Origin of the sequence: Rhizobium sp. GN54 (assembly GCF_021026345.1) — a bacterium.
GTDB lineage: Bacteria > Pseudomonadota > Alphaproteobacteria > Rhizobiales > Rhizobiaceae > Mycoplana.
The window spans coordinates 1-57,671 of the sequence record NZ_JAJNCZ010000016.1 but is presented as its reverse complement, the minus strand read 5'-3'; the positions used below and the strand labels follow the sequence as shown (position 1 = coordinate 57,671).

The 57,671-nt window shown below is 64.0% G+C and carries 48 protein-coding genes and 2 pseudogenes (1 of these 50 running past the window's edge); 34 read left to right on the top strand and 16 right to left on the bottom strand.

Annotated elements, in window-relative coordinates; translation table 11 throughout:
* From LQK81_RS25140 to dld, 6 genes are all read left to right on the top strand, one after another.
* Positions 1 to 822 carry the 3' portion of a MurR/RpiR family transcriptional regulator gene (locus tag LQK81_RS25140; protein ID WP_230809158.1) on the top strand. Its footprint begins 18 nt before the window's first position, so the window shows 822 of its 840 coding nt (coding positions 19-840); the start codon falls outside the window, past its left edge; the stop codon is at positions 820 to 822.
* Between the two features lie 60 nt (positions 823 to 882).
* On the top strand, positions 883 to 1,587 hold the full coding sequence (rpiA, locus tag LQK81_RS25135; RefSeq protein ID WP_230809157.1) for a ribose 5-phosphate isomerase A: 705 nt from the start codon (positions 883 to 885) through the stop codon (positions 1,585 to 1,587).
* Positions 1,588 to 1,781: 194 nt separating this feature from the next.
* Positions 1,782 to 2,876, top strand: coding sequence for a sugar ABC transporter substrate-binding protein (locus LQK81_RS25130; protein WP_230809156.1), 1,095 nt, complete (start codon positions 1,782 to 1,784; stop codon positions 2,874 to 2,876).
* A gap of 77 nt (positions 2,877 to 2,953) precedes the next feature.
* A complete protein-coding gene (locus tag LQK81_RS25125) occupies positions 2,954 to 4,474 on the top strand; it encodes a sugar ABC transporter ATP-binding protein (RefSeq protein ID WP_230809155.1) in 1,521 nt (506 codons plus the stop codon).
* A 26-nt stretch (positions 4,475 to 4,500) separates the two neighbouring features.
* Positions 4,501 to 5,502, top strand: coding sequence for an ABC transporter permease (locus tag LQK81_RS25120; RefSeq protein ID WP_230809154.1), 1,002 nt, complete (start codon positions 4,501 to 4,503; stop codon positions 5,500 to 5,502).
* Positions 5,503 to 5,592: 90 nt separating this feature from the next.
* Positions 5,593 to 7,332 carry a D-lactate dehydrogenase gene (gene dld, locus LQK81_RS25115; protein WP_230809153.1) on the top strand — a complete coding sequence of 580 codons (1,740 nt, stop codon included), beginning with the start codon at positions 5,593 to 5,595 and terminating at the stop codon, positions 7,330 to 7,332.
* Between the two features lie 28 nt (positions 7,333 to 7,360).
* Here dld and LQK81_RS25110 read toward each other — a convergent pair.
* From LQK81_RS25110 to LQK81_RS25090, 5 genes and pseudogenes are all read right to left on the bottom strand, one after another.
* A pseudogene (locus LQK81_RS25110) lies at positions 7,361 to 7,645 on the bottom strand (IS481 family transposase); the annotation flags it as partial.
* 324 nt (positions 7,646 to 7,969) lie between these two features.
* Positions 7,970 to 8,770 (bottom strand): inositol monophosphatase family protein, encoded by an 801-nt coding sequence (locus LQK81_RS25105; protein WP_230809152.1) that lies wholly within the window; start codon positions 8,768 to 8,770, stop codon positions 7,970 to 7,972.
* Positions 8,760 to 9,854 (bottom strand): ABC transporter ATP-binding protein, encoded by a 1,095-nt coding sequence (locus tag LQK81_RS25100; RefSeq protein ID WP_230809151.1) that lies wholly within the window; start codon positions 9,852 to 9,854, stop codon positions 8,760 to 8,762. The genes LQK81_RS25105 and LQK81_RS25100 overlap by 11 nt, the downstream gene beginning before the upstream one ends.
* On the bottom strand, positions 9,851 to 12,076 hold the full coding sequence (locus tag LQK81_RS25095) for an ABC transporter permease (protein ID WP_230809150.1): 2,226 nt from the start codon (positions 12,074 to 12,076) through the stop codon (positions 9,851 to 9,853). Before LQK81_RS25095 ends, LQK81_RS25100 begins: the two co-directional genes overlap by 4 nt.
* Before the next feature lie 63 nt (positions 12,077 to 12,139).
* Positions 12,140 to 13,168 carry an ABC transporter substrate-binding protein gene (locus LQK81_RS25090; RefSeq protein WP_230809149.1) on the bottom strand — a complete coding sequence of 343 codons (1,029 nt, stop codon included), beginning with the start codon at positions 13,166 to 13,168 and terminating at the stop codon, positions 12,140 to 12,142.
* A gap of 197 nt (positions 13,169 to 13,365) precedes the next feature.
* On the opposite strand from LQK81_RS25090, the gene LQK81_RS25085 reads away from it, so the two are divergent.
* The 8 genes from LQK81_RS25085 to LQK81_RS25050 all read left to right on the top strand — a co-directional run bounded on the left by LQK81_RS25085 (position 13,366) and on the right by LQK81_RS25050 (position 23,525).
* On the top strand, positions 13,366 to 14,361 hold the full coding sequence (locus tag LQK81_RS25085; protein WP_230809148.1) for a LacI family DNA-binding transcriptional regulator: 996 nt from the start codon (positions 13,366 to 13,368) through the stop codon (positions 14,359 to 14,361).
* Positions 14,362 to 14,575: 214 nt separating this feature from the next.
* Positions 14,576 to 15,442 (top strand): helix-turn-helix transcriptional regulator, encoded by an 867-nt coding sequence (locus LQK81_RS25080; RefSeq protein WP_230809147.1) that lies wholly within the window; start codon positions 14,576 to 14,578, stop codon positions 15,440 to 15,442.
* Between the two features lie 91 nt (positions 15,443 to 15,533).
* On the top strand, positions 15,534 to 18,509 hold the full coding sequence (locus LQK81_RS25075; RefSeq protein WP_230809146.1) for a xanthine dehydrogenase family protein molybdopterin-binding subunit: 2,976 nt from the start codon (positions 15,534 to 15,536) through the stop codon (positions 18,507 to 18,509).
* The gene (locus LQK81_RS25070) at positions 18,506 to 19,333 is read left to right on the top strand and encodes an FAD binding domain-containing protein (protein WP_230809145.1); all 828 of its coding nucleotides are present in this window, start codon (positions 18,506 to 18,508) and stop codon (positions 19,331 to 19,333) included. The genes LQK81_RS25075 and LQK81_RS25070 overlap by 4 nt, the downstream gene beginning before the upstream one ends.
* The gene (locus LQK81_RS25065; protein WP_230809144.1) at positions 19,321 to 19,833 is read left to right on the top strand and encodes a (2Fe-2S)-binding protein; all 513 of its coding nucleotides are present in this window, start codon (positions 19,321 to 19,323) and stop codon (positions 19,831 to 19,833) included. Before LQK81_RS25070 ends, LQK81_RS25065 begins: the two co-directional genes overlap by 13 nt.
* Positions 19,826 to 21,343: an AMP-binding protein gene (locus LQK81_RS25060; protein WP_230809143.1), complete on the top strand. Its 1,518-nt coding sequence runs from the start codon at positions 19,826 to 19,828 to the stop codon at positions 21,341 to 21,343. Before LQK81_RS25065 ends, LQK81_RS25060 begins: the two co-directional genes overlap by 8 nt.
* Before the next feature lie 38 nt (positions 21,344 to 21,381).
* On the top strand, positions 21,382 to 22,188 hold the full coding sequence (locus LQK81_RS25055) for an enoyl-CoA hydratase/isomerase family protein (protein ID WP_230809142.1): 807 nt from the start codon (positions 21,382 to 21,384) through the stop codon (positions 22,186 to 22,188).
* A 74-nt stretch (positions 22,189 to 22,262) separates the two neighbouring features.
* Positions 22,263 to 23,525, top strand: coding sequence for a benzoate/H(+) symporter BenE family transporter (locus tag LQK81_RS25050; protein WP_230809141.1), 1,263 nt, complete (start codon positions 22,263 to 22,265; stop codon positions 23,523 to 23,525).
* 124 nt (positions 23,526 to 23,649) lie between these two features.
* On the opposite strand, the pseudogene LQK81_RS25045 reads toward LQK81_RS25050, so the two are convergent.
* The 8 genes and pseudogenes from LQK81_RS25045 to LQK81_RS25010 all read right to left on the bottom strand — a co-directional run bounded on the left by LQK81_RS25045 (position 23,650) and on the right by LQK81_RS25010 (position 32,128).
* Positions 23,650 to 24,371: pseudogene (locus tag LQK81_RS25045) on the bottom strand (transposase).
* 78 nt (positions 24,372 to 24,449) lie between these two features.
* Positions 24,450 to 25,148 carry an FCD domain-containing protein gene (locus LQK81_RS25040; protein ID WP_230809140.1) on the bottom strand — a complete coding sequence of 233 codons (699 nt, stop codon included), beginning with the start codon at positions 25,146 to 25,148 and terminating at the stop codon, positions 24,450 to 24,452.
* Positions 25,149 to 25,213: 65 nt separating this feature from the next.
* Complete coding sequence (locus tag LQK81_RS25035) at positions 25,214 to 26,284, bottom strand: tartrate dehydrogenase (protein WP_230809139.1); 1,071 nt, start codon at positions 26,282 to 26,284, stop codon at positions 25,214 to 25,216.
* A complete protein-coding gene (locus tag LQK81_RS25030) occupies positions 26,271 to 27,365 on the bottom strand; it encodes an isocitrate/isopropylmalate dehydrogenase family protein (RefSeq protein ID WP_230809138.1) in 1,095 nt (364 codons plus the stop codon). The genes LQK81_RS25035 and LQK81_RS25030 overlap by 14 nt, the downstream gene beginning before the upstream one ends.
* 5 nt (positions 27,366 to 27,370) lie before the next feature.
* Positions 27,371 to 28,771: an MmgE/PrpD family protein gene (locus LQK81_RS25025; protein WP_230809137.1), complete on the bottom strand. Its 1,401-nt coding sequence runs from the start codon at positions 28,769 to 28,771 to the stop codon at positions 27,371 to 27,373.
* Positions 28,772 to 28,788: 17 nt separating this feature from the next.
* Positions 28,789 to 29,580 (bottom strand): SDR family NAD(P)-dependent oxidoreductase, encoded by a 792-nt coding sequence (locus LQK81_RS25020; protein WP_230809136.1) that lies wholly within the window; start codon positions 29,578 to 29,580, stop codon positions 28,789 to 28,791.
* Positions 29,564 to 30,688, bottom strand: coding sequence for an AbrB family transcriptional regulator (locus LQK81_RS25015; protein ID WP_230809135.1), 1,125 nt, complete (start codon positions 30,686 to 30,688; stop codon positions 29,564 to 29,566). The genes LQK81_RS25020 and LQK81_RS25015 overlap by 17 nt, the downstream gene beginning before the upstream one ends.
* 21 nt (positions 30,689 to 30,709) lie before the next feature.
* On the bottom strand, positions 30,710 to 32,128 hold the full coding sequence (locus LQK81_RS25010; protein WP_230809134.1) for an MmgE/PrpD family protein: 1,419 nt from the start codon (positions 32,126 to 32,128) through the stop codon (positions 30,710 to 30,712).
* Positions 32,129 to 32,485: 357 nt separating this feature from the next.
* Between LQK81_RS25010 and LQK81_RS25005 the strand changes: the two genes are divergently transcribed.
* The 3 genes from LQK81_RS25005 (at position 32,486) to LQK81_RS24995 (ending at position 35,554) form a co-directional block, all read left to right on the top strand.
* Positions 32,486 to 33,487, top strand: a complete 1,002-nt coding sequence (locus LQK81_RS25005) for a Bug family tripartite tricarboxylate transporter substrate binding protein (protein WP_230809133.1) — start codon at positions 32,486 to 32,488, stop codon at positions 33,485 to 33,487.
* A 65-nt stretch (positions 33,488 to 33,552) separates the two neighbouring features.
* The gene (locus LQK81_RS25000; RefSeq protein WP_230809132.1) at positions 33,553 to 34,020 is read left to right on the top strand and encodes a tripartite tricarboxylate transporter TctB family protein; all 468 of its coding nucleotides are present in this window, start codon (positions 33,553 to 33,555) and stop codon (positions 34,018 to 34,020) included.
* A 10-nt stretch (positions 34,021 to 34,030) separates the two neighbouring features.
* Entirely contained in the window at positions 34,031 to 35,554 is a 1,524-nt protein-coding gene (locus LQK81_RS24995) for a tripartite tricarboxylate transporter permease (protein WP_230809131.1), read from the top strand.
* Between the two features lie 62 nt (positions 35,555 to 35,616).
* Here the strand turns inward: LQK81_RS24995 and LQK81_RS24990 are convergent, their stop codons facing one another.
* Together LQK81_RS24990 and LQK81_RS24985 are read right to left on the bottom strand one after the other, a co-directional pair.
* Positions 35,617 to 37,203: a rhodanese-like domain-containing protein gene (locus LQK81_RS24990; protein ID WP_230809130.1), complete on the bottom strand. Its 1,587-nt coding sequence runs from the start codon at positions 37,201 to 37,203 to the stop codon at positions 35,617 to 35,619.
* Positions 37,200 to 38,141, bottom strand: coding sequence for an alpha/beta fold hydrolase (locus LQK81_RS24985; RefSeq protein ID WP_230809129.1), 942 nt, complete (start codon positions 38,139 to 38,141; stop codon positions 37,200 to 37,202). The genes LQK81_RS24990 and LQK81_RS24985 overlap by 4 nt, the downstream gene beginning before the upstream one ends.
* Positions 38,142 to 38,233: 92 nt before the next feature.
* Here LQK81_RS24985 and LQK81_RS24980 point away from each other — a divergent pair, with 92 nt between their 5' ends.
* The 13 genes from LQK81_RS24980 to LQK81_RS24920 all read left to right on the top strand — a co-directional run bounded on the left by LQK81_RS24980 (position 38,234) and on the right by LQK81_RS24920 (position 52,493).
* Positions 38,234 to 39,349 (top strand): mandelate racemase/muconate lactonizing enzyme family protein, encoded by a 1,116-nt coding sequence (locus LQK81_RS24980; protein WP_230809128.1) that lies wholly within the window; start codon positions 38,234 to 38,236, stop codon positions 39,347 to 39,349.
* A gap of 163 nt (positions 39,350 to 39,512) precedes the next feature.
* A complete protein-coding gene (locus LQK81_RS24975) occupies positions 39,513 to 40,466 on the top strand; it encodes a tripartite tricarboxylate transporter substrate binding protein (protein ID WP_230809127.1) in 954 nt (317 codons plus the stop codon).
* Between the two features lie 94 nt (positions 40,467 to 40,560).
* On the top strand, positions 40,561 to 41,052 hold the full coding sequence (locus LQK81_RS24970; protein ID WP_230809126.1) for a tripartite tricarboxylate transporter TctB family protein: 492 nt from the start codon (positions 40,561 to 40,563) through the stop codon (positions 41,050 to 41,052).
* A 20-nt stretch (positions 41,053 to 41,072) separates the two neighbouring features.
* Positions 41,073 to 42,587, top strand: a complete 1,515-nt coding sequence (locus tag LQK81_RS24965) for a tripartite tricarboxylate transporter permease (RefSeq protein WP_230809125.1) — start codon at positions 41,073 to 41,075, stop codon at positions 42,585 to 42,587.
* 3 nt (positions 42,588 to 42,590) lie between these two features.
* The gene (locus tag LQK81_RS24960; RefSeq protein ID WP_230809124.1) at positions 42,591 to 43,964 is read left to right on the top strand and encodes an MmgE/PrpD family protein; all 1,374 of its coding nucleotides are present in this window, start codon (positions 42,591 to 42,593) and stop codon (positions 43,962 to 43,964) included.
* Positions 43,961 to 44,716, top strand: a complete 756-nt coding sequence (locus LQK81_RS24955; protein WP_230809123.1) for an SDR family NAD(P)-dependent oxidoreductase — start codon at positions 43,961 to 43,963, stop codon at positions 44,714 to 44,716. The genes LQK81_RS24960 and LQK81_RS24955 overlap by 4 nt, the downstream gene beginning before the upstream one ends.
* Positions 44,713 to 45,750, top strand: a complete 1,038-nt coding sequence (locus tag LQK81_RS24950) for an AbrB family transcriptional regulator (protein ID WP_230809122.1) — start codon at positions 44,713 to 44,715, stop codon at positions 45,748 to 45,750. The genes LQK81_RS24955 and LQK81_RS24950 overlap by 4 nt, the downstream gene beginning before the upstream one ends.
* Before the next feature lie 3 nt (positions 45,751 to 45,753).
* A complete protein-coding gene (locus LQK81_RS24945; protein WP_230809121.1) occupies positions 45,754 to 46,923 on the top strand; it encodes a mandelate racemase/muconate lactonizing enzyme family protein in 1,170 nt (389 codons plus the stop codon).
* A 23-nt stretch (positions 46,924 to 46,946) separates the two neighbouring features.
* Entirely contained in the window at positions 46,947 to 48,125 is a 1,179-nt protein-coding gene (locus tag LQK81_RS24940) for an acyl-CoA dehydrogenase family protein (protein ID WP_230809120.1), read from the top strand.
* An 11-nt stretch (positions 48,126 to 48,136) separates the two neighbouring features.
* Positions 48,137 to 49,258, top strand: a complete 1,122-nt coding sequence (locus LQK81_RS24935) for a CaiB/BaiF CoA transferase family protein (protein WP_230809119.1) — start codon at positions 48,137 to 48,139, stop codon at positions 49,256 to 49,258.
* Between the two features lie 42 nt (positions 49,259 to 49,300).
* Positions 49,301 to 50,776 carry an MmgE/PrpD family protein gene (locus tag LQK81_RS26395; RefSeq protein ID WP_230809118.1) on the top strand — a complete coding sequence of 492 codons (1,476 nt, stop codon included), beginning with the start codon at positions 49,301 to 49,303 and terminating at the stop codon, positions 50,774 to 50,776.
* A 30-nt stretch (positions 50,777 to 50,806) separates the two neighbouring features.
* A complete protein-coding gene (locus LQK81_RS24925; protein WP_230809117.1) occupies positions 50,807 to 51,664 on the top strand; it encodes an FAS1-like dehydratase domain-containing protein in 858 nt (285 codons plus the stop codon).
* Positions 51,657 to 52,493: an HpcH/HpaI aldolase/citrate lyase family protein gene (locus LQK81_RS24920; RefSeq protein WP_230809116.1), complete on the top strand. Its 837-nt coding sequence runs from the start codon at positions 51,657 to 51,659 to the stop codon at positions 52,491 to 52,493. Before LQK81_RS24925 ends, LQK81_RS24920 begins: the two co-directional genes overlap by 8 nt.
* A 6-nt stretch (positions 52,494 to 52,499) precedes the next feature.
* On the opposite strand, the gene LQK81_RS24915 is transcribed toward LQK81_RS24920, so the two are convergent.
* Complete coding sequence (locus LQK81_RS24915; RefSeq protein WP_230809115.1) at positions 52,500 to 53,402, bottom strand: LysR family transcriptional regulator; 903 nt, start codon at positions 53,400 to 53,402, stop codon at positions 52,500 to 52,502.
* Positions 53,403 to 53,549: 147 nt separating this feature from the next.
* Between LQK81_RS24915 and LQK81_RS24910 the strand changes: the two genes are divergently transcribed.
* Genes LQK81_RS24910 through LQK81_RS24895 form a run of 4 tightly spaced genes read left to right on the top strand, consistent with a single transcriptional unit; the run spans position 53,550 to position 57,467 of the window.
* On the top strand, positions 53,550 to 54,647 hold the full coding sequence (locus LQK81_RS24910; protein ID WP_230809114.1) for a mandelate racemase/muconate lactonizing enzyme family protein: 1,098 nt from the start codon (positions 53,550 to 53,552) through the stop codon (positions 54,645 to 54,647).
* Positions 54,648 to 54,684: 37 nt separating this feature from the next.
* Positions 54,685 to 55,659, top strand: coding sequence for a TRAP transporter substrate-binding protein (locus LQK81_RS24905; protein ID WP_230809113.1), 975 nt, complete (start codon positions 54,685 to 54,687; stop codon positions 55,657 to 55,659).
* Positions 55,656 to 56,174: a TRAP transporter small permease gene (locus LQK81_RS24900; protein WP_230809112.1), complete on the top strand. Its 519-nt coding sequence runs from the start codon at positions 55,656 to 55,658 to the stop codon at positions 56,172 to 56,174. Before LQK81_RS24905 ends, LQK81_RS24900 begins: the two co-directional genes overlap by 4 nt.
* A 9-nt stretch (positions 56,175 to 56,183) precedes the next feature.
* Positions 56,184 to 57,467, top strand: coding sequence for a TRAP transporter large permease (locus LQK81_RS24895; protein ID WP_230809111.1), 1,284 nt, complete (start codon positions 56,184 to 56,186; stop codon positions 57,465 to 57,467).
* Positions 57,468 to 57,671 lie beyond the last annotated feature (204 nt).

The window sequence follows — 57,671 nt, the reverse complement described above, 5'->3', positions numbered from 1 at the left end:
CAGCGCATTTTCCAGGAAATGGACAATATGGGCGCTGCCGAGCGGCGTATCGCGAATTTTGTGAACGCTTCCCCGGGCGAGGTCATTCACATGAGCATGGCGAAGCTTGCCGAGACATGCTCGGTAAGCGACCCGACGATCATGCGTTTCTGTCGTCGCTTCGGATATGAAGGCTATCAGGATTTCAAGCTGAAGCTCGCCCAAAGCCTCGTACCCTCCGCGCCGTTTGCCTACGAACAGATCGTGCCGAATGACGGCATTGACAACATCGTGCGCAAAACCTGCCGGAATTCGCTCAACGCGATCCAGCGTGCGTTGGAGGATCTCGTCCCGCAACAGATCGAGGCGGCAGCCCTGCTTCTGCGCGATGCCGCATGGACGGGTATCTACGCGAGCGGCATCTCCGAGGTGACGGCGATCGACGCCGAACACAAGTTTCAGCGCCTCGGCATGCGCTGTTCAGCGATTCTTGGCCGAAACAAGCAGTGGATGCACGCCGAAAGTGCCCGTCCGAGCGAGGTGGCTCTGATCTTTTCCCAGTCGGGCCATACGAAGCAGATGGTGGAACTGGCGATCGCGGCCCGCGCCGGCGGCGCGCGCGTTGTCTCCGTGACGGCGGCGGAAAGTCCGCTTGCCCGCGTGACCGACGCACTCATTGCCGTTCTGCCCTACGACCAGACGGAACTGATGACGCCGCTCGCCTCGCGTCTCAACCACCATCTGGTCATCAACATGCTTGTCACGGCCATCGCCGTATCGAGCGGCAGCGAATTCCCCGACCAGTTGCCGGCACTCGATTCCTGGCTGACTGACAAGATCTGACTTTTTTCGCCTACCCGATGGGCCGCGCATCGCAACGCCCGGAAATCTCAAGGAAACACCATGTCCGACCAACAGAATGAAGCAAAGAAAGTCGCCGGTCGCCGGGTCATCCAGGACTTTGTCCGTGACGGGATGAAGCTCGGGCTTGGTTCCGGCACCACGTCGCATTTCTTCGTGCGTGAACTCGGCAAGCATGTCGCCGATGGCATGAAGCTGACCTGCACCACCACCTCGCGCTCGACGATCGATGTTGCACGTGAGGTCGGCATCGCCATTGCCGATCCGAACGACATCGGCGAACTGGACCTGACCGTCGATGGCCCCGACGAGATCGACCGCCGTTTCAACATGATCAAGGGCGGTGGCGCCTGCCTGCTGTGGGAGAAGATCATTGCGCATGCGTCCAAGCAGATGATCACGGTCTGCGACGAAACGAAGATCGTCGATCATCTGGGTGCGTTTCCGCTGCCCGTCGAGGTCGTGCAGTTTGCCTGGAAGCAGACCGAGCGCATGGTTGGACGCGTTTTGTCCGACCACGGCCTGACCGCCGACATCTACCGTCGCATGCGTGACGGACAGCCTGTTGTAACCGACAGCGGCAATTTCATTCTGGACTGCAAATGTAGCGCGATCACCGATCCGGCGCCGTTGGAAATCGAGTTGAACCGCATCCCCGGCGTTGTCGAGAACGGGCTTTTCACGCGGGAATCCGCAGGCATGGTCGTTGGCTGCTTCGATGGAAGCTCCTACGTCGCAATGCGCTGAATGTAGTAAAACTTCTATTTCGGTGGGATGATGGCTGCCACTCGGCAAGAGGCGGCCGTCTTCGCGCTATTGGTGAATTACTGTCGATTTTCACGGCTTTTTCGACAAGGGTCTCAGGCGATCACGCCGAAATGCCTTGACACTTCGGGAGAAAATGTAGTGAAACTATATCACGCTACCAAAGGGAGGATGAAATGGGTAACGACTTCAGGGTGAACAGACGTCAGGTTCTGGTTGGTGGCCTCGCGCTCGGCGCAGGCGCCATGACGGGTGCGATGGCAGGGGGCGCAGCCTTCGCGCAGGACAGGGTGTTCCTGCCATTCAGCAACAAGAGTCTGGACTACTACTTCTTCGTCATCGAAGAAGAGGCGGTCAAGCGCGCGGTGGAAGGCCGCAAGTGGTCGTTCCAGGCGACCAATGCTAGCTTCGACAACACCCGCCAGCTTGAGCAGTGGCAGAGCCTCATGTTGTCCCAACCGGCCGGCCTCGTTGCCGACCCCATCGACAGTCAGGCGATCGTCAGCGCCATTCGCCGCTATAACCAGAATCAGATTCCGGTCGCCATCATCGACACGCCGGCAGACGGTGGCGATGTCGCGATCACCGTCAGCTTCGACAACAAGCTCGGCGGCGTCATGGCAGCCCGCGAGATCATCGATCGCCTGACGAAGAAGTATGGCAGCCCGAAGGGCAAGGTGCTGAATTGCTTCGGCGCGCTCGCCAGCGTCGCTTGGCGCCTTCGCAAGGAGGGCATGGACGAGGAATTCGCGAAGTACCCGGACATCACCTATATCAGCCGCCCGACGGAAGGCGCGCTCGATCAGATGCTGGCGGTTACGCTGGCGACGTTGTCCGAGCATCCCGACCTTGACGCGGTTCACGCGCCGAGCGACTCGCCCGCGCGTGGCATCGCAACGGCCCTGCAGCAGAAGGGACGCTGGAAGAAGGTCGGTGAAGACGGTCATGTCATCTTCGTGACGATCGATGGCGAGCCGGTCGCCGTCCGGCTGCTGCAGGAAGGCTACATGGACGCCTGCGTATCGCAGGATCCGATCGCTTACGGCGAAATTGCCGTCGAGATGCTTGAAAAGCATTCGATGAAGGGAGAGGCCGTTCCGCTCGGTGCCTACGAAAACAAGAAGTACTTCTGGGAAAAGGGCGAGATCGTTGCCGGCACCACCGGCCCGACGCTCATCATCCCGCCGTTCATCATCAACGGCGAGAATGCCGCCGACAAGCGCCATTGGGGCTATGTCGCCGAGAAGGAATGGGGCGTACCCTACACCTGATGACTGCCCGACCGGCCGCCTTTTCAAGGTGGCCGGTCTCATCGCGCCGCAGGCGGGCAGGAGAGGACCGGAGCCGAATGACCAGTCAGACGTTGAAACAGGATGCATCTGCCGACACGGAGTTCGCGCTCCGCATCGACAATGTCAGCAAGAGCTACGGCGCTTTCTATGCCCTGCGCTCGGTCAGCCTGAACATTCGCCGTGGTAGCATCCACGGCCTGCTCGGCGAAAACGGTGCCGGAAAGAGCACGCTGGTCGGCATCATCTCGGGACAGCGCTCGCCGACCGAAGGCACGATCTACCTGAATGGCACGGAAGTCGCCGGAGCAGATGTCCGGTCGATGGAGGAGGCCGGCGTCTTCCTCGTCACGCAGGAGCCGATGATTATCGATCATATCTCCGCAGCCGAAAATCTCATGCTGGGAATCTGGCCTTCGAAGGGCGGCTTCGTGCAATGGCGCAAGCTGAAGGCCGATGCCGCACGCATGCTCAAGGGATCCGGTATCGATCCCACCGTTGACGCCGGGAGGCTGAACGCCGTCGCCCGTCGCAAGCTGAATATCCTTCGCGCCATGTTTTCCGGCGGCAAGGTCATCATCCTTGATGAACCTACGGCAGCCTTGACGGTGCCGGATCGCCGTCAGCTTTTCGATTTCATGCGACAGCTGAAGAACGACGGCGTCACCTTCATCTTCATCTCCCACTACAACGACGAGATTCTTGAAATCTGCGATGCCGTATCCGTCCTGAGAGATGGCGCGCTTGCCGGCGGTAGCGAAGACATCGCATCGATGAGATCCGAGCAGCTTTCCGAACTCGTGCTCGGGCGCGGTCTCGTACTCTTCCAGCGCGAAAGGCGCTCCTTCGAGAGCGAACCCGTCGCGGTCAGCCTGCGAAACGTCGTGGCGAACCATGTGAACCTCGACAGGCTGGATATCCGCAAGGGCGAGATCATCGGCTTTACCGGCCTGCCGGGCGCCGGCGCCAAGGAACTGGCGAAGGCCATCTTCGGGCTGAACAGGGCGAAGTCCGGCACCATCGGCTTCGATGGCGTGGAGGGCTCGAGCCTGCCGCAGCACCCGAAGGCGGCCTTCGATGCGGGCATAGCATACCTGTCGGATGACCGTCGCAAGGATGGCGCCGTCGGGCATCTGTTGATCGCCGAAAACATCGCGCTGTCCTCGCTCGATCGCAGAGCCGTCTTCGGCTTTGTCGAAAGCGGCAAGGAGGCGAGCCTGTGCGCGGGCTATTTTGCCAGCATGGGTATCAAGGCGCCGAATGCCGAGGCGGTGGTGAACACGCTGAGCGGCGGCAACCAGCAGAAGGTGTGCCTCGGCCGCGTGCTGGCAACCGAGCCGCGCCTGCTAATCCTCGACGAGCCGACGCGCGGCATCGACGTCGGCGTCAAGCAGGATGTGCTGCGCATTATCGACGAACTGAGCAAGACTGGCGTCAGCGTCATCATCGTCTCCACCGACACGGACGAACTGGTTCGTGCGGTCGATCGCGTCTGCGTGTTCGGGAATGGCGCCATCCACCAAACCGTCACTGGCGACGACATAACAACCGAAAACCTGCGCCGCCTCGCACAGGCGTGACCGGCGATCCGCAGAGGAACGAGAAAATGAGCACCGTGATGACCTCAACCCCATCGAAGGAAGCAACCGAGAAGACGAGTATCGGCATGCACAAGGCCGTCGGCTGGATTCTGCACAATGTGGTGTGGATATGGCTCGTTGCGCTGATCCTCGGCTTCGGCATGTTCAACGAATTCTTCCTCAGCGTGATGAACATGCAAAACATCACCGTACAGGCGACGGTTCTTGGCATGCTCGGTCTTGCCGTCGCGCTGCCGCTGCTGGTGGCTGAGATCGATCTTTCGATCCCGGCAAACCTCGGATTCTCCTCCGCCATCGGTGCTATCGCCTATGCCGACTGGGGCATGCCCTGGTTCATTGCCATGCTCGTCGGCGTCGGCGTTGCGACGCTCATCGGCTTCTTCAACGGTCTCTGCATCACCAAGCTGCGCATGGTGTCGCTGATCCAGACGTTGTCTATGATGATCATCCTGCAGGGCGCGCTGCTGGCGCTTACCCAGGGCAAGACGCTGACGAACCTGTCCGACGGCTATGTCTGGATCGGCAATGCCAGCATCGGCGGCTGGCCCGTTATGCCGCTCATCATGGTGTTGGCGCTGGTGATCGTCGGCATCATGCTGAAGATGACGGTTCTCGGCCGTTCGATCTATGCCGTGGGCGGCAATCCGCTTGCGTCGAACTCGGCGGGTATCCGCGTCGATCGCATCAAGATCATCACCTACACGATCGCCGGCTTCCTGGCGGGCATCGCCGGCTTCCTGTTGGCCTCGTGGCAGATGGCGATCACCTCCAACCAGGGATCGAGCTATCTCCTCTATGCGATCGCAGCACCGATCATCGGCGGCGTCAGCGTCTTCGGCGGACGCGGCAATGTCGTCGGCATTCTGGGCGGCGTCCTGCTGCTCACCGTCATCCAGGTCGGCCTCGCTATCACCAACGTGCCCTCCTTCTATGTCGGCATGATTGGCGGCTTCATGATCTTTATCGCCGTGGCGATCGATGCCGTCCGCGTTCGCTACTTCGCCTGATATCCTCCCAAGGCAAGCAGCGCATCGGCCGTCACCCGCCTTTGTCGAAGGGCGTGACGGCCGATCCGTTTCAAGAGTGAAAGCCTGCAGATGAACGATCTTCTCGAACAATTTCGCACCGTTGTCGGTCGCCGCAACGTGCTGACCGGCGAAACGGAGACCCGACGATTTCGGCAGGGATATCGCTACGGCGGCGGTGATGCGCTGGCGGTCATCCAGCCGGGAACGCTCGTGGAGATGTGGCGCATTTTGCAGGCATGCCACCGGGCAAAGGTCGTCGTCATCGTGCAGGCTGCCAATACCGGCCTGACCGGCGGCTCGACACCCGTCGAGGAGGGGTACGACCGGCCGGTGGTGATCATCAGCACGCTGCGCCTTCGACGTCTCGATCTGGTCAGAGATGGGGCGCAGGTCGTTTCCCATCCGGGCGTGACGCTGAACCAGCTTGAAAAAGCCTTGCGCCCGCTGGGGCGCGAGCCTCACTCCGTGATCGGTTCCAGCTGCATCGGCGCCTCGGTGATCGGCGGCATCTGCAACAATTCGGGCGGCTCCCTGATCCGCCGCGGTCCGGCATTCACGCAGTTCGCGCTCTATGCAAAGATCGATGCCGATGGCGAACTCCGGCTCGTCAACAATCTCGGCATCGCGCTTGGTGAAGCTCCCGAAGATATCCTTGCCCGGCTGGATGAGGGGAGGATCGCCGACGCCGACATTCTGCCGTCGTCCAATCTGCACGCGTCTGACCACGAATATTGCAACCACGTCCGCGATATCTCCGCATCGACGCCGGCGCGCTACAACGCCGACCCGCGGCGCCTCTACGAGGCATCGGGCTCGGCCGGCAAGATCGCCGTCTTCGCGCTTCGGCTCGATACCTTTGTCGCAGATGAAAAGACGCAGACATTCTATATCGGTAGCAACGATCCGGCAGAACTGGAGACCATCCGGCGCGACATACTCGGGGAGTTCGACAACCTTCCGATCGCCGGCGAGTACATGCACCGGGGCGCATATGATGCCAGCAGTCGCTACGGAAAGGACCTTTTCCTCTTCATCCAGGCCTTCGGCACCGACCGCGTGCCGCTGGCATTTGCCATCAAGAGCCGCTTCGACGGCTTTAGCGAGAAACTCGGCCTTGGCGGCGCGATCAGCGACCGGCTGCTGCAAGGCTTGATGAAGCTTTGGCCGAACCATCTGCCGCAACGGCTGAATGCCTTCCGCGACCGATACGAACACCACTTGCTCCTGAAAATGGGGGATGACGGCATAGAGGAGGCACGCGCCTATCTGAGGGCTCGCTTCCCGTCTGCGCAGGGCGACTATTTCGAATGCAACGAGAAGGAAGGGCAGGCGGCATTCCTCAACCGCTTCGCCGTCGGTGGCTCGATCGTGCGGTATCGCGCTGTCCATCGCAAGACGGTGGAGGACATCGTGGCGCTGGATATCGCCCTGCCGCGCAATACGTTCGACTGGTTCGAAAAGCTGCCGGACGAGATCAGCCGAAAGATCGACTTCACCATGTATTGCGGCCATTTCTTCTGCCACGTCCTGCATCAGGAATATTTGGTCAGGAAGGGCGAGGACTGCGATGCGGTGAAGGAGGAAATCCTGTCCCTGCTGAAGGCACGCGGGGCGGAATATCCGGCAGAGCACAATGTCGGCCATCAGTACGAAGCGGCCGACAGCCTGAGGGCTTTCTATAAGGAGCTCGATCCTACCAATTCCTTCAATCCTGGTATTGGCAAGACATCGCTCAACCTCGACTGGATGGAGCCCGGCTCTCATGCAGCCGCCAAAGCCGGCGTCAACGTTACCTCTACAAAGCGCTGAGACCTAGTCGCTCTTTGCATCATCGTCGCGGAATCGTCGCTTGCAAGCTGTAGAGACAGTCGTCGAGCGGCAACAGGGTATGCCGGCGAAAAGCGACGATAATCGCCTCGTCCTCGCCGGATAGAACCGTGGACTTCGGTTCCCTTGGACCGGTCGGTAGATCAGCAGCCGAGGTTCGCTTCCTCCATTTGGCGACCGTCTTTTCGTTGATCCCATAGCGCTTCGAAAGCGCTCTCAGGCTCTCTTCACTATTTTGTATTGCTCGACGGATTGCCTCTGTCGTTGTGGCGCATCCGTGCAAAACCTGGCCCATAGTGCATCCCTCCATTCAATGGATAAAATTGCACCATCAAACTCCGGGATCAAACACCTAGGACATCAGGCGGGCGGTGCTTTGCGAACGCCGCCATCGCTTCCGGCCGCATGAACCTGAAACACCCGCTTTGCTAGGTCCAGGCCAACAATACCAACTTCCCTCATGAATGCTCTCTCCTCTAAGGGACGTTCTTGCGAACATCACTCTGGCACATTGCGATGCCGTCGGAAGGGGGCATCCACTCCATCAGTTCTCAGTGGCAATCAACAACCTGGAAGCAGTTGGTCCGCCTCGCGCCTTCTGTTCGCTCCAATGCTTGATCTATAGCCCCGCGACGCGTCGTAGGTCGTCCTTTGCACCAGGCGCCGTCGCAAGAACGGGCGCACCTTTCGTCAGCCGGTCGCCCGAAGTCGGGAATTGATGATACCAACCGCCCGCTTCCTTCACGAGGCAATAGCCGGCAAGGCAGTCCCAGGCGTGCATATAAGGCTCATAGTAACCAACCAAGCGACCGGCAGCGACATAGGCCAGCATTAACGCGCCCGACCCGTTACGGATGAAATTTCCGCCGGCGGAGAGGAGATCCTCAACCATCTTTGCGACGACCTGCGGGGCTACGTAATTGTTGGCGCCGATGCCTGTCACCGCGTTGCGGATGTTGCGGGACCCGTCGAGCAGGAGCGGCTTTCCGTTCAGCGTCGCGCCGCGGCCGGCAGCGGCCGCATAGACTTCCTGGTGACAGGGCGCAGCTATGACGCCGATGATTGGTTCGTTATCCTTGAGCAGCGCAATCGAAACGCACCAGTTTGGCATGCCGTTGACGAACGGACTGGTGCCGTCAATTGGGTCCACCACCCAGATGAGCCCTGAAGTGCCTGGCTGCAGACCGTATTCCTCGCCGAGAAAGCCGTCCTCGGGAAACTTCTCCGCGACGCGTTTCCGGATCAGGTTCTCGACCTCCCGGTCAGCAACCGAGACCACGTCCTGTGGATCGCGCTTCTGTTCGATCACCAGTGTTTCGCGACGGTTGAAATAGTCGAGCGCAAGCGCGCCCGCCTCCTCGGCCATGGCGCAGGCAAGCATGAAACGAGGGTCGATATCGGTTGCGGTGTCAAATGCCATAGGAAAATCCGGGTTCATTGAGGTCAGGCTGTATGAGGGCTATGCCCCGATCCCGGAAACCGACGGCGACGCTGGAGGCTGTTTCCAGCGAGCGGTCCACGGCGGGATCCACGACGAAGAAGGTGCCGGCCGCTGTCTTCACCTCGTATTCCACATGATCGCCAAGATAGGCGGAATGGGTGATGGTCCCGGAAAGCGCTGCTTCGGAGGCGGGTTCGAGGGTAACGGCGTTGGGGCGGACGGCAAGGCGGGCAGGGCCGGGTCGTGCACCCCTGGCCGGGATGAAATGTTCCAGAGCGCCGATGCGAATCCGGGCCCGATCGCCCTCGGAGGTCAATACCTCGCAATCGACGACATTCGCCTCGCCCATGAAGTCGGCGATGAAGGCGGATGCGGGGGCCTCGTAGAGCTCGCGGGGCGAGCCCGCCTGGGCAATCTCGCCGTCTTTCATGATCACCACCCTGTCGGAGACGGCAAGCGCCTCGTCCTGGTCGTGGGTCACATAGACGGCGGTGAAGCCGAGCCGCTGCTGCAGTTCGCGGATCTCGGTCCGTACTCGGCGGCGAAGGCGGGCATCGAGATTGGAAAGCGGCTCGTCGAGCAGCAGCACTTGGGGCTCGAGGGCGAGGGCGCGTGCGACCGCCACGCGCTGCTGCTGGCCGCCCGAGAGTTCCGCAGGCAATCGCTGCCCAAAGCCGCCCAGGCCGACAAGTTCGAGGACCGCTTCGGCCTGCTCTCGTGCCTCTTTCTTCTTCAGGCCCGAGGATTCGAGGCCATAGGCGACATTGTCCAGGGCATTCATGTGCGGGAAGAGGGCGTAGGACTGGAACACCATCGAAACGTCACGCTCATTGGCGGGCAGCATGGTGACGTCCCTGCCTCCGATCAGGATGCGGCCGGCGCTCGGATGTTCGAGCCCGGCCAGCATGCGTAGCGTCGTGGTCTTGCCGCAGCCGGACGGACCGAGCAGTGTCACGAGCTCTCCCGGACTGATTGTGAATGACAGATCCGGGATCGCGACGAAGGCGCCGAAAGTCTTGCACACATTCTCGAAGACCACCGAACCGGCCGAATTGCTCTTCATGCGGTTTTCTCCTGGGGAATGGGGAGGCGGGCGTGCGAGCCAGCGACACGGTTCTCGCGCCGCAATCGCCGTTCACCGACGAGATACTGGAAGCCCGTGATGATGGCGACCATCACGACGATGAGGGTTGAGGAATAGGCAATCGCCACTCCGTACTCGCCGTTCTCGACAAGGCCGACAATGTAGGACGTTGCCATGTTGTATTCGGCGCTGACCAGAAAGATGACCGCGCTGATCGAGGTGATGGCACGCACGAAGGAATAGACCAGTGCCGCATTGATCGCGGGCCTGAGCAGCGGAAGTACCACCTTGCGGATCGTCCTGAAGCTGTCGGCGCGGAGCGTCAGCGATGCCTCATCGAGACTTTTATCGAGCTGGCTCATCGCTGCCACGCCGCCGCGTACGCCAACTGGCATGTTGCGGAAGACGAAGCAGGCGACCAGGATCGCGGCCGTGCCCGTCATTTCCAGCGGCGGCAGGTTGAACGCCATGATGTAGCTGATGCCGATGACAGTGCCAGGGATGGCGAAGCTCATCATCAGCGCGAATTCGAAGAGCTCACGGCCCGCGAATTTCTGCCGCACAATGAGATAAGCTGTGAGCAGGCCGACAGCGGCGGTGAGCGGTGCAGAGACAAGCGCAATCTCCATCGTGGTCCAGAAGGAGTTCCAGGCGACGCCTGTCCAGGCCACGCCATCCGCCTCGAAGCTTATGGAGAAGGCCTTGACGTAGTGGGCGAACGTCAGGGAGTTGTCGAGGCCCCAGGTCTTCACGAAGCCGCCGAACAGGATCATGCAATAAACGACGACGGTGAAGATCATCCACGGAATCACCAGCGCATGGACGGCGATCGAGATGGGCTTCGGCAGCGCCGCGTGCTGGCCGGAATCGCCCTTGCCGGTCACCGTGGCGAAGTTCTTACCCGAAAGCCAGAGGCGCTGGGCAAGGAAGGCGGAGAGCGTGAATACCAGAAGGATCATGGCTAGAACCGCTGCCCGTGTCGGATCGTTCTGCGAACCCACCACCGCGAAGAATATGTCCGTCGACAAGACGCCGTGGCTACCGCCGAGCACCATGGGGTTGCCGAAGTCGGCCATGCTTTCGATGAAGGCGATCAAGAATGCATTGGCAAGGCCGGGCTTCATCAAGGGTAGGGATACGTGCCAGAAGGTGCGCCAGCGGTCAGCGCGCAATGTCTGCGACGCCTCTTCCATTGAGGGGCTGACGCCCTCGACAACACCGATCAGAACGAGGAACGAGATCGGTGTGAAGGAGAGAACCTGCGCGATCCAGATGCCGGTGAGACCATAGAGCCATCGGCCGGGCTCGATGCCGAAGACGGAAGATAGCGTTTGCGTCACGACGCCCGAGCGGCCGAAGAGCAGGATGAGTGCGAGGCCGACGACGAAAGGCGGCGTGATGATCGGCAGCACAGTCAGCAGTCGCAACCCCTTTTTGAAGGGAAAGCGGGTGCGAGTGGCGAGCAGCGCGAAGGCGAGCCCCATTACAGTTGAGCCGGTGGCGGTCAGGATCGCCAGAAACAGCGTACGCCAGGCGACGCCGCAGCGGTTTCCGCCAACGATGCAATCGAGGCTCCAGATCGAAGGGTCGACGATGTTCTTGGCGAACCCCTCGGAATTGAAGGAGCCGTCGAAATCCTGAAAGGCACCGACGAACATGCTGCCAATCGGATAGAAGACGAAGATCACCACGAGGAAGACCAGCATCGTGATCGAGGCGACAATGAAGGCATCGCCGCGCATTGCGCCGCGATCCGCAAATCCGAACGCGAAGAGGAGGACGAAACCAAGCGCCATGATGACCGCTCCGGCACCCATGGAGGGCTGGCCTTCCTGAAGCGGGCCGAACAGGCCCTCGCCGATCGTCCAGGTCCAGCCGGAAAAACCAATTGCGAGCCCCTGGAGGGCAAGGAAGATGACGCCCACGGCGCCGATCCAGGCGAACAACGTGCCGCGGCGCATAGGGTCATCGATGTAGCGCGCGCCCATACCCGCCAGCATCATCAGCACTGCGATCCCCAGCCACCAGCGGTCATATGAAAAGATCTGCAGGATGCCAGGCGCACTGGCGGCGTCTCCCGGAAAACCGGCTAGCCAATCCAGGGCGAAGAAGCCACTGTCGATGCGATACCATGGCAGGAGGAGGAAGGCGGCAACACCGAGCGCGAGCACGATCGTCACCCGCCGTCTGCTATTGTCCATGTCCAGCCTCGGTCAATCAAGAGAAAACCGGGCCCGCGGGGAACCGCACGGCCCGGTACAGGCTCAGTTGGCGTTTGCGCCAATTTCAGAATCCCACCGCTCAAGTAGGGCCTTGCGCTTCGCCGGATCGCCAAAAGTCTCGAAGTCGTAGTCGATGAGCTTGATGTCTTCGAACTTGGGCGACTCCTTTGGGATCTCGGCATTCTTGTTGGAGGGAAGCTGGAAGGACTTCGCATCCTTCATGTGTGACTGCACGTCTGCCTTGAGTGCCCAATCATACCAGATCTCGGCGTTCTCAAGGTTTTTGGCGCCCTTGATGATCGACATCGAGCCGATCTCGTAGCCCGTGCCCTCGCAGGGGGCGCCGACGGTCACCGGGAAGCCTTCGACCTTCTGGGCAACAGCATCATGCATGAAGACGATGCCGAGCGCGGTTTCGCCCCGGGCGGCGGCCTTTACCGGCGCCGAGCCGGACTTGGTGTATTGGGAAACGTTGGCGTTAAGCTTGTTGAGGTATTCGAACGCTTTATCCTCGCCCATGATCTGCACGAGCGTTGCGAGAGCCGTGTAGGCAGTGCCCGAGGAATTCGGGTTGGCGATCTGGATTTCGCCCTTGAGGGAGACGTCGAGCAGATCGTCCCAGCACTTCGGCTCCTTCAGATTCTTCTGCTTGAAGATGTCGGTATTGAAGCCCCAGCCGAGCGCCCCGGCATAGACGCCGACCGTTTTGTAACCCGAGCTTTCGGCCTGGCGTACGGCCCAGTCGTTGAGTTCGCCCAGCATGGGCGATCTATACTCCTGTGTCAGGTTCTCGGCTGCGGCCTGCATATGCGGGTCGCCCGTGCCGGCCCACCAGATATCGGTCTTCGGATTGCGGGCCTCGGCGCGGACCTTGGCATAGGTCTCGCCGGAAGACAGGCGCACCATGTTGACCTTTATGTCGTGCTCCTTCTCGAAACTGTTCTTCATCTGCTCGCAAATGACGACGTCAGCCGAGCAGATTAGGTTCAGATCGCCCGCTGCCTGACTAGAGTGAGCCAGAAGCGACGTACCCGCCGCCAGCCCTGCGGCGACCCAATTGATAGATTTCATGATACCCTCCTCAAATCATGGTCCGTGCGACATCCTCCATGCCGCTCGCTTTGCAAGCGTGTGCAAAGGCTCGCATACAAAAAAAGAGGTTGTCAACAGTAGGCCAGTAATTCGAATAGAAGAATTGACTGAACTGGATTGCACAGCATTGCAATACTGTGCAAGAAGGCGTGCAATCCACTGGCTACGAGGGACCCATGAGCAAGGTATTTGTCAGCGCGCAGGAGGTAGCCGAGCGGGCCGGCGTCTCACGGTCTGCAGTTTCCAGGACGTTCACGCAAGGTGCCAGCGTTTCTGCGGAGACGAGGCGCAAAGTGCTCGAAGCCGCAGAGAGTCTTGGATATCACGTCAACCACCTCGCACGCGGGCTCATGCGCAATGAGAGCGGTATTGTCTGCCTGATCGTTTCCGAGATCGGCACGCCCTACCGCTCGGCCCTGATCCGGGCGATCACCCAGCAATTGCAACTTTCCGGCAAGATTGCCATGCTGATCAACACCGACCGCTCGGATGGCAGCGTGGATCTCGCGCTGCGCCAGGCGATCCGATACCGAGCGGATGCGTCGATCATCCTCTCGGGACTGCCTGACAAACGCATCGCCCAGCTCTGCCTCAAGAGCGGCCAGAGGCTTGTGCTGATCAACAGGGATGACGACCAGGAAGGGCCGCTTCGGATCAATCTCGATGACGCAGAAGCTGCCCGGCGCGTCCTGACTGCTTTCGTCCGCGCCGGCTGCCGGAACCTCGCCTTTGCCAATTCCGAAGCTGGCACGCCGAGCTTGATGGCGCGGGAAAGCGGCTTCATCGCCGCTGCGATGGAGATGCAGCTGGAGGTCACCGTCGCACGCTACGGTCATACCGGCTATGAAGCCGGTCGCGTGCTGGCGCAACGCCTGCTGACTTTGCCGCATCGTCCTGACGCGGTCTTCTGCGCCACGGACCTCATCGCCTGTGGCTTCATGGATGCGGCCCGCCAGCAGTTCTCGATCTCGATCCCCGACCAACTCTGCGTCGCCGGCTTCGACGACATCGAACAGGCCTCCTGGGCATCTTACGATCTTACAACTTTCGCTCAGCCGGTGGATGAAATTGCGCGGACAGCCGTCATGTGGCTTTCACAAGGGCAAGATCTGAACGAGCGCGTGAAGCTGCACGCCGAACTGGTTTGGAGGTCATCAATCCGCGGCGGTTGAGACAATGACATTGAATATCCGCTTGGCGAAGCGGAGATCATTTGGCGGCCTTTGCTGACGAGTTCTACCGTTCAGACAGGCCGGCATCCGCGTCCCACGAAGTTCTCGGAAAAATCAGGCTCGTCGGTCAGGAAAAAAATATGACCAACACTAGCTTTGAGCGCTGAAACCTTCCGGGGCTTGTAGTTGCTGCGAAATGTCCAATAATTGAGCAATGTCGAATGCTCTTCGCATCGCACGTGGCCGCTTCGGGAGGGTGGCGCTGTTGGATATGGATCGGCCCCTGGTACGGCACGCGCACCCGCATTGTCATGTCCTGTTGAAGGTCGAGGGCGCCGACACGCGGTTTTCGGTGCGCGACAAGCTCGTGCCGCTCACCGACGATAGCGCTGTTCTCATCAACGCCTGGGAACCGCATGCCTATGCGCACGACCAGACTCGGCCGAAGACAGTGATTCTTGCACTCTATATCGAACCGCAATGGCTCGGTCATTTCCGGCCGAACTGGGCGGTGAGCCACGCGCCCGACTTCTTCGCCTCCAATGTCGGCTCGATCACTCACGACATCCGCTTGTGCGCACGTACGCTTGCGGAGGCCATGGTGCAGGAGCCGAACAGTGCCGACATGCACGAGGTGCTTCTCGGCAAACTGATGGTTGCCGTCATCGAACGCTTCGCCGACTGGCGGGCGGTGCCGAATTCGATCCGTGACCTCGCCTCGCGCCACCGGGTTGATTTCCGCATCCGCAACGCCGTCGAGCGCATGAAGGCTGCACCGGGCGAGATTGCCGATCTCGATCTTCTCGCGACCGACGTCGGCCTGTCGCGGGCGCATTTCTTCCGGCTGTTCGAGACCTCGATGGGGGTGACACCGCGGGTCTTCCTCAACGTGCAAAGGCTGGAACGGGCGGTTGCGGCCGTCGCCGACGGAACGGAGAGCTTCGCGGCGATCGGCGACCAGCTCGGCTTTTCCGTGCCAGCGCATTTTTCCCGCTTCTTCCACGATCATGCCGGCTCCTCGCCGAGCATATTCCGCAGTGTCAGTCGCCTCTCGGCTCAGGATTTTGAGACTTCTAGGTAAGGTCTGATACGCGGCGGTATCGCCCGATCGCGCACCCTTCTTCACTCTTCGCGCTACGGCACCCCTTCTCAAGCGGGTGCGGGAGGAGCGAATGAAGAGTTTGGAAACGGCGGGAGGCCTGATTGGCCGGACCGTCGAACGGGTCGAGGATGCCGGACTTTTGACCGGCCGCGGCCGCTACATCGACGACCTTCCGGTCCGGCGCGACACCGCGCATCTGGCGATCCTACGCTCGCCGCACGGCCATGCAGAAATTAGGGCGATCGATACGACGGCAGCCAGCGCATTGCCTGGCGTTATTGCCGTCATGACCGGCGCGGACGTGGCACGGCTTACCCGAAGCATGACGGTTGGGGTCAAGGCGAATGTTGAATGCTGGCCGATAGCCCGCGACCGGGTACGCTATGTCGGCGAACCCGTCGCCCTCGTCGTCGCCGAGAACCGCTACGTCGCCGAGGATGCGCTTGACCTGATCGAAGTTGACTACGAGACGCTGGCCGCCATCGTCGATCCCGAGAAGGCACTCGCCGCAGATGCACCGGTTTTGCATCCCTCGCTTGGCACCAACCTCATCAACGAGCGCACCTTTCGCTACGGCGATCCGGAAACAGCACTCGCAGCGGCCGCCCGTCGCATTTCGATCCGCATCGCCTATCCGCGCAATGCCTGCACGCCGATCGAAACCTACGGCGTCATCGCGGAATACGACCCCGGCGAGGACGCCTATGACGTCACAGCGAATTTCCAGGGGCCGTTCTCGATCCATGCAGTGATTGCCCGCGCGCTGAACGTGCCCGGTAACCGCATGCGGCTGCGCACGCCGCCCGATTCCGGTGGCTCCTTTGGCATCAAGCAGGGCGTGTTTCCCTATGTCATCCTCGCCGCCGTCGCCGCCCGCGTCGCCGGACGGCCGGTGAAATGGATCGAGGACCGGCTCGAACACCTGACGGCGTCCGTCTCGGCAACCAACCGCGTCACGACTCTGGAGGCGGCCGTTGCCGCCGACGGTCGCATCACCGCGCTCTGCTGGGATCAACTGGAAGATTGCGGCGCCCACCTGCGTGCGCCGGAACCGGCGACGCTCTACCGCATGCACGGCAACATGACCGGCGCCTATGCGATCGAAAACGTCGCCATCCGCAACCGTGTCGTGCTGACCAACAAGACGCCGACCGGGCTGAATCGCGGCTTCGGCGGACCGCAAATCTATTTCGCGCTCGAGCGGCTCATCCACAAGGTCGCCGACGAACTCGGCCTCGACCGGCTCGATATCATTCGCCGCAACCTCGTGCCGGCCGACGCCTTCCCCTATCGCACCGCGACCGGCGGGCTACTCGACTCGGGCGACTACCAGACAGCGCTTGATCGCGCCTGTGCGGAAGGCGGCCTCGAGGCGCTGCGGCAACGACGGGACAGCGCGCGCGCAGAAGGGCGGCTCTACGGCATCGGCTATGCGACGGTGATCGAGCCGAGCGTCTCCAACATGGGCTACATTACGACGGTCCTTACGCCGGAGGAACGGGCGAAGGCGGGCCCGAAGAACGGCGCACAGGCTGTCGCGACGGTCGCCATCGATCCGCTCGGCTCGGTCACAGTCAAGGTCGCTTCGGTGCCGCAGGGTCAGGGCCACCGCACCGTTCTGGCGCAGGTGGTCGCCGAGCGGCTCGGACTTCCCCTGGCGTCCGTGCGCGTCAACACAGAACTCGACACGGCGCGCGACGCCTGGTCTATTGCCTCTGGCAACTATGCAAGCCGTTTCGCGCCCGCCGTCGCCGGCGCTGCGGCACTTGCGGCCGACCGAATCCGGGCGCGCCTCGCGGCTATTGCCGCCAGTCAGCTCAACGTCACCGCCGACCGCATATCCTTTCGCGCCGGAAAGCTCTTCGATCGCGAAAATCCGGACAATGCCGTTTCCTTCGGGCGCGTGGCGGCCGCAAGTCACTGGGCGCCCGACACCCTGCCCGAGGGCACCGGCCAGACGATCCGCGAAACGGTCTTCTGGACGCCGGACGAGCTTCAGGCACCGACGGCAACAGACGGCATCAACTCGTCGCTCTGTCACGGCTTCATCTTCGACTTCTGCGGCGTGGAGATCAACCGGACGACCGGTCAGGTGCGTATCGACCGCTATGTGACGATGCACGACTGCGGCCGCATCCTGCATCCCGGCATGGTCGATGGCCAGGTCCGCGGCGGCTTCGCCCAGGCGGTCGGCGCAGCGCTCTATGAGGAATACGCCTATGGCAGCGATGGCAGTTTCCTGACGGGCACGCTCGCCGACTACCTGATCCCGACCGTGATGGAGACGCCAGAGCCGCTGATCCTCCATCAGGAGACGCCATCGCCGTTTACGCCACTTGGCGCAAAGGGCGTCGGCGAGGGCAATTGCATGTCGACGCCGGTCTGCATCGCGAACGCCGTCGCCGATGCGCTCGGGGTCGAGGACATCCGACTGCCGCTGTCGCCGAGTCGGGTCAGCGAATGGCTCTATGGCGAGGAATGCCCGCCGTCGAAGCCTCAGGGTCCGGCACCGGTCGCGACCGGGGCTTCGGGCGAGCGTCTACTGACCGGCGCAGGCTCGGCCGATGTCGTTGCCACCCGCGATTCCGTCTGGACGATGCTGCTCGACCCGAACACGCTGAAGGCGATTATTCCCGGGGCACACGAGGTCCGAAAGGTTTCCGACACGCATTTTCGAGCCGAGGTCACGCTCGGCATCGGTCCGGTCAAGGGCCGATATCGCGCCGACATCCGCCTATCCGACATGGTCGCACCGGAAGCGGTCACGCTCTCTGGCGGTACGGAGGGAGCGCTCGGCTCCGGCCGCGGCACAGGCCGCGTGACACTGACCGAAACCGCGAACGGCACCCGCATCGAATATCGCTACGAGGCGGCGATCAGCGGCAAAGTCGCCTCGGTCGGCGGGCGCCTTCTCGACGGTGCGGCGCGCGTGGTGATCGGCCAGTTCTTCCAGGCGCTCGCTCGTCATGCGGGCGGCGGCGTGCGTCCCAGTGCTGCCGCCGGCCTCATCCAGCAACTCTCGTCACTTTTCGGGAGGCGCCGATGAAGCCCGCATCCTTCGATTTCCTGTGTCCGGAAACGCTAGAGGAAACTTTGGCTGCGCTCGCGGAGGGCGGCAGTGAGGCTCGCGTGATCGCCGGCGGACAGTCGCTGGTGCCGATGCTCAACATGCGGCTCGCCCGTCCCGCCCTGCTCGTCGACATAATGCGGCTCGCGCCGCTACGTCAGATCGAAACGTCAGGCGACGAAATCGTCGTCGGCGCGGGTGTGCGGCAGGCCGAACTGGAAGCCTGGCCAAACCTTTCGCGCGACCTGCCGCTTCTGGCCGCCGCTTTCCCCTGGCTCGGCCACGTGCAGACACGGGCACGCGGCACGGTCTGTGGCTCGGTCGCCCATGCCGACCCAAGCGCCGAGTTGCCGCTTTCTCTGGTGACGCTCGGCGGCACCGTCGGTCTGCGCAGCCGCAAGCAGAAGCGCAAGGTCGCGGCGGACGATTTCTTCATCGGTATGATGGCGACCGATCTCGCAGAGGGCGAGATGATCGAAGCCGTGCATTTCCCGAAGGCCCGACCCGGCACTGGTTATGCCTTCCGCGAGATTGGCCGCCGGCATGGCGATTTCGCCATCGTCGCCTGTGCTGCCGTCGCCGACGACAGCGGATTGCGGCTCGGCATTGCCGGGGTCGATGACCGGCCGCGCGTCTTTCCGTTGCCGGGTCTTGATGACGACCAGTTCAACGATGCCATCAACGACATCGCCTGGTCGCTGAACGCCCGCGACGACATTCACGCAAGCGCCCGCTACCGGCGCGAACTGGTCCGCAATCTCGGCTGCGAGACCCTCAAGGAGGCAAGCCGATGCCGCGCATGAACGCCGCCCAGAGGCATGTGGTCGATTTCACACTGAACGGCCGGAACGTCCGCGCACAAGCCGAAAACCGCATGTTGCTCTCGGACCTGCTGCGCCACGAGATCGGATTGACCGGCACCCATGTTGGCTGCGAACACGGCGTGTGCGGCGCCTGCACCGTGCAAATCGACGGAAAGCCGGCACGTGCCTGCCTGACGCTCGCCCAGCAGGTGCGTGGCAGCGATGTGCGGACCGTGGAAGCGCTTTCGCCCGACCCGGCCGAGCTTTCCCCGCTTCAGGCGGCCTTTCGCCGCCACTATGGCCTGCAATGCGGCTTCTGTACTCCCGGCATCCTGATGTCGCTCGACGCCCTTTTGCGCGAGCAGCCAGACGCGGGCATGGAAGACATTCGCGAGCACCTCTCCGGCCATCTCTGCCGGTGCACCGGCTACGCGACCATCGTCGAAGCGGCGCTCTCCGCCGCGGAGGAACAACGGAAGGAGGAGATACCGAATGCTTGACCTTGGAACAAGCTTCCTCGCAAGCGTCGAGCGCGACCCGGACGCGCTCGCGATCGTCGACGGGGAGATGCGACTGAGCTATCGCGCCTGGTATGACAAGGTTTCGGCGCTTGCCGCAGCCCTCGGCGAGACCGGCTTGAAGCGGGGAGACCATGTGCTGACCGCCATGCAGAACCGCTGGGAGAATGCTTCGCTGCATTGGGCCTGCCAGTTTCTCGGCCTGATCGTCACGCCGCTCAACTGGCGGGCGAAGGCCGACGAAATCGACTTCGGCATCGCCGATGCCGACGCGAAGGCCGTGTTCCACGAGGCCTCGACGGAAGAGGCTGTGCGCCTGTCACGCCTCGCGCAGGACTTGCCGCAATTCTCCGCCGATGCGCTCGCCGGCATCATGGAGGGCAGAGCCGCCGATGCGATGCCTGTCGCCGACGCTGCGGACTGGTCGCTGATGCTCTATACGTCCGGCACGACGTCGAAGCCGAAGGGTGTGCCGCGCCGCCACCAGGCCGAACGCGCCGGCGCCGTCGCCCATGTGGCGCAGAATCTCTATCGGCATGGCGAACGCACGCTCGGCGTCATGCCGCTCTATCACACGATGGGCGTGCGCTCACTGATCGCATCCTCGCTGATCGGCGGCACCTTCGTCTGCTTGCCACGCTTCGACGTGGCGAAGGCGCTCGACCTGATCGAGAAGGAGAAGATCACCAATCTTTATCTGGTGCCGACGCTCTACCACGACCTCGTGCGCCACGAGGCTTTTTCGCCCGAGCGCATCGCATCCGTCAGCAAGCTCGGCTATGCCGGCGCCTCGATGACCGACGGATTGCTGAGGCGGCTGGACCAGACCTTCCGGCCGGAACTTTTCGTCAACCACTATGGTTCCTCGGAAATCTACACCTTCACGATCGAGCAGTCGGCGGCCGCGAAACCCGGTTCTGCCGGCCGCGCTGGCATCAACCAGATGATCCGAGTGGTGAAGCTGGGCAGCCGCAATCCGGACGAGCGGGCGGCCGTCGGCGAGGAAGGTGAGATCATCGCGCTGATGAAGAGCGACGAGGCCTTCGAGGGCTACTGGAACCGGCCCGATGCGGACGCCAAGGCCCTGCACGGCGGCTGGTACTTCACCGGCGACACCGGCTTAGTCGACAGGGATGGTGATCTCTTCGTCACCGGCCGGGCCGACGACATGATCATTACAGGTGGCGAGAACGTTTCGCCGGTCGAGGTGGAAAGCTGCCTATCGCTGCACGAAGGCGTCGCCGAGGTCGCTGTCGTCGGCCTCCCCGACGAGCGCTGGGGGAAGATCGTCGTCGCCTTCGTCAAGCGGCGAGGGGATGTCACGGCCGAGGATCTCGACCGTCATTGCCGCGATTCCGGTCTTGCTAATTTCCGCCGCCCCCGCCGCTTCGTCTTCGTCGAGGCGATCCCGAAATCCCCCGTCGGCAAGTTGCTGCGCCGCCTTCTGGTTGCCGGCGAGTACATCGAAGAACGCATTCCCGAACACCAGTGAGCGGCAGAAACGCCGACAGACCAACGAAAGGACTTTCCATGGCCGAACACGCTGCATTCAAGGACCCGCGCCTCGCCGAGCTTGATGGCTTCACCGTAACAATCGACGCGGCCCGGCAGCGCGCCGACATCACGCTCGACCATCCGCCTTACAACGTCGTGTCAATGCTGGCTCGCGACCAGTTGCGCCTCGTCTTCGAGGCCCTCGATGAGGACGATCGCGTGCGCGTCATCGTTATTGCGGGCAAGGGTGGGCACTTCTCGTCCGGCGGCAATATCAAGGGCTTCCTCGAGGCAAGCCCGGAACACGTTTCGCACCTCGCCTGGAACATCGCCGCACCGGCCCGTTGCTCCAAGCCTGTCATCGCTGCCAACCGCGGCTATTGCTTTGGCGTCGGCTTCGAACTGTCGCTTGCCTGCGACTTTCGCATCGCGACCGACACCACGCGCTACGCTCTGCCCGAGCAGAAGCTCGGCCAGATCCCAGGCTCCGGCGGCTCGGCCCGCCTGCAGAAGATGGTCGGCGTCACCCGCACCAAGAACATCGTCATGCGCTCGAAGCGGATCTCCGGTCAGGAAGCCTACGACTGGGGGATCGCCTCGGAGGTCGTTGCGGATGCCGATCTGGAAAAGGCCGTCGATGCGCTTGTCGAGGAACTGACCGGCTTCTCGCCGCTCGCCCAGCGCACGGCGAAAAAGCTCTTGAACGATACCGACGACGCACTGCTTTCGACGGCCATCGAGCTCGAAGGCCATTGCTACAGCCGACTTCGGACATCGGAAGACTTCCGCGAGGGCGTGGTCGCCTTCCACGAAAAACGCGCGCCGACCTTCGTCGGACGCTGAACCGGCCGGGCGGGAACCTGGCTTCATTTCCACGAGGAGGGAGCGGCCTCGTATCCGCTTCGGGAGGAACGAACATGGCAACAATCGACCAGAAAATACAGGAAAGAAGTCTTGTCGAAAGGGGACCCGGCCTTGCGTCGGGTCTGCGCGATCTGCCGAAACATCTCGGCATCAAGACGATGAGCGCCGGGCTCGTCGCCGCAATCTTCGGCTGCTCCGGCCCGGCCCTCATCGTCATCGGTGCGGCCGAGGCAGGTCGTTTGACCAACGGGCAGACCGTCGCCTGGCTCTTTGCGATATACGTGCTCGGCGGACTCATCAGCCTGCTGCTCGCGCTCTATTACAAGCAGCCGATCAACGGTGCTTATTCGATCCCCGGTGCTGCCCTCGTTGCCGGCTCGCTTGCGACCATCCCGTTCAACGAAGCGGTGGGCGCCTTCATCCTTGCGGGGCTGCTGGTTCTGCTGCTCGGCGTCACCGGGCTCATCGGCAAGGTTATGCGCTGGCTGCCGATGCCGATCGTCATGGCGATGATCGCCGGTGCGTTGATCCGTTTCGCGATCGGAACGGTCACGGCACTCGGCACGTCACCGCTGATTGCAGGCGCGGCGATCCTCGCTTTCTTCGCATCGATGCGGCTGACCAAAACCATTCCGCCAGTGCTGGCTGCCCTCGTCGCCGGCCTGATCGCGGCGCTTGCGACCGGTGCGGTTGGGGGCGGCGTAGCCAACATCGCCTTCGCGGCACCGGAGTTCACGATACCGGTGTTCTCCGTCGATGCCTTCTTCGCGATCGCCATCCCGCTCGCCCTTCTCGTGATCGGTGCCGAGAACGCGCAGGCGACCGGCGTGCTGATGGCCGAAGGCTATCGGCCGCCCGTCAACGCGATGACGATCATTTCCGGAATCGGTGGCGTTGTGGCAGGCTTCCTTGGCGGCCATAATGCCAATATCGCTGGCCCGATGACGGCGATATGCTCGTCCGAACAGGCTGGCGAGAACAAGGAGGGGCGCTATGCCGCGACGGTCGTCAACGGCGTGCTCTTCGCCGCCTTCGGCCTGATCGCCGGCGCCGCCGTTCCTGTCGTTCTCAGCCTGCCATCCGCTCTCATCGGTACGGTAGCCGGCCTCGCCATGATCAGCGTGCTTCTGTCGGCCTTCCAGAACGCCTTCGGCAAGTCGCTCAGTAACCAGACCGGCGCCTTCGTGGCGCTTGCCGTCGCCATGTCGAACATCTCGCTTCTCGGCATAAGTGCACCCTTCTGGGCACTTGTCGCCGGCGTTATCGTCTCGGCCCTCGTCGAGGCCGGAAAACTCGGAGAGAAACAGGCCGCGTGATTGCGGGTTATCGCTATCGGCGTTTGCTTCGAGGTGGCCCCCATTGCTGTTTAGCATGGGGGCGCAATTGGCGCTGGTGCATCGATCGGTGAAAGGTCGGATTTCCCCCCTTTGATGTCCCGAGCTACGCGGAAGCCGTCTTGCAGCGGACGGATTTCGGGCGTGCGCAGGCCAGCATTTGACTGAGGGCGGCGCAGCCAAGGGCGACTTCCGTCTGCTGTGCCGCGAATGGCGTGCCCGCAGCCGGCGGCCGAGGATCGATTTGTAACGACCGATGGCGGTCTCGACCAGAGAGTGTTTGCCGTAGCCGGTCGCGGCCTGCCGCTTCATCCGGCCATCGGCGATGATCGTGGCGATATGTTGGTTTCGTTGAATGGTGGGATCGTCGTGCTGGCGTTCCAACGCATTGGCGCGCGGCGGGATGACCACCGCAGCATCGGCGCTGTGCGTGACGACGGCGTCGTAGGTTGGCTCACCGCCATAGGCTCCATCGGCCGTGAACTGCCCGATCGGCATGTCGATCTGGTCGAGTAGCGGCTCCACCTGTGAAGCGTCGCCGGCATCCTGCAGCCCTGTGCTATCGATCAGGACGTGGGCGGGCCCTTTCTCCGGGATGCGATCACCTGGCCGCTTGTTCGGCGCTCTCGATCGCCAGATCGGAATAGCACGGCTGGCCACCGCGTGTAGTGCGCTTCGGCACCGGCCAGGACAACAGTGCCACGGGCGTCATCCAAAGTGTAAGGCTGCCACGCCGACGAAGGCCTGTCTCGTATCCCGCCAGTTCGTCACCTTGAACTTCATCTTGCCGACACGATGGCGGCAAGACGCGTTGTGCTTGAAAGGCATCGTAGCAGAGACCAGTTATCGGGCTGGCCCAGCTCCACCACGCTTAACGATCCCTGCACCAAGGCTCACGCTCAGGCGTCAGACGTCCGTTTCGCCATCGAGTGTCGAGCGAAAACGGATCTTCGAGCGCTCGACGTGGCGGAAGAAGGCTTCCTGGGCGCGTTCGCGGTTGCCGGAGGCAAGTGCGTCGACCATCTCGCGGTGCTCGCGGTTGGAGACCGAGAGCCCGCCCGCCTGGACGAGGCCGCGTGCGCGAGCCAGATGCAGCTTGTTGACGAAGCCCTTGTATTCCCTGACGAGCGTCCCGTTGCCGGTCGAGGTGACGAGATAGTCATGAAAAGCGAGGTTGACGGGGTAGTAGTCATCGAAGTTCTTGCTGGCGGCGATCTCGTCCATCTGGTCGAGGAAGGCATTGAGCCGGGTTAACATCTGGTCGTTGACGAGATCGGCGAGCAGCCGTCCGGCAAGGCCGAAGATCGCTGCACGCACGTCGTAGATTTCCAGTGCCTCCTTCGGCGAAACCGAGCGCACGAAGACGCCGCGGTTGCGGATGCTCTCGACGAGGCCCTTGGCCTGCAGGCTGCGCGTCGCCTCGCGCAGCGGTCCGCGGCTGGTGCCGAAATGGGTTGAGAGCTGGATCTCGTTAAGGCGCTCGCCGGGTTTCAGTTCGCCGGTCAGGATGAGGTGCTCAAGCTCGCGCTCGATGACACCGGTCAGCGACGACGTTCTCAACACGGTGAGATCGTTCTGCTGCACCTTCGGTTCCTGATGATACATGGCGCGTTCCATTGAATTCGATTGCTATTGTAGGCAATAAACAATGGGAATGTAAGCTGCAACTGCTATTGGCGGCCTCGTCTTGTCGCATCCAGGATGGCGGCGGTGACCGCACGCGTATCGGCCTGTCCGCCGAGGTCGGGCGTGTGCGGTCCCGACCGGCTGACCGTCTCAATGGCGTTCATCAGTTTTTCTGCCGCTGTCGCCTCGCCGAGCCGTTCCAGCATCATCGCGCCGGTCCAGAAGGCGCCGATCGGGTTGGCGATGCCCTTGCCCATGATGTCGAAGGCGGAGCCGTGGATCGGCTCGTACATCGACGGGTGCGTTCCGGACGGATCGACATTGCCGGTCGCGCCGTTGCCGAGGCTTCCGGTCAGTGCCGAGGCGAGGTCGGAGAGAATGTCGGCATGCAGGTTGCTGGCGAGGATCGTGTCGAAATTGCCGGGCCTGGTCACCATCAGGGCGGCCATGGCATCGACCAACTTCCAGTCGACATCGAGCTCCGGAAAGCCCTTGAGCACGTCGCGGCAGGCCTCGTCCCAGAGCACCATGCCGTGACGCTGGGCGTTGGATTTGGTGACGACGGTCAGCCGCTTGCGGGGCCGCGCCATGGCGGTCTCGCAGGCAAAGCGGCAGATGCGCTCGACGCCGGCACGCGTGAAGACCGCGACGTCCATGGCAAGCTCGATCGGCAGCCCTGCATGGGTCCGCCCGCCGATGCCGGCATATTCGCCTTCCGAGTTCTCGCGCACGATCACCCAGTCGATCGCTTCGCCGAGTTCCGGCCGCAGCGGCCCGCGCATGCCCCCGATCAGCTTGGTCGGGCGCACGTTGGCATACTGGTCGAGACCCTGGCAGATGGCGAGCCGGAGATCCCAGAGCGTGATGTGGTCGGGAATATCGGGATCGCCGACGGCGCCGAAATAGATGGCGTCGAATCCCTTCAACTGCTCTACCCCGTCCGCCGGCATCATGCGTCCGGTGCGGCGGTAATAATCCGAGCCCCAGTCGAAGCGGGTGACGTCGAGCGTGAAGCCTTCGCGCCCGGCGAGATCCGAGAGGACCGAAAGCCCAGCCTCGATCACTTCCGGGCCGACGCCGTCGCCGCCGATCGCGGCGATCCTATGCCTTCGCATGGGCTGCCTCCATGCCGTGGAGGATGCCGGCGACCATATCCGCCTGCGTGCCGGTGCCGCGGATATCGGGTGTGCGCGTCGCAGGGTCGGCGAGCGCCGCATCGATGCCGGCCTTCATGATGCGCGACATCTCGAGCGCCGCATCGATCTTGTGGTGGTGTCCCATCCAGTCGAAGAGCATGCGCGTCGATTCGATCATCGCGAATGGATTGGCGATGCCTTTGCCGGCGATGTCGGGGGCGGAGCCGTGCGTCGCCTGCGCCATCGCGATCGAGCCGCGGCCGATGCAGAGCCCCGGCGCCATGCCGAGGCCGCCGACAAGGCCAGCCGCCTCGTCGGTCAGGATGTCGCCGAACATGTTGGTGGTGACGACCGTGTCGAAGCTCTGCGGGTCACGCACAAGCCGCATCGCCATCGTGTCGACGATCACCTCGTTCACCTCGACGTCGGGGAAGTCCTTGGCGACCTCGTAGCAACTGTCGACGAACATGCCGCAGCCGAGCTTGTAGACGGTGTTCTTGTGCACCAATGTCAACTTCTTGCGCCGCGACCGGGCGATCTCGAAGGCGGCGCGCGCCACCTTGGAGGAGCCCTCGACGGTGATGACTCGGACCGAGATCGTCACGTCATGCGTCGGGCGGAACTCGCCGGAGCCCATGACGACGTTGCGGTCCGGCTGGAAGCCCTCGTTGTTCTCGCGCACGATCACCATGTCGATGTCGTCGTGCAGGCAGCCGATGCCCGGGAAGGATCGCGTCGGGCGCACATTGGCGAAAAGGTCGAAGCGCTTGCGCAGGATCGGATGCGGATTGATCGCCTCCGGCACCTTCGGATATTCGCGATGTCCGATCGGGCCGAGGATGAAGCCGTCGAGCGTTCCGAGCGTCTCCAGCGTGCCTTCGGGCATGGTGTGGCCATGCGTGTCGAGCGCGCGCCGGCCGATCGGCACCTCGACCCATTCGATGGCCATGCCGGTTGCGGCCGCCGCGGCCTTGGCGATCCGGACGGAGGCCGGCACGACCTCGTGGCCGATGTCGTCGCCTTCAAGGATACCGATTCTGAGCGAGGTCTTCTTCATCATCTGGTTCATTCCGCTGCTGCCGTCTTGGAGGTGGATCCGGGAACGCTGGCGCGCGCGACGTCGGCGGCGTCCTTGAGTTCTTCGAGCTTCCACGACGTATCGAGGAGCTGTTTCGTCACCGCGTCGCCGACCACGAGCGCCGACTGGACCGTGAACTTGTGGTCGATCTGCGCGTCGGTGAGCGGCACGTCCTTGGAACCGATCGCGCGCTCGACACGCTTGGAGACCGTCGAGCCGTCGTCGAAGGTGACGAGGATGTCGACGGAGGCCTCGTGGCAGTTCCGGTCGGCGGTGGCTTTGGTGCGGTCACGAAGCGCGATGATCTCGGGATCGTTGACGATCTCGTCGGTGAAGGCGGTCGGTGCGCCGTCGCCCTTGAGAAGGGCAGCCGCGGCCGCATGGTAGACCGAGAACTTGCCCTCGAGCCCGGTCTTCGGTGTGGTCTTGCCGGTCAGTTCCAGCACCAGCGGGTGGGCGGTCAGTTCGACCGAGCGGATGCGGCGCACTTTCTCGTCGCCGAGTTCGTCGCGAAGCTGGATGCAGCCGTCGATGGTTGGATGGATGACGATGCCGCAAGCAAACGGTTTGTAGCTGTTCAGCGCCGCTTCCCAGCGCGTGCCGAGGTCGTCGAGGATTTCGGAATAGTCCTGCTTGTCGGACATGACGTTGGCGAAGCCGCGCGGCGCCTCGATGGCGCGTTCCGTGCTGTCGAAGTTCGCTTCGGCGAGCAAGGCTGCGAACATGCCGTTCTGCGCGGCGCGGCCGGGGTGGAAGCTCTTGGTCATCGTGCCGAACATTTCTCTGAGACCCGAGGACTGGGTGGCGGCCAGGCCGAAGGCCCAGCGCATCTGCTGCGCATCGAGGCCGATCGCCTTGCCGACGGCAGCCGCCGCCCCGAAGACGCCGGCCGTCCCGGTGATGTGCCAGCCCCGGTCGTAGTGATGCGGATAGACGGAGTTGCCGATACGGCACTCGACCTCGACGCCGACGATCAGCGCCGTCAGAAGGTCGTAGCCGGAAACGGGGCGCACTTCCGCCAGCGCCAGCAGTGCCGAGGCAACCGGGCCTGCCGGATGGATGATCGTCTTCAGGTGGGTGTCGTCATAGTCCAGCACATGCGAGGTGATGCCATTGACGAGCGCCGCATGCAGCGCGTCGAGCTTCTCGCTGCGGCCCAGAACGGTGGAGGTTGGCTTGCCCGAGAAGGGCGCCACGGCGGCCAGTGCTCGGTCGACCGTCTCGTGGCTTGCACCGCCGACCGCGCAGCCGACCCAGTTGACGAAGGTCCGCAGCCCCTCTCGGCGAACGTCGGGCGCGATGTCGCTGCCCTTGATGGTGACGACCCAGTCGGCGAGGATTTCCGTCACCTTGGGAATGCCGGGGGCGGTTGCCTGGTGCTGACTCATTTCATTCTCCTTGTAACTTACAGAAGACCGCGGGCTATGCCGCCGTCCACGTTGACTGTCTGGCCGGTGACGTAGCTGGCGCGGGGGCTTGCGAGCCACACCACCATACTCGCCACCTCGTCGGGGCTTGCGAAGCGGCCGAGCGGAATGTCCTTCGAGAAATCGCCGAGGATGTCGTCGCGCGTCCGGCCCTGTTCGCCGGCCATCTTGTCGGCGCGCTTGGTCCAGAGTGGCGTCAGCGTGCGGCCAGGCGCCACGCAATTGACGCGGATCTTTCGGTCGGCAAGTTCGGCGGCGAGCGTCTTGGTCAGGCCGAGAAGGCCGGCCTTATGAACGTTGGAGACGATCTGGTGCTGGTAGGGCATCTTCGAGGCCGCGGCGCCGAGCGTCACGATCGCCGGGTTCTCGCCCTTTTCCAGCGCCGGCAGCAGGGCGCGGATGGCGCGCACGGTCGACAGGATGTTGAAGGTGTAGTTGGCGAGCCAGTCCTCGTCCGTCAGGTCCTCAAAGGAGGAGCGGATGCTGCCGCCGACGGCGGTTAAAAGCAGGTCCAGCGCACCCCAACGCTCCATCGCCGCAGCAGCCAGCGTCTCTCCGGCGCCCGGTTCCGTGACGTCGCAGACGAGCGTCGCCGGCCGGGCGGCGCCTGATGCCGCGATGTCGTCAGCCGCCTCGTTGAGATTGTCTGCACTGCGTGAGGCGATCAGTACGTCGGCGCCCTCCGCGCCCATGATGGCGGCTGAGGCCTTGCCGATACCGTAGCTACCGCCGACGATCAGCGCGCGTCGCCCCCTATACCCCAGGTCCAATGGAGCCTCCCCTCAATCGAAGATAGAATTTGAAGACGATGAGCACCGTCGACGAGACGACGGCGATGCGCATCACATGGAAGGCCGTAACTACCTCCGCCTCGAGATGCATGACCTGGGCCGTCACAACCATTTCCGTGACGGCGGCCGGCGCCAACGACAGGAAGCTCGTCGGATAGGGAAGACCGGTCGCGAACGTCAGCACGACGGCGCCCGCCGCCGCACAGCCGATCATGAAGAGCGATATGACGAGGGCCGCGAAGGTCACGCGTGGCAGCGCCGCCAAAAGGTCGCGCTTAAACTGGCAGCCGAGCCAGGTGCCGAGCATGATCTGCGCAATGCTGATCAGCAGAGGCGGAATCTTTACGGAGTAGAGCCCGAGCACGCCAATGATGATGCCCATGAAGATCGGCCCGACGAGCCAGGGATTGGGCAACGGTGTTGGCTTGAGAAGCCGCGCCATCAGGTAGCCGAGCGCCAGCGAGACGATCACCAGCAGCCAGTGTGACCCAACGGCCGCCGCGTCCGGCGCATTGCCCGGCTCTCCGAAGAGAACGACGAGGAAAGGCACGAGCGCCACCACGCCGGAAACGCGCATGGCATGCACCACTGCGACCGATCCGGCCGCTCCGCCATAGTCCTTCGCGACCGTCGCCATGTCGGCGACGCCGCCGGCGGCGGTCGCGAAGAAGGCGGTGACGTCGTCCACCTTCGCTAGCGGTTTGAAGAGAAATGCTGCGGCCATCGTGAATATGACGACATAGATCGTACCGAGCATCATGGCCGGCAAGAGGCTGGTCATGGCGGCGAGCACCGCCGGCGTGAAACGCATGCCGACTGCAACCCCGATCGCGACCTGGCCGAGCTCGCGGCCCATTGGAACCAGCGCGGACCGGAAGCCGAAGATCGAGAGCGCCGCCATGACGAAGAACGGGCCGAGCATGAAGGGCAGCGGCATGTTGACAGCCTTCGCCGCAAAGCCCGCCACCGCCGCGATGGCATAGGTGAGCGCAAGCGTCAGCCACCAGCGCGGCTGGCGATGGCGCACCGCCGCGTCCGGTTGCGTGCCCGTTTGCCCGAGCGTTGCTGATCGAGGCTTGTCATCCATCACGGGAATCCGGGTGCGGCCTCAGTTGCTGACCAGCGCCATCAGCTTGCGGATGTCCGCAAGCTTCTCGAACTCGGCCACCATGCCGACCACCTCGCGGGCCCTGCCCATGTCCCACCGCGCGAATTCGGCGCATTCGAGGAACTTCGTCGCGACCTCGTCGTAGCTCATCGGGTTGGCCGGGCTGCCCTTGCCGAAATCCGCCATGCCGGAGATCGTCCGGCCGTCTTTCAGCTTGATGTCGATATAGGTGGTCATCAGGTGATAGCCGGCGGCCTCGGCGCGCTCGTCGACGACGAAGTCCACCTTGGCGATCATCGCCTTGACGTCGTCGCGTAGCACCACCTCGTCGGTGAATTCGTTGAGCCCGGCGCGGCCTTCCAGGAGAAGGATCGCCATGCAAAACTGCATGGAGAATTTCGCCTGCAACTCATTCTGCGGACGATGATGGATCAGCGCGTTCGGCATGTTGTGGTTCGTGCCGATGCGCACGTGCTCGACGTCGGACGCCTTGATGCCGTTTTCCTTGATGAGGCGAAGCATCTCGGTCATTCCCGGATGGGTGAGCGAGCCCGACGGATGCGGCTTGATGGAGATGCCGGGGCTGTCGAAGGTCCAGGGATTGCCGAGCTTGCCGCTGATCGCGTTTTCGTCATAGCCGCCGCCGGCGGCCGAGAAGAAGCCGCGGGGGGCTTCGAGGATCGTCGGCGCGGCCGTCCAGCCATAGGAGGCGAACTGCGCGGCGGCCACGCCGCTCTCCGAGGAGCGGCCGGCATGGAAGGGCTTTGTCATCGTGCCAAAGTTTTCGCGCAGACCGGCAGACTGGCTGCCGGCGATGGAAAGGGCGCGCAGCAACTGCTCGACGTTCAGCCCCATCAGGCGGCCGGCGGCGGCGGCCGACGCATAGGTGCCGCAGGTGGCAGTCGCGTGGAAACCGGTCTGGTAGTGGCGCGGATTGATCGCCTCGGCGATCTTGCATTCGACCTCGACGCCGATGTGGTAGGCCAGCATGACATCCGCGCCGCTGGCGCCCAGCGTCTCGCCCATGGCGAGCGCCGAGGGCAGGGCCGGCGCGGTCGGATGCGTCAGAAGGCCGTAGACCCGGTCCTTGGCGACCGCGAGCTGCGTGTCGTCATAATCGTCCGCGTGGATGCCGACACCGTTCGCAAAGGCCGCGAAACGCGGCGGGACCTTGCGATCCGTGCCGATGACGGTAGCCGTACCGTTGACCGCACCGATATCGTCGAGGTGATGGCGGACATATTCGCCTGATTTCGCGACGGAGCCGGACAGGGCGAGGCCGAGGCCGTCAAGGATCGACTTCTTGCCGTTTTCCACGACGACCGCCGGGAGGTCGCCCTGCCGTATGCCGTGAACGAATTCCGCCACTTCGCGGGTCAGGCCCGTGGCTTCGCTTGGAACTTTGGCGGCAGCGGTCATAGATCTATTTCCTCCCGACATGTGGCTTTGTTTCTTGTGCTCATGGCGCCGCGCCGCGTGACGCGCTGCCATCTCGCCAGCACAAAACGTTACTCGTTGTAGATTGTCAACAGATTTTGAAGAGACCAGAAGAAATGGAACTCGTTGGCATGAGAAGCCGTCCGGACTGTCAGCTAATCCGTAATATGTGATGCCAAATGCCGGCCATCCCGCCGGACTCTTCAGCTTTTCTTGCGCAGATTTGCATTATTGTTGACAGTTTACCAATTCACTCTTAGCTTTTCGCTCGGCTCGAGGAGAAGGACATGGTCCGGGCCGAAACGGGAGAGAGCAACGAAAAGCTCGGGAGGAGAACGCATGAAAACGCAACTTTCACGCCGTAACATACTGAAGATCGCCGGAGGTGGCGCCGCCATCGCCGCGCTCGGCATGCCATCGATCCTGCGCGCGCAGGGCGCCTATCCGGACCGGCCGATCAACATCGTGGTGCCTTTCGACACCGGCGGCTACAACGACCGCCTGGCACGGGCCTTCGCACCGTTCCTGCAAGAAAAGCTCGGTCAGCCGCTGACGATCGTCAACCGCGGTGGCGCGGGCGCGCTGCTCGGACACACCTTCTTCCTGCAGCAGCCGGACGACGGCTACACCATCCTCTGCACGTCTGCTGCGCCCTATCTGCCGCTCAATATTCTGACGCAGGATGCTTCCTTCAAGCTGGAAGACTTCTATATGGTCAACCTACCGTCGCAAGATTACACGCTGATGGCGACCAACGCCGGTTCCGACGTCAAGTCGGTCGACGACGCCATTGCCCGCCTCAAGGCCGATCCTGGCAGCCTTTCGGTCGGTCTCCAGCCGGCATCGGCCGACCTCGTGAATTTCAACATCTTGTGCGCAGCGAACCAGATCGACGCCAATGCCGTACGCGTCGTCACCTATGACGGCGGCGGCCCGGCCCGCAACGCGGTTGCCGGCGGTGTCGTCGACGTCGGCTTCGTTGGCGGCGAAGGCTTCCTGCCACTCAAGGAGCAGGTCCGTCCGCTGATGACCTTCGACACCCGCAAGCGCGACAATTGGGACGGCGCGATCGTGACCGACGTTCTCGGCTCCGATGCCGATTTCGTGGTCGGTTCTCAGCGGGGCTGGGGCCTGCACGGCTCGATGCAGACGTCGAACCCCGAAATATTCAAGACGCTTGTGAACGCCATCGCCGCCGCCTCGCAGAATCCGGCGGCGATCGAGGCGCTGAAGAACCAGCAACTCGCCACCGACTGGTACGGTCCTGAGGAGTCGAACAAGATGCTCGCCCGCACCGCGAAAGTGATGGAGCAGTATATCGATCTGCTGAAGGGTAACTAGTCGGCTGGCAACGTTTCGGGAGTGTCCGCCAACGCGGACACTCCCGAACCACGGAGATCGTATCCATGAGCACCAAATCAGGTCGCAAAATAGTATGGGGTCACCTCATCCTGCTGACCGTCATCGTCTGTGTCGTCACCGCCTATCTCCTGGACGCGCGTGGCGTGTCGCTGCGCACGAACAATCTGCTGCTGGTACAGCCGGCCGCGATCCTCGCGCTTGTGCTTGCCGCCCTTGTGCTGCCGGGCATCTTTCCGCGGGCCGATTCGACCGAAGAGGCCGAAATCAACAGCGAGACGCGGGCCGACCTCATTCGCGTCTTCATCCTGATCGCCGCCCTCGCAGGTCTTGCCTTCTCGCTGGAAGTGGTCGGTTTCGATATTGCGACCTTCATCTTCATGGTGGTTGGGCTAGCGGTCTGCGGCGAAAAGCGATGGTGGGTCAATCTGCTGTTCAGTGCGATCTTCACCGTGTTCCTCATATACGGATATGGAACCATCACGCCTTTCCCTTTCCCTCTGACATTTCTTTGAGCGAGGCATCGTGATCGAACTGAATTCTGTTTTCGGAGCCTTCGCACTGTTGTCGTCCGACATCAACGCCTGGCTCTATCTGCTTCCGGGGTTGGCGATCGGGCTGATTTTTGGTGCAATGCCGGGCATATCGATCACCATGGCCATGGCGTTCGCCCTGCCGGCGACGCTCTACATGGAGTTCCTGCCGGCCATCGTCTTCCTGACCGCAATCTATACCGGCGCCGGCTTCGGTGGATCGGTCCCGGCCGTGCTGATGGGCATTCCCGGCACGTCCTCGGCCGTCGCCACCACCTTTGACGGCTATCCGATGGCCCGCAAGGGGCTGCACAACGAGGCACTGGGCATTGCGCTTGCCTCCTCGGTCGTCGGCTGCCTTGCAAGCTATGTCATTCTCTTCATACTGATCGTGCCGATTTCGGGCGTCGTCCTGAAACTCGGGCCGCTCGAAATGTTTGCCGTGGCCGTCTGGGGCATGTTGCTGCTCGGCTCTCTTGCCGGCACGCATATGAGCCGCGGCCTTCTCGCCGGCACCTTCGGTGTCTTGCTCGGAACGGTCGGCATGAACACCGCCGGTTTCGTTCGGGGCACGATCGGCATTCCTTGGCTTCTCGATGGCGTGCCCCAGATCCCCGCGATGATGGGGCTGCTGGCGGCCAGCCAGTTGATCGGGCTCATCAATACGACCTACCTGATCGATGACGAAGGGTCGCGCAAGATCAGTTTCGCCAAAATTCTTGGCGGGGTGCGGCAGACCTTCAGCCACCCGACAATCATCTTCCGCGGATCGCTGATCGGCGTGATCATCGGGGCCATACCAGGCGTCGGCTCGTCGATTTCCAACCTGCTGTCCTATTCGGAGACGAAGCGCAACGCCGCCGATGGCGACACCTTCGGGCAGGGCAATCCGAAGGGCGTTATCGCGGCCGAGGCGGCGAATTCCTCCTCCGAGGGCGGCGCGATGGCAACGATGCTGGCGCTTGGCATTCCCGGCGGTGGTGCGACGGCGATCCTGCTTGCGGCCTTCGCGATGCACAATATCGTCGGCGGGCCAAGCTTCATCGCCCACAACAAGGACATCGTCTATGCAGTCATCTTCTCCAACTTCGCGCAGGCTATCCTGCTCTTCGTCGTAGGCCTCGGCTTCGTCTATGTGGCGGGTTATGTCGTCCGGGTCCCGCTGCGCTTCCTGATCCCGAGCGTCCTCGTCGTCTCGACTTACGGCGCCTATGCCATCGAGGGTAGTTCCGCCGGGCCGATCACGCTCTGGGTCTTCTCGGTGCTCGGCTGGGCGATGGTGCGCTACGGCTATCCGGTGGCGGCGGCCGTGGTCGGGTTGCTGCTCGGCAGCCTGCTGGAAGGCAATCTGCTCAGGACGAACCAGATCAGCGGCGGCGACTTCATCGGCTACGGCCTGGATCGACCCTGGGCGCTGGTGATCTTTGCACTGATGCTTGGTTCCATCCTGCTGCAGCTCATCTCCAAGCGGCGCCGGGCAAAGGAAGAAGCGCTTTCTGCGGTGCAGTCCAGCTAGCGTTTCCAGAAAACCGAACGAACAAGAACGGGCCGGCAGTTGCCGGCCCGTTGCGTTTCCGGTCAGGGACGGTCGAGCCGGTATTCCGCGCGCTCGACGTCATCAAGCTGGTCGATCAGCCCGGTTTCCCAGGCAAGGTAGCGCCGCGAGGACTCCAGGTTGCCGTCATGGCGGTCGTGGACGAAGAAAAGATGGTCGATGGCCTCCGCGTCCGACGGCGTGTCCGGAGTTGCGACGGTGCGCGCGCCGGCTTCGACCAGGGCCTTGTGGCCACCGTCCACCAGATGCACGGCGTGGGATCCCGTTTCGCGCAGGTCACCGGCCGCTAGTTCGGCAGCGAGCCGGTCATCGGCGATCAGCAGCGCCGCCCGACCACCGATGGCGCCGGCGACGGCATCGGCCTTCGGTCGCACGAGCCAGATTGCCCCATCGACATGGTTTTCGCGATAGGCGAGCGATCCGCGAAAGTCGACGAAGACCGCCTTGTCCTCGGCGACCCGCCAAAGGGCTTCATCGGGCTCGATCGACGGCAGGGCGGGTGGTGGCGCCGGTATCGCGGCCGTGTCTCTTTGCCGCTGTTGGCGCATGGCGTCGTCGATGATCGCCACATAGGGACGGTAGCCTAGCTGCCGCAGCCAGAAGGCGGCAAGCCCCGCGCGCAGGCCGAGGTCGTCGAGGAGAACGAGCCGCGCATGGCGCACCGCAACCCACTGGTCGGTCGCCTGCACGAGCTGGCCCGACAGGGCATGTACGGCGCCGGGGATCGGATCGGCTGCGGCCTCGGCGGTGGAGCGCACGTCAAGCAGATAGGTAGTCGTCGCGTCGTCGGCGAGGAAGCCGTCGATCCCGGCCGCATTGACCGTATCGAGGCTGAAGCGCTCTATCAGGGACTGAGCCGCGGCGCGCGTATGTTCGGCGTCGGCGAGCGAGAGCGTCGGTAAGTCCGCGGCCCTGTTGCCGCGCTCCAGCCTTCCACCGGCCAGTGCCCAGCCCTGCGTGCCGTTTTCCAGCGCGAGGACAGGCCCTCCATGGCCAGCAAGCTTGGCGCCGATGGCGCCGATGATACCGCGCGTGCGGCCGGCGCAGGTGATGACGACGGGCGTGTCTGCAGCGGCTGCGACGGGCAGGCGGTGCGCGAGTTCGCCGTTCGGCAGGCAGGCGGCGCCCGGTACCCGCATCTTGGCATATTCGTCGGCCGGGCGCGCATCGAAGAAGCGGAAGTCGCGTCCCTCGGCCTTCCAGTGGGCAAGCTGTTCGGGCGTGATCATCGACGGCTGCCAAATCTGCTCCGCCAGTTCGCCGAGCGTCTTCGACGGCACGTTGACGCCCTTGTAGACGGGAAATCCGGCCGCCGCCCAGGCCGGCATGCCGCCGGCGATGACGCTGACATCCGTGTAACCGAGGGCTTCGAGCCGCATCGCGGCGCGCTCTGCCAAGCCGTCTCCGGCGTCGAGAAGCATCACTCTCACCGTCCGTCGCGGCACAAGTCGGGGCGCGAGAAGTTCCAGCCGGGAATAGGGGTAGGGCGTTGCGAAAAGCGGATGCGCCTCGCCGAACTGCCCGGCCTCCCGGACGTCGAGCAGCGCAATTTCGCTTCTGTCGTGCAACCGCCGCCGCGCTTCCCCGACCGGGACGATCGGCGCCGTCATGGTGCGTCGCTCCAATGCGGCTTGCGGCCGGTGAAGAAATCCCAGAACAGCGGATAGACGATGTCCGGGCGATGCTCCGCCGGGTAGTGTCCGGTCGGAATGCCGAAGCCGCTGACATTGTCGGCCCATTCGCTCCAGGCCTCGACTGGCCTGAAATGGCGGCCGCAATGGCTGTTGGTGCCCCAGATCACCATGACCGGGCATCCGATCCGGCGCTTGCCGTGGTCGGCCGTGTCCATGGCGAGGTCGAGCGTTACCGTTGCGCGATAGTCCTCGCAGACGGCATGGATCTGTTCGGCCGTGGTGCAGCGGACATATTCGGCCATGGCTTCGGGCGTGAAGATCTCCAGCCCGACGCCCTTCTTGTTCAGCTTGTAGTGGATGTAATAGTCGAGGTCGGCGCAGATCAGTCGCTCGGGGAAGGGCGCCTTCTGCGCCATGAAGAACCAGTGATAGCTCTCCAGCCCCCAGCCGAGCGTGACGTTGGTCAGGACGTGATGCGTCGGCACGATGTCGAGGGCGGCCAGCCGTTCGACGCGCTCCGGCCGGTCGAGCGCCATGCGGAAGCCGACGCGCGCGCCGCGATCGTGGCCGGCAACCTGGAAGCGATCAAAGCCGAAATGATCCATCACTTCGAAATTGTCCTCGCCCATGGCGCGGAACGTATAGGCCGCATGGTCGTCGCCGCCGTCCGGCTTCGAGCTGTCGCCATAGCCGCGCAGATCCGGCGCGATGACCGTGAAGGTCTTGGCGAGCGCCGGCGCGATCTTGTGCCAGCTCACGAGCGTCAGCGGATTGCCGTGGATCAGGAGGAGCGGCGGGCCGCTGCCGGCGACGGCGACTTCGATCTCGGCGCCGAACGTCTTGACTGTCTCTCGGCGGAACCCCTCCATCAATGTGGCGTTTTGGGTGAGCGTCGGCATTTTAGCAGCATTCATTCGCGAAACCTCCCATTTTGTAGATTGTCTACAATAATGAAGTGCGCTAGACAATGCCCTCGATTGCTCCACGGCGCGGGGAGGGCGCTTTCATGATCATTCAGGACATCAGAGCCAGCCTGCACGGTTTCTCGATCGAAATTCCGCTGCTCCAGGGGCGCGTTCAAGGCTACGGCCGCGAGGAACAGACCCATTTCGTCTTCTGCCAGGTGGAGACCGACGAGGGCATCGTCGGCTACGGGCTGACGGGCCATTTCCTGTCGCGTGCCGTCATCGTCGCGCTCGAAAAGCACGTGCTTCCCTGCGTCAAGGGTATGGACGTACGCGATCTGGAGAAGATCCACCAGCGGGTCTGGCAGAAGCTCAACCCGCGCGCCATGAGCGGCACCATTTCCATGGCGCTCTCCTGCCTCGACATCGCGCTCTGGGACATCATCGGCAAGGCGGAAGGCCGCTCGATCGCCGCGATGCTCGGCGGCGCGCGCGACAAGGTGCCCTGCTACGTCACATTCGGTTTTCCGCAATATGACATTGACCTGCTCGGCGAGGCCGCGAAACTTCATGTTTCCAATGGTTTCCTGGCGTTGAAATCGGTCGTCGCGGTCGACAAGGGCGGCTGGCGTGAGGATGCGCGGCGGGTCAAGGCGATTCGCGACGCAGTCGGCGACGATATCGACCTGATGATTGACGCGAACTATCTCTTCAACCCGGTCGAGGCGAAATATCTCTGCCGGGAGATCGAGGACTGCGGCATCACCTGGTTCGAGGAACCGCTGACGCAGAACGATGCGCGGGCGCTCGCCGACCTCCGCCGCTCGACCAGGATACCCCTGGCCGCCGGCCAGATGGAAGGACATCGCTGGCGCATGCGGGAGTTCATCGAGCACCAGTCGCTCGACATTCTGCAGCCGAACGTCACCTATTGCGGTGGCTACACCGAGGCCCGCAAGATCGCGCATCTCGCCCAGATCTACAACATGCCGATCGCCAATGGCGGCGGCTGGCCGCTTTTCAACATGCATCTCCTGGCCGGCATGATGAACGGCTGGATCGTCGAATGGCACCTCGGAATGGTGGCCGTCGGCGAAACGCTCTTCACCGATGCGCCGAAGCCGAAGAACGGTTTCATCGAGATTCCCAACCGTCCGGGTCTCGGCCTGACGCTCGACCAGGACGCGTTCCGCGATACGCGCGTGGCTCTCGACTGAGGAGGGGATTGCCACGTTCGATCCCGTGATAAAATTGTTGACACTTGACAATATGGGGGCATAGGCTTGCCCCGACTGGACTGCCGGAAAGCGCCGAAAAGCCGAAAGACATGATCAAACGAGCCGAGCGGGGGGTTCGGCCACAATCTGGGAGGATTTACCAATGCACAAGCTGTATTTCGTCTCCGCCGCCGCTGCTGCTGTCCTGGCAGGCGGGCTTGCGGTCGCTCAGGCCCAGGAATACCCCGTCGATACGGTGACGCTCGTCACCCATTCCAGCCCCGGCGGCGGCAGCGACGTCTTCCTGCGCGAACTGTCGCGATACCTGTCGCCCTATCTCGGCGCCAACGTCATCGTGGAAAATATCAGCGGCGGTTCGGGCGCCAAGGCGATGGCGCAGCTTGCGCAGGCGCCTGCCGACGGCTCGATCTTCTACGCGACGACGCCGACCTTCATCTACACGTCGCTGCTCTCCGAACCGGAATACAAGTATACCGACCTCGAGCCGCTGGTGAACTTCTTCATCGACCCCGAGGTGATCTACACATCGGCGAAGAGCGAGTTCAAGACGCTGGAGGATGTCATCCAGTACGCCCGCGACGGCCGCGGCCAGTGGGGTGCGGCCAACCCGGCGTCGCTCGAGCGCCAGGCGCTGGAACAGCTGAAGGCGGCATCCGGGGTCAACGCGGCGGTGGTCACGCATGAAGGCGGTGGCGACATGATGATCAACGTGCTGAACGGCACGCTTCAGATCGGTGTCGGCGAAGTGCAGGAAATCCAGTCGCAGATCGAGGCCGGTGAGCTCCGGCTGCTCGCCACCTTCAGCGACCAGCGCCTCGACGCGTTCCCGGATCTCCCGACCGTCAAGGAATCCGGCTACGACGTGGTCGTGCGCAAGTTCCGTGGGCTGGCGGGGCCGAAGGGCTTGCCGGACGACGTGGTCGCCGCCTGGGAAGCGGCGACGCAGAAGGTGCTCGCCGACCCGAAATACAAGGAAGCCTATGAGGGCGCCAATCTCCGCGCCGAATTCATGCCCCATGTCGACTATGTCACGTTCATCGAGACCTTCGGCACGGAAACGGCGGACTTCCTGAAGAAGACCGGCGTTATCGAATAACAAAGGTCCTCCCCTGAGCACGGCGCGGCTTTCGGACCGTGCCGCGTTCGTTCTTCGCCCTTCTCCGAAGCCGCGTCTTCCATGTGAGGCTGTCATGCTAACCCGGGACTTCGTCGGCGGTGTCGCGTCCATCGCAATCGGTGCCGTCTATCTCTTCTTCGCCTATCAGTTGCGCACCAGTGCGCTCGACGACAGCATGGGTCCGGGCGGCCTGCCGCGCGTTTATGGCTGGCTGCTGATCGGCCTCGGCGCAATCCTGACGATCCAGGCGATTGTCTCGCGGCGCATGGCCGTGGCGGGCGCTACGACGGATGAAAAAGGCGAATGGGACGGGCAGGGGCGAAAGCTGCTTTTTGCTGCCGGCCTGCTCGCTATCGGCGTCGGCTACATCTTCCTTGTCGAGACGCTCGGCTATCTCATCTCCGTCGCCGTGCTGCTTCTTGTGACCGCGCTTTATCTCGGTGCCGGCAACAAGGGACGCGTGCTGTCGGTGGCGGTGCTCGGCGCAATCTTCCTCTGGGTGATGTTCGTCATCGTGCTGGGCGTGCGCATGCCGTCCGGTCTTCTCGCCAGCCTCAGCCTCTGACGGTTCCGGAGTTCTGATCCATGGAAACCCTCACCCACACCGCGGCCTTCCTCTTCGACTGGCACGTGATCCTCGCCGCCCTGATCGGCGTCACCTGGGGCATCATGGGCGGCGCGCTGCCTGGCATCTCGCCGTCGATCACGATGGCGCTGCTTCTTCCCTTCACCTACACGCTCGACCCGACGAGCGCGATCGTGCTGCTCGCCTCCACCTATATCGGCGCCGAATATGGCGGCTCGGTTCCGGCGATCCTGATCCGCACGCCCGGCACCAATGCAGCGGCGGCGACCGTCATCGACGGCTACGAGATGAACCGGCAGGGCAAGGCGGGGCTGGCGCTCGGCATTTCGCTCTATTCCGGCGTGATCGGCAGCCTCTTCGGGCTTGCCATGCTGATGACGCTCTCCGGCCCGCTGGCGAAGGTGGCGCTCGCCTTCACGCCCATGGCCTATTTTGCCCTCGGCATCCTCGGCCTCTCGGTCATCGCGACGCTGTCGGGCGAGAATCTCGTCAAGGGCCTGATCGCCGCCATCCTGGGCCTGATCATCGCCACCATCGGCAGCGATCCGGTCACCGGCGGCACCCGCTTCACCTTCGGCTCGGCGGAGCTTCTCGGCGGCATCGAACCGGTGATGATCATGGTCGGCCTCTTCGCCATGAGCGAGCTTCTGGTCCAGGCTTCCAAGCGGGAGCAGGACGAGCGCGTGACTTCGCGGCCGCGCATCCAGTTTCCCGACTGGCCGCTCGCCAAGAGGCTCATACCAGCGCAGATAATCGGCAACGGCATCGGCACTTTCGAAGGCGTCATGCCGGGCGCCGGCGGCACCATTGCCTCCTTTATGTCCTACAACGAGGCGCGCCGCTGGTCGCGTCATCCGGAGGAATTCGGCAAGGGTTCGCCGGAAGGTATTGCCGCCCCGGAAACCGCCAACAACACGGTCGCCGAAACCGCACTGGTGCCGCTGCTTTCCTTCGGCATTCCGGGCTCCAATTCGACGGCGATCCTGCTCGGCGGGTTTCTCATTCACGGCATCGTGCCGGGTCCGATGCTGTTCCAGAAGTCCGGCGAGGTGGTCTACGGGCTCTATGCCGGCCTCTTCACGGCGGCGATCGGCCAGCTTCTCATCGGCATGGCGATGCTTCCGGTCTGCATCTGGCTCGTCAACCGGCCGCGCCCCTATCTCAACGCCTTCATCTTCGCGCTGATCCTCTCCGGCATCTATTCGATCCACAACGAGGCCTTCGATCTCGGCATCATGATCGCCGCCGGCATGCTCGGGTTCTTCATGCGCATGCTGCGCTTCCCCTTCCTGCCGACAGTGCTTGGCCTCGTGCTTGGCTATCTGGTGGAGAGCAACTTTCGCCGCTCGCTGGTGCTCTCCGGCGACGACTGGATGATTTTCGTCGACGACCGGATTTCGCTCGGCCTGCTCATCCTCGCCTTCCTCTTCATCGGCGGATCGATCGCCAAGCGCATCTATGATCTCGTGCGCCACCGCCCGACCTCGACATTTTCCGAAAGTGCTGAAAGCTGATCCATGACGAAAGACGCGAACACACTTTCCGTTTCCGAACGCCTCGCCGCCTGGGGCGCGACGCTCGGGCCGGGCGACCTGCCGGCGGCGACGCTGGCCAAGAGCCGCGACATCCTGGTCGACATCGTCGGCCTCTGCATCTCTGCGCGGGGAACAGACTATGTCGCGGCCGCGAAGGCTGCCGCCGAACCGGGCGACCATATCATCGTCGGTCACGCGGAACGCGTCTCCGCCTCCAGTGCCGCGCTTGTCAACGGCACGGCGGCGCATGGTGAGGATTTCGACGACACGTTCGAGGGCGGGCCAGTGCATTCCGGCGTGGTGATCGTGCCGGCGCTTCTTGCCGCCGCGCAGAAGTATCAACTGACCAACGACCGGGTCATGCTTGGCATCGCTATCGGAACCGAGGTGCTCTGCCGGCTGGCGCTGACGTTGCCGAAGGCCGTGCACAAGGCGGGCTTTCACCCGACCGCCGTGCTCGGCGCCTTTGCCGCCACCTTCGGTATCGCGGTCGCCCGCGGCGCGCCGGAAAAGGTCATCGTCGATGCGCTCGGCATCGCCGGATCGATGGCGTCGGGCATCATCGAATATCTCGGCGACGGTAGCTGGACAAAGCGCATGCATCCCGGCTGGTCGGCGCAATCGGCGCTGAGGGCCGTCGCCATGGCGGAGGCGGGCTTCGTCGGGCCGCGCCTGGTCTTCGAGGGAACGCACGGCGCCTTCAAGACCTTCGCCCCGTCGATCGAGCCGAAGACCGAACGGCTGTTCGACGGCCTCGGCAAGACCTTCGTGATGGATGGCATCACCTTCAAGCCCTATCCCTGCGGCACGATGGTGCAGCCCTATATCGACGTCGCCATGAAGCTGCGCGCGCGAAACGTACCGCTGGACGGTATTAGGCGCATCGTCTGCAAGACGGCGGAAGGTATCGTGCACCGCCTCTGGGAGCCGATCGAGCTCAAGCGCCAGCCGCCGACCGCCTATGCCGCCAAGTTCTCGACGCCCTTCGGCGTGGCGCTCGGCCTCGTGCGCGGCCATGCCGAGCTCGGCGATTTCACCGAGGAGGCGATCCGCGATCCGGATCTGCTGCGTCTCTGCGAGGTCGTCGATTTCGAGATCGACCCGGACAATCCCTATCCCGCCGCCTTCACCGGCCATGTGCGCGTCGAGTACGAGGACGGCCGCGTCGAGGAGGCGGAGCAGGGCCACATGCGCGGCGGCGTCGAGGAGCCGCTGACGCGGGACGAGATCGATGCGAAGTTCCGCGCCAACGTCGCCTTTGGCGGACATGGGAACGCGAGCGCGCTGCTCGCGGCCTGCGATGCCATTGCGTCGATGAAGGGCGGACACGAGATGATTTCGGAGCTTGCGAAATGACGATCAGCGATCTCCAGGGCCGCGCCGCCCTCGTCACCGGCGCCTCGCGCAACATCGGGCGGGCCATCGCCGTCGCGCTGGCCGGGCGTGGCGCCGACATCGTCGTGCACGTGGCGAACGACACGACAGCCGGCGGCGAGACCGTAGCGGCCGTCGAGGCGCTCGGGCGGCGGGCGGTTCTGGTCAGTGGCGATCTCTCGGACCCGGATGTGGCAGTACGGGTCGTGCGGGAAGCGGCAGGCGCCTTCGGCAGGCTCGACGTCGTCGTCAACAATGCCGCAATCCGCCCGGAAGGCGCCTTTGCCGAGATCACCTATGCCGATTGGCGAAAGGTGATGGGCGTCGCGCTCGATGCCGTCTTTCTCGTCTCGCAGGCCGCCCTTCCGCATCTGGAACAAAGCGACCAGGCGGCGATCGTCAATCTCGGCGGCCTGACAGGCCATACCGGAGCAGCGCACCGGGCGCATGTCATCACCGCAAAGGCCGGTGTGGTAGGCCTGACCAAGGCGATGGCGCACGAGCTTTCGCCAAAGGGCATCACCGTAAACTGCGTCGCGCCGGGCCTGATCGATACGGTGCGCATCGGCAATGACGGCGCGGCACCCAGGCACCACGGCAACCGCAAGAATCTCGTCGGCCGGCACGGTCGGCCGGAGGAGGTGGCGGAAGCCGTCGCCTATCTCGCAGGCACGGGCGGGCGCTACGTCACCGGCGAGACGCTGCATGTCAACGGCGGTGCCTACCTGTCATGACCCTCGGACCCAACCTCACGCTGGCCGGCGGCATCGCCACCTCGGCCGTGGCAGGTTGGCTCCTGTCGCTGACGGGCGTTCCGCTCGCCTGGATCCTCGGCGCGATGGCCGGCAGCGCCGTCTATGCCAATACGGTCGGGCTCGGCGGCAAGACGAAATATGCGCGCCGTCTCGGCCAGCTCCTGATCGGCGGCGCGACGGCTGCGATCCTGACTCCCGGCATTCTCGGCGAGCTCTGGTCCTTCCTGCCGGCGATGATCGCCGCCGCCTTCGTCGCCAATGCGCTCGGCGTCGCGCTCGCATTTCCGCTGCAGAAGATAGCCGGCGTGGACCGCAAGACGGCGCTGCTCTCGACGCTGCCGGCCGGCATGTCGGAAATGGCGTCGCTCGCGCGCGAAACCGGCGCGCAGGCGGATGTGGTCATGGTCGTGCACACGCTGCGCGTGGTGATGATCGTCGTGCTGGTGCCCTTTCTCTTCGGTGTCGACCGCAGCGCCGTTGTGGCCGCCGCCGCTCCGGAGGCGAGCGTGCTGGCGCTCGCCGCCTGCGTCGCCGGTGGTCTGTTGCTTTCGGTGGTGACGTCGCGGCTCGGTGTGCTGAACCCCTGGGTCATCATGCCGATGGCGGTCGGCATCGCGCTGGTGTCGATGAACGTCTCCATCGCGACCATGCCCTGGTGGCTGATCGTCGGGGCGCAGGTGCTGATCGGCTTCTCGCTCGGCGCGCGGCTGAAGAAGGAGGATTTCGAGCGCGTGCCGCGTGCCGCGCTCGCAGCCGTCATCTGCAGCGGCGGGCTGATCCTCATCATGGTCTTCGGCTTCGTGCCGGTGCTCCGCCTCTTCGTCGATGTCGCGCCGGTCTCGCTGGCGCTCGGCGTCGCGCCCGGCGGCCTTGGCGAGATGATCGCCTCGGCCAAGGCGCTCGGTGCCGCCGCCGCCATCGTCGCGGGGTTCCAGTTTACGCGTTCCTTCCTCACCAACATCATCGCGCCGCCGCTGCTCGTGCGTTTGGCGGCCAGTCCGAAAGGCAAGTGACCCATGAAGATCGTCGACATTCGCGAGGCCGTGGTTTCGATCTCCTCGCCCATCCGCAACGCCTTCATCGACTTCTCGAAGATGACGGCGAGCGTCGTGGCGGTCGTGACCGATCAGGTGAAGGACGGCAAGCCGGTCATCGGCTACGGCTTCAACTCGAACGGGCGCTATGCGGCAAGCGGGCTGCTCAATGAACGCTTCCTGCCGCGGCTGCGCGAGGCGAAGCCGGAGAGACTTGTCAACGACGCCGGCGACAATCTCGATCCGCACAGGATCTGGGCGGCGATGATGGTCAACGAAAAGCCGGGGGGGCATGGCGAGCGTTCGGTCGCCGTCGGCGTCGTCGACATGGCGGTCTGGGATGCCGTCGCCAAGATCGCCGGCGTGCCGCTCTACAAGCACCTGGCCGACACCTATGGCGACGGCAGCCACGACACCTCCGTCTTCGTCTATGCCGCCGGCGGCTACTACTATCCGGGCAAGGACGACAGCCAGCTCCAGGATGAGATGCGCCGCTATCGCGCCATGGGCTACGAGGTCGTCAAGATGAAGATCGGCGGCGCGCCGCTCGACGAGGACATCCGCCGGATCGAGGCGGTGCTGGAAGTGGTGGGCGAGGGCAAGTACCTCGCCGTCGACGCCAACGGCCGCTTCGACCTCGAAACGGCGCTTGCCTATGCTGAGGCGATGAAGCCCTACGATCTCTTCTGGTACGAGGAGGCCGGCGATCCGCTCGACTACCATATCCAGGCGGAACTGGCGAAGGTCTATCCGGGGCCGATGGCGACGGGAGAAAACCTGTTCTCGCATCAGGACGCCCGCAACCTCGCGCGCTACGGCGGCATGCGGCCGGACCGCGACTGGCTTCAGTTCGACTGTGCGCTCTCCTACGGGCTGGTCGAATACCTGCGTACGCTGAAGGCGATCGGTAAGGAGGGCTTTTCCAGCCGCAACTGCATTCCCCACGGCGGACACCAGCTGTCGCTCAACATCGCCGCCGGCCTGAAGCTCGGCGGCAACGAATCCTATCCGGAGGTCTTCAAGCCCTTCTGCGGCTTTGCCGACGGCAACCGCATCGAGAACGGCCGCGTCGGCCTGCCGGACGCAACCGGCATCGGTTTCGAGCAGAACTCGGCGCTGATCAAGGCGATGCGCGAAGCGACGAACACCTGAGCGGCGGCGAGAGGATAGAGCCGATGAACGTGGAGCAGCCAGCCATGGTCGATGCCGATACGATCCGCGAGATCCGCCAGTCGGTGGCCGCCCTTTGTGCCGGCTTTCCGGGCGAATACTGGCGCGCGCTCGACCGGGAAAAGGCCTATCCGACCGCCTTCGTCAACGCGATGACCGAGGGCGGCTTCCTCGGCGTGCTGGTGCCGGAGGCGTATGGCGGCAGCGGGCAGGGCATCACGGTCGCCGCCAACATCCTGGAAGAGGTCCACGCGCAGGGATGCAATGCGGGGGCCCTCCATGCGCAGATGTACACGATGGGCACGCTGTTGCGCCACGGCAGCGAGGCGCAGAAGACGCTGTGGCTGCCGAGGATCGCGAGCGGCGAGACGCGGCTCCAGGCCTTCGGCGTCACGGAGCCGACGGCCGGAACCGACACGACGTCGATCCGCACCTTCGCGGAGAAACGCGGCGAGACCTACGTCATCAACGGCCAGAAGGTCTGGACCTCGCGGGCCGAGCATTCCGACCTGATGATCCTGCTCGCCCGCACGACGGCGAAGGACAAGGTGGCGAGGAAGCGCGACGGGCTCTCGGTCTTCCTCGTCGACATGAAGGCGGCGCTCGGCAACGGGCTCTCGATCAAGCCGATCCGCGCCATGCTGAACCATGCGACGACGGAGGTCTTCTTCGACAATCTGGACATCCCGGCCGACAGCCTGATCGGCGAGGAGGGCCAGGGTTTCGGCTATATCCTCGACGGCATGAATGCGGAGCGCATCCTGATCGCCGCCGAATGCATCGGCGATGCGGCCTGGTTCACGAAGACCGCCACCCGCTATGCCAACGAGCGCATCGTCTTCGGCCGGCCGATCGGCCAGAACCAGGGCGTGCAGTTCCCGATCGCCCGCGCCTATGCGGCGGCAGAGGCAGCGAAGCTGATGGTCTACCGCGCGGCGGAGCAATTCGACCGGGGCGAACCCTGCGGGCCGGAAGCGAACATGGCCAAGCTGCTCGCCTCCGAAGCCTCCTGGCAGGCGGCCGACACCTGCCTCCAGACCCATGGCGGCTTCGGTTTCGCCGAGGAATACGATGTCGAGCGCAAGTTCCGCGAAACGCGGCTCTACCAGGTGGCGCCGATCTCGACGAACCTCATCCTCGCCTACCTGTCCGAGCATGTGCTCGGCATGCCCCGTTCCTATTGAGGGTCGGGAGGATGCCCGGGCCGCTCGATGGATTGCTCGTGGTCTCGCTGGAACAGGCAGTGGCGGCCCCTTTCTGCACCTCGCGGCTGGCGGATGCCGGCGCGCGGGTCATCAAGGTCGAGCGGCCGGAAGGCGATTTCGCGCGCAACTATGATCGGCTGGCCAAGGGCCAGTCCTCCTATTTCGTCTGGCTGAACCGCGGCAAGCAGTCGATCGCGCTCGATCTGAAGCATGGTGAGGACCTCGCGGTGCTAAAGGCAATGCTCCTGAAGGCGGATGTCTTCGTGGAAAATCTCGCGCCCGGCGCCGTTGCGCGCCTCGGGCTCGGCGTGGACGTGCTGGCAGGGCTCAATCCGCGGCTCATCCAGTGCCATATTTCCGGCTACGGCGACCATGGCCCCTATCGTGACCGCAAGGCCTACGACCTGTTGATCCAGGCGGAAAGCGGGTTGGCTTCCGTCACCGGTACGCCGGAGGAAGCCGCGCGTGTCGGCATCTCGGTCTGCGACATCGGCACCGGCATGTATGCCCATGCGGCGATCCTCGAAGCACTGATCGAGCGGGGCTCGACCGCCCGCGGCGCCGTCATCGACGTCGCCATGTTCGATGCCATGGCCGACTGGATGGCGGTGCCGCTGCTCCAGGCCGAGGGGGCAGGGAGGAACCCGCCGCGCATGGGGCTTCGCCATCCGTCGATCGCCCCCTATGGCGTCTTTTCCTGCGCCGACGGCCGCGGCGTGCTGATCTCTATCCAGAACGAGCGCGAATGGCAATCCTTCTGCGGCGGTGTGATGGGCAATATGGGGCTCGCCACCGATCCGCGCTTCTGCGACGCCTTCCGCCGGATCGAGAACCGGGCCGTGATGGACGGGCTGATCGCTGCGGTGTTCGCCACGGAGCCGCACGAAACGATGATCGAGCGCCTCGACAAGGCGGGCATTGCCTATGCCATGGTCAATACGCCGCTCGACCTGGCCGGGCATCCGCATCTGAGACGGATCGATGTTGCGACGGATGGTGGCGCGGTCGCCGTGCCCGCGCCGCCGGCGCTGAGGCGGGGCAGCGTACCGGCCTTCGGCGCGGTGCCCGCCGTCGATGCCGACGGCGCGGCGATCCGCCGGGAATTCGGCTGAGCCGATGAGATATGCGCAGACCAGCGCGATGGGAGGAATACCGTGAACCAGCACCCAAAGACGTCCGCCGCGAGCGATGATCCGCACGCCCATCTTTCCGGCCTCACGAAGGCGGCCGCAAGCTTCGTCGCCGACCTCGACTATACCGACCTCGACGGCGAGACGCTCCGGCTCGCGCGTCGCTGCGTACTCGACGGTCTCGCCGTAGCCCTCGCCGGCACCGAGCAGCCTGGCATGAAGCCGCTCGGGGCCTATGTCGCCAGCCTTGCAGGCACGCCGCAGGCCCGGCTGATTGGCCGGGCGGCAAGCCGGGTGCCCGCCCATCTCGCAGCACTATGGGGCGGCACGGCTGGCCATGCGATGGACTGGGACGACACGCAGCTTGCCGAAGGTCCGGGCCGCCCTTACGGCCTGCTGATGCACCCGACCATGCCGCCGCTGATCGCGGCGCTAACCATGTCGGACCTCGTGGCCGCCGAGACGGGGCGCCCGGTTGACGGCAAGCGGCTCCTGACGGCCTTCTCGGCGCGTTTCGAGGTTGGCTGCAAGGTGGCGGAAGCAATCAATCCGGACCATTACATGCGCGGCTTCCACACCTCCGGCACCATCGGCACCTTTGCGGCTGCGGCCGCTGCGGCCAAGATGCTCGGCCTCGACGCGGCGGGCGTTGCGCAGGCGCTCGGCCTTGCCGCCTCGATGGCGTCGGGCATCCGCGCCGGCTTCGGCACGATGACCAAGCCGATGCATGTCGGCCGGGCGGCGGAAAACGGCGTCACGGCGGCGCTGCTCGCCCGTCACGGCCTCTCCGCCAATCCGGAATCGCTCGACGGGCGCTGGGGGTATCTGGCGATCGCCGGTCCCGGCGGCGAGCCGGCGCTGGTGCGCGACCGTTTCGGCAAGCCGCACACGATGGCAAGCCCCGGCGTCTCGATCAAACCCTATCCGTCGGGCGTGCTGACCCATCCGAGCATGGATGCGATGCTCTTCCTGATGCGCGAGAACGGGCTTGCCGCCGACGACATCCAGTCCGTCACGTTGAAGGCCGGCAGCAACGTGCTCGGCCCCATCCGCTTCCGCATCGCGACGACGGAGCTCGAGGGAAAATTCTCCTTCGCCTTCCTGCTGACGGCGATCATCCTCGCCGGCCGAGCGGGCAAGGCGGAATTCACCGACGAATTTGTCTCCTCAAAGGCGTCGCAGGACATGCAGCGGCGGATCGAGACCGCGTTCGACCAGTCGATCGAGGACATGGGCTGGGACCGCATCCGCTCGAAGATCGAGGTGACGACGAAGGACGGCCGCCATTTCGAGCGCTGGGCCGACGAGAACTATCGCGGCAGCCCGCACAACCCGCTGTCAGACGCGGAGCTCGAAGGAAAATTCCGCGATTGCGCCGAGGGCCTGATCGATGCGGATCGCATGCAGCAGGTCTTCGATTTCGTCTGGTCGCTGGACGAGGCCGGCGATGTCGGGCGGATTTTCGAGCTGCTGGAATGGCAGGGCGGCGCAGCGGGGTAGCGTCTCCGCCAGTCAATGAAAGGAAGAGCGATGTCCTCGGACAGCACCCCGGACGGCAGGGACACCATCGGCCGGACGGACCGCCGGCACGCGGTGATCGCGGCAGACCGTGTCGCGGCGCTGGCCGCGACACTCGACCTTGACGGCGTGCCGGGCGGCGGTGCGGCGCTGCCACCGGCCTGGCACTGGATGTTCTTCAATCCCGCCGCGCGGCGCAGCGAACTGGGGCCGGACGGCCATCCGAAGCGCGGCGGCTTCCTGCCGGACCTCGGCCTGCCGCGCCGCATGTGGGCGGGCGGGCGGCTGACCTATCATACGCCGCTGCCGGTCGGGACGAAGGCAAGCCGCGAAAGCGAAATCCTGGACGTCGTCTCCAAGCCGGGCCGCTCGGGGCGTCTCGCCTTCGTGACGGTCCGCCACCGCATCTCCTCGGGGGCGACGCTCTGCATCGAGGAGGAACAGGATCTCGTCTTCCGCGAAGCCGCCCTTCCGGGCGCGCCGGGCGCGACGCCGGTTTTTGCTCCCGGTGACGCGCGGTGGTCGGAGCCCTTCACGCCGGACCCGGTGCTCCTCTTCCGCTACTCGGCGCTGACGGAAAACGGGCATCGCATCCACTACGACCAGCCCTATGCCCGCACGGTGGAGGGCTATCGCGATCTCGTCGTGCATGGCCCGTTGATCGCCACGTTGCTGCACGGTCTTGCCGCCCGTTGCGGGACCGGTGCCTCGCTCCGAGGTTTCACCTTCCGGGCAACCGCACCGCTCTTCGTCGATCGCCCGTTCCGTCTGGAAGCGACACCATCGGATAGCGACGGCGTCCTGTCGCTCCGGGCGCGCGGGCCGGAGGGAGAGCTCGCCATGCGGGCGGAGGCGCGGTTCGATGACTGAGGCGGGCAACCCGGACCGTTCCGGACGGCGGCAGCCGGCGAGCTATCTCTTCGTACCGGGCAATCGCCCCGACCGCGTCGCAAAGGCCGCGGCATCCGGTGCCGACAGCATCATCATCGATCTGGAGGATGCTGTCGGGCCGGACGACAAGGAGGCGGCTCGGGCGGCTGCGGCGGACTGGTTCCGGCAGGGCGGGGGCGGGGTTCTGCGCATCAACGGTGCCGATACGCCGTGGTTCACCCCGGACCTTGCGGCACTCGCGGCCTATCCGGCAGCGGTCGTCATGGTCCCCAAGGCCAGCGTGGCCGCGTTGAACGACGTCTCCCGACGACTGCCGGGCCGTCCCCTGATCGCGCTTGTCGAAAGCGTCGAGGGGCTCATGCAACTCCACGATCTCGCGGCCGCGCCCGGCCTCTGCCGCATCGCCTTCGGCAATCTCGATTTCGGGCTCGATGCGCGCATCCCCGGCACCGGTGCAAGCCTCGATCCAGTGCGGCTTCAGATCGCCATCGCATCCCGCCATGCCGGCCTGCCGCCGCCCGTCGACGGCGTCACGGTGGACCTTGAAGACATGGGCGCGCTCGCCGCTGATGTGGCGCGTGCCCGCGATCTCGGCTTCACGGCAAAGCTCTGCCTGCATCCGCGGCAGGTGGCGGCGGTGAACTGCGGCTTCGCGCCGACCGAAGCGGAGATCGACCGGGCGCGCCGCATCGTCGCCGCCGTCCGCGCGGCGAAAGGCGGCGTCGTGCAACTCGACGGCAGGATGATCGATCGCCCGGTCGTCGAACGCGCGCGGGCCGTTCTCGATGCGGCAGGAGAGGGGCCGTAAGGGCCGTCAGCCGCCCTTGAGGTAGTCCATCTCGGACAGCACCTGCCGCACGGTGTTGACGAAAGCACGCACATTGGCGTCGCTCGTGTCGGTCGGGTAACTGGCGAAGATCGGTGTATCGGCAATCGGCGGGCTGCTGCGGAGCACCCGCACGCGTCCCTCCTTCGCACCTTGCTCCGCCATCTTGCTCGGATAGATGCCGATCGCCACGCCCGTGTCGACAAGATGGGCGAGCATGGCGACGCTGTTGCAGATGTCGAGACGGCGCGGCGTCAGGCCGGCGCTGGCGAACCAGCCGCGCACCTGCCGATAGTTGATGCTGCCCGACGGGTTGGAGATGACCGGCAGGCTGACGAGGCCGTGCGGAGTGACGACCTGCGGGAGGTCGAAGCTCGTGGCGGCGATCCACGCGGTTTCCTGCGCGCCGAGCGGCACAAGCGTGAAATCCTCATGCTCGGCCGGGTTGACGAGGAAGGCGAGGTCGAGCTTGCGGGCATGAAGGTCCGGCTCGACGAAAGCCGTCGTCGATACCATGACCTCCGGTGTCAGTTCGGGATAGAGCGCATGGACGCGTTTCAGGATCGGCGACAGGCAGATCATCGCGAAACCCTCCGCGAAGCCGACGCGGATCGTGCCGCCGACGCCGGTGCCCGGCCTGTGGCCCGCGATGCGCTCCACCCCGTCGAGCACGCCCTTCACGTCCTCGATCAACGCATGCCCGGCGAGCGTCGGCCGGATGCCGCGTCCGACGCGCTCGAAGAGCGGCGTGCCGATCTCGCTCTCCAGCGCCTTCAGCCTGAGCGAGATCGTCGGCTGGGAGAGGTTCAGGCGCCGTGCCGCCGCATCGACGGATCGCAGCGTCGCCGTCCAGAACAAGGCTTCGAGCTGGGCGATCGTGATCCGATTCATTTGCTTACCTAATCTTTCATTCGGAAAACTTCTAATTTGTCGCAGGAAAACTAAATCGCTATCCCGGTGACTGCAAGCAGGGGAGCCGTCAGATTGCAGTCGAGTGAGCGTATCGTCCGGGTGGAAGCCTTTGGGCTTCGGTGTGCCATGCCGAGAGTCGCGGGCAATGCGCTGCGAACCTTCCGCGAGCGCGCGTCGCTGCTGGTCAAGGTCACGACCGCCGGCGGAATATCCGGCTGGGGCGAAACCTGGGCCTATCCGGCGGCCGCCAGCGAACTGATCCGGACGATGCTCGCGCCGAAGCTCTTCGGCATGGACATCACCAATCCGCGCGCCGCACAGGCCAGGCTGCTGGAGGCCGCGGTGCCCGACAGGCGCGGCCAGGTTCACATGGCCGTCAGCGCGCTCGACATCGCGCTCTGGGACGGATACGGCCGGACCGTCGGCAAGCCGATCCATGAATTGCTCGGAGGCGCGCTGCGTTCCTCCATCAAGGCCTATGCCAGCGGCCCGCTGCTCCCGGCCGGCGATGATCGCTACGACGGGTTCGACGCGGCGATCGGGCTTTATGCCGAACTGGGGTTCAGCGCGGTCAAGATCCGGATCGGCATCGATGAAGCGTCGGACCTTTCGGCGATCCGGCGGGCGCGCACGATCCTCGGCGAGGATGCGATGCTGATGGCGGACCTCAATGAGGCATCCACCGTGCGCGACGCCGTCTCGCTCGCCTATCAGGCGGCCGATGCGAAGCTCGCCTGGCTCGAGGAGCCGGTGCGCCACGACGATCTGGACGCCTACCGGCGTCTTGCGCAGATGCTGCCGCTGCCGCTGGCGGGCGGCGAATCCTTCTGCGGCGTGCAGGCCTTTGCGCCTTTCATTGCAGCCGGCACGCTCGACATCGTCCAGCCGGATCTCGCCATCTGCGGCGGTCTCACCGAGGGCATCAGGGTGGCCGGGCTCGCCGACGCCTTCGACGTGCCCGTCGCCCCGCATGTCTGGGGCTCGGCGATCAATTTCCTTGCCTCGCTGCAGTATGCCGCGACGCTGTTGCCGGGCAGGGGGCGCATCGGCGCGCCTGTCTTCGAATACGATATGAGTTTCAACCCGCTGCGCGAGCGGCTCTACGATCCCCGGCCGGATGGAAAGGGCGAGATCGCCGTTCCCGACGGGGCGGGTCTCGGCATTGCGATCGACATCGAGCGCCTTGCGGATTACGTGACGGACCATTGGGTCCTCGAAGCCTGAGCCTGCCGGCTCGGAAATTGAAGTGGAGGAGAGAACCATGAAGAAAGCACTTGTCGCAGCCGGCATCCTGCTGGCGAGCCTGCCGGGCCTTGCCTGGGCGCAGGCCGAAACCACGCTCAATCTGGGCTTCGTCGGCGGCGCGCAGGCACCGGAGGCGATCGCGATGGGCCAGTTCGCCGAAGAGGTGAAGGAAAAGACCGGCGGCCGCATCGAGATCCGCCTGCAGGGCGGTGGCGCGCTCGGCGGCGACCGCGAGGTGATCGAGGGCGTGCAGCTCGGCACCGTCGACATGACCGTCGTCAGCACCTCGATCGTCGTCAATTTCGATCCGTCCTTCGCGATCTTCGACATCCCCTTCCTGTTCCGGGATTTCGATCATGCGCAGGCCGTGCTGAACGGTCCGATCGGCCAGCAGATCCTGGACGAGCTGCCGAAGAAGGGGCTGGTCGGCCTCGCCTTCGGCGGCATGGGCTTCCGCCAGCTCACCAACAATGTGCGCCCCGTGAAGACGGCGGCGGATTCGGAAGGGCTGAAGATCCGCACGCAGCAGAACGACATGCACATCGCCGTATGGCGTGAACTCGGCGTCCTGCCGACGCCGATGGCGATCCCGGAAGTCTACACCGCCCTCCAGCAGGGCGTCGTCGACGGGCAGGAAAACCCGGTCGGCGCCATCATCAACAACCGCTTCGGCGAGGTGCAGAAATATCTCAGCATGACCGACCATGCCTTCACGCCGCTCGTGCTGCTCGTTTCGCCGTCGGTCTTTGACGGCCTGAGCGACGAGGACAAGGCCGTGTTCAAGGAGGCCGCGAGGAACGCCATGGCGCGCAATCGGAAGGAAGTCGAGACGGTGCTGACCTCCGGCCTCGATACGCTGAAGTCGCAGGGCATGACCGTCGTCACCGACGTCGACAAGGCCTCGTTCCGCGGCAAGCTCGACGGGCTCTATGCCGAGTTCGCCAAGACCTTCGGCCAGGAACGGCTCGACGCGATCGCCGCCACGAAATGATTGCCGGTTCGACCTTTCGTGAGGCCTTCCTTCTCGTGGAAGACCTCGTCACCCGGATGGCCGTCTGGTTTGGAACGGCGGGGCTGGCGCTTGCCTGCCTCGTCGGCTTCTATCAGGTGCTCGCCCGCTTCGTCCTGCATGCGCCGGCTTCCTGGTCGGAGCCGCTGATCCAGACGACGCTGATCTGGATGGCCTATGTGGCGCTTGCGGGCGCCATGCGCACCGGCACGCTGATCTCGGTCGACCTGCTGATGAAGATCAGCACCGGACGCTTGCGGGTGCTGGTGCGGTTTGTTTCCACCGTGTCGATCCTCGCGCTGCTCGCCATCCTCTTCTGGTTCGGTTGCGTGCTGGTGCAGCGCGTCCAGTTCCAGACGATCGCCGGTCTCGGCATCTCTGCCTCTTATGCCTATGCGGCGCTGCCTGTCGGCGCGGTGCTCTCGGCGCTCGCCCTTGTCGCCCACCTCGTCGATCCCGCCCAAACCGGCGATCACCGCACCGAAAACGCGGGTTAGGACACGATCATGCTGTTTTCGATGATTGCCGTCATGGTCGTCCTGATGGGGCTAGCAGTCCCCGTCGCTGTCGCCATCGGGCTTGCGGGCGTGGTCGGTACCGCCGGCTTTTCCAACCTGCCGCTGCTGGTTATCCCGCAGCAGGCCTTCATCGCGCTCGACAAATTTCCGCTGGCCGCCATTCCGTTTTTCATCGTTGCGGGCAACCTGATGGCTGCCGGCGGCATCTCGAAGCGTCTGGTCGACCTCGTTGAAAGCCTCGTCGGCGATACGCGCGGTGGCCTGCCGGTCACCTGCATAATCGTCTGCATGATCTTCGCCGCTGTTTCCGGTTCCTCGGTCGCGACCACCTATGCCATCGGCGCGATCCTCATCCCGGCGATGGTCAGGCAGAACTATCCGGTCGGATTTGCCGCCTCGCTGCAGGCAACCGCCGCCGAACTCGGCGTCATCATCCCGCCGTCGATCCCCATGATCCTCTATGGCGTATCGGCAGGCGCGCCGGTCGGCGACCTCTTCATCGCCGGACTCGGTCCGGGCCTGCTCATCGCGGTTGCGCTCGGCATCTTCGTCATCGTCTGGTCGCGCTTCCGGCACCAGCCGCCCGAGGCGGCCGAAAGCGAGCGCAAGGCTTTCCTGCCCAGCCTCCGCCGGTCCGTCTTCGCGCTCGCCATGCCGGTGATCATTCTCGGCGGCATCTATGGCGGCGTCTTCACGCCGACGGAGGCCTCCGTCATCGCCGTCTTCTACGCGCTTGTGGTCAGCATGGCGGTCTATCGCGAACTGACTTTCGCGGGCCTTCTGTCCGTCCTTCGCCGCTCGACGCTGTCGTCGGCGATCATCATGTTCATCATCTCGATGGCCGGGCTTTTCTCCTTCGTGCTGACACGGGCCGGCACCCCTGCGGCAATCAGCGAGTGGCTCGTGGCGACCTTCGACAGCCCGATCATGTTCCTGCTCGCGGTCAACCTGATCCTGTTCCTGATCGGCATGTTCGTAGAGACGTCTGCCTCGATCGTCGTCATCGCGCCGATCCTTGCGCCTGTCGCCATGCGCTACGGCATCGACCCGGTGCATTTCGGCATGATCATGATCACCAACCTCGCGATGGGCATGATCACGCCGCCTTTCGGGGTCAATCTCTTTGCTGCCTGCGCGGTCGCCAACATCTCGTTGCACCGGATGATCCCCTATCTGGTGCCGCTCGTCGGGGTGATCGTCCTGTGCCTGGCGCTGATCACCTATATCCCGGGCGTCAGCCTGGCGTCGCTTTACCTGTTCGGCGCGCGGTGATGTCGGGCGTGAAAGGCCCGCGCCGCCACACCGGAAAATGCGCGCTGATCCGGGGTAAGCAAACGAGTTCCATAATAGAACTTATGTGATCTTCTTGTGTAGCCGCAAAGTTAGAATGTCCTGTTTCTGCAAAGTTGGAATGTCACACTCCCCGGGTCTGAATGACGTCTGGGAGATTGCGGATGGGATTGATTGCGATGAGTG

Coding starts and splice junctions, on each gene's coding strand:
- LQK81_RS25005 (WP_230809133.1), top strand. CDS start 32,486: ATGAAAACGCAACTTTCACGCCGTAACATACTGAAGATCGCCGGAGGT.
- LQK81_RS25065 (WP_230809144.1), top strand. CDS start 19,321: ATGCCGCGCATGAACGCCGCCCAGAGGCATGTGGTCGATTTCACACTG.
- LQK81_RS25070 (WP_230809145.1), top strand. CDS start 18,506: ATGAAGCCCGCATCCTTCGATTTCCTGTGTCCGGAAACGCTAGAGGAA.
- LQK81_RS25030 (WP_230809138.1), bottom strand. CDS start 27,365: ATGATGAAGAAGACCTCGCTCAGAATCGGTATCCTTGAAGGCGACGAC.
- LQK81_RS24965 (WP_230809125.1), top strand. CDS start 41,073: ATGGAAACCCTCACCCACACCGCGGCCTTCCTCTTCGACTGGCACGTG.
- LQK81_RS25105 (WP_230809152.1), bottom strand. CDS start 8,770: ATGGCATTTGACACCGCAACCGATATCGACCCTCGTTTCATGCTTGCC.
- LQK81_RS24895 (WP_230809111.1), top strand. CDS start 56,184: ATGCTGTTTTCGATGATTGCCGTCATGGTCGTCCTGATGGGGCTAGCA.
- LQK81_RS24935 (WP_230809119.1), top strand. CDS start 48,137: ATGCCCGGGCCGCTCGATGGATTGCTCGTGGTCTCGCTGGAACAGGCA.
- LQK81_RS24955 (WP_230809123.1), top strand. CDS start 43,961: ATGACGATCAGCGATCTCCAGGGCCGCGCCGCCCTCGTCACCGGCGCC.
- LQK81_RS24975 (WP_230809127.1), top strand. CDS start 39,513: ATGCACAAGCTGTATTTCGTCTCCGCCGCCGCTGCTGCTGTCCTGGCA.
- dld (WP_230809153.1), top strand. CDS start 5,593: ATGAACGATCTTCTCGAACAATTTCGCACCGTTGTCGGTCGCCGCAAC.
- LQK81_RS25100 (WP_230809151.1), bottom strand. CDS start 9,854: ATGAAGAGCAATTCGGCCGGTTCGGTGGTCTTCGAGAATGTGTGCAAG.
- LQK81_RS25095 (WP_230809150.1), bottom strand. CDS start 12,076: ATGGACAATAGCAGACGGCGGGTGACGATCGTGCTCGCGCTCGGTGTT.
- LQK81_RS24920 (WP_230809116.1), top strand. CDS start 51,657: ATGACTGAGGCGGGCAACCCGGACCGTTCCGGACGGCGGCAGCCGGCG.
- rpiA (WP_230809157.1), top strand. CDS start 883: ATGTCCGACCAACAGAATGAAGCAAAGAAAGTCGCCGGTCGCCGGGTC.
- LQK81_RS25080 (WP_230809147.1), top strand. CDS start 14,576: ATGTCGAATGCTCTTCGCATCGCACGTGGCCGCTTCGGGAGGGTGGCG.
- LQK81_RS25015 (WP_230809135.1), bottom strand. CDS start 30,688: ATGGATGACAAGCCTCGATCAGCAACGCTCGGGCAAACGGGCACGCAA.
- LQK81_RS24925 (WP_230809117.1), top strand. CDS start 50,807: ATGTCCTCGGACAGCACCCCGGACGGCAGGGACACCATCGGCCGGACG.
- LQK81_RS25050 (WP_230809141.1), top strand. CDS start 22,263: ATGGCAACAATCGACCAGAAAATACAGGAAAGAAGTCTTGTCGAAAGG.
- LQK81_RS25055 (WP_230809142.1), top strand. CDS start 21,382: ATGGCCGAACACGCTGCATTCAAGGACCCGCGCCTCGCCGAGCTTGAT.
- LQK81_RS25010 (WP_230809134.1), bottom strand. CDS start 32,128: ATGACCGCTGCCGCCAAAGTTCCAAGCGAAGCCACGGGCCTGACCCGC.
- LQK81_RS25000 (WP_230809132.1), top strand. CDS start 33,553: ATGAGCACCAAATCAGGTCGCAAAATAGTATGGGGTCACCTCATCCTG.
- LQK81_RS24915 (WP_230809115.1), bottom strand. CDS start 53,402: ATGAATCGGATCACGATCGCCCAGCTCGAAGCCTTGTTCTGGACGGCG.
- LQK81_RS24985 (WP_230809129.1), bottom strand. CDS start 38,141: ATGAATGCTGCTAAAATGCCGACGCTCACCCAAAACGCCACATTGATG.
- LQK81_RS25120 (WP_230809154.1), top strand. CDS start 4,501: ATGAGCACCGTGATGACCTCAACCCCATCGAAGGAAGCAACCGAGAAG.
- LQK81_RS24980 (WP_230809128.1), top strand. CDS start 38,234: ATGATCATTCAGGACATCAGAGCCAGCCTGCACGGTTTCTCGATCGAA.
- LQK81_RS24950 (WP_230809122.1), top strand. CDS start 44,713: ATGACCCTCGGACCCAACCTCACGCTGGCCGGCGGCATCGCCACCTCG.
- LQK81_RS25085 (WP_230809148.1), top strand. CDS start 13,366: ATGAGCAAGGTATTTGTCAGCGCGCAGGAGGTAGCCGAGCGGGCCGGC.
- LQK81_RS25125 (WP_230809155.1), top strand. CDS start 2,954: ATGACCAGTCAGACGTTGAAACAGGATGCATCTGCCGACACGGAGTTC.
- LQK81_RS25035 (WP_230809139.1), bottom strand. CDS start 26,284: ATGCGAAGGCATAGGATCGCCGCGATCGGCGGCGACGGCGTCGGCCCG.
- LQK81_RS24990 (WP_230809130.1), bottom strand. CDS start 37,203: ATGACGGCGCCGATCGTCCCGGTCGGGGAAGCGCGGCGGCGGTTGCAC.
- LQK81_RS24910 (WP_230809114.1), top strand. CDS start 53,550: ATGCCGAGAGTCGCGGGCAATGCGCTGCGAACCTTCCGCGAGCGCGCG.
- LQK81_RS25130 (WP_230809156.1), top strand. CDS start 1,782: ATGGGTAACGACTTCAGGGTGAACAGACGTCAGGTTCTGGTTGGTGGC.
- LQK81_RS25040 (WP_230809140.1), bottom strand. CDS start 25,148: ATGTATCATCAGGAACCGAAGGTGCAGCAGAACGATCTCACCGTGTTG.
- LQK81_RS25025 (WP_230809137.1), bottom strand. CDS start 28,771: ATGAGTCAGCACCAGGCAACCGCCCCCGGCATTCCCAAGGTGACGGAA.
- LQK81_RS24945 (WP_230809121.1), top strand. CDS start 45,754: ATGAAGATCGTCGACATTCGCGAGGCCGTGGTTTCGATCTCCTCGCCC.
- LQK81_RS25060 (WP_230809143.1), top strand. CDS start 19,826: ATGCTTGACCTTGGAACAAGCTTCCTCGCAAGCGTCGAGCGCGACCCG.
- LQK81_RS24940 (WP_230809120.1), top strand. CDS start 46,947: ATGAACGTGGAGCAGCCAGCCATGGTCGATGCCGATACGATCCGCGAG.
- LQK81_RS24970 (WP_230809126.1), top strand. CDS start 40,561: ATGCTAACCCGGGACTTCGTCGGCGGTGTCGCGTCCATCGCAATCGGT.
- LQK81_RS24905 (WP_230809113.1), top strand. CDS start 54,685: ATGAAGAAAGCACTTGTCGCAGCCGGCATCCTGCTGGCGAGCCTGCCG.
- LQK81_RS25090 (WP_230809149.1), bottom strand. CDS start 13,168: ATGAAATCTATCAATTGGGTCGCCGCAGGGCTGGCGGCGGGTACGTCG.
- LQK81_RS24900 (WP_230809112.1), top strand. CDS start 55,656: ATGATTGCCGGTTCGACCTTTCGTGAGGCCTTCCTTCTCGTGGAAGAC.
- LQK81_RS25075 (WP_230809146.1), top strand. CDS start 15,534: ATGAAGAGTTTGGAAACGGCGGGAGGCCTGATTGGCCGGACCGTCGAA.
- LQK81_RS24960 (WP_230809124.1), top strand. CDS start 42,591: ATGACGAAAGACGCGAACACACTTTCCGTTTCCGAACGCCTCGCCGCC.